The organism is Variovorax boronicumulans, from assembly GCF_029892485.1.
In the GTDB taxonomy this organism is placed as follows: domain Bacteria; phylum Pseudomonadota; class Gammaproteobacteria; order Burkholderiales; family Burkholderiaceae_C; genus Variovorax; species Variovorax boronicumulans_B.
Genome location: NZ_JARXVG010000010.1, coordinates 1 through 57,255 on the forward strand (window position 1 = coordinate 1; position 57,255 = coordinate 57,255).

Below are 57,255 nucleotides of genomic sequence, written 5' to 3' on the forward strand. Positions count from 1 at the left end.
TTCAGGTCGATGGCCGCATCGGGGCTCAGCAGGTCGACCTCGAACTCGAACAGCTGCGACAAGCCCTCGGTGCCGCGCATCGAGCGAAACTTCAGTTGCTCTTCGCCCAAGGGGGTGTGAGCCTTCACGACTCTGCTGGTCATGCTGGGTCTCCTTGCTCTGGTGTCACTCGGCAAACTCGTAGTGGAAGTCGTCTCCAGCGGCAGAGAGCCTCACGCCCTTGAGCTTGCGCGCACTGACGGTGGCGCCGATGACTTCCTCGCTCAATCGGGGCAGGATGGTGTGCGTGAGGATCGCATCGATCATCCGGCCGCCCGACTCTATGGCGGTACAGCGGCGCGCCACGAGTTCGACGGCGCTGTCGTTGTAATCCAAAGCAATCCCGTGGTTCGCCGCGAGCCGCGCCGCGATGCGGTCGAGCTGCAGACGGATGATGCGATGCAACGCATCGGCCTGCAACGGGTAATAAGGCACTACAACCAGGCGCCCGAGCAGCGCGGGCGCGAACACCTTGAGCAGCGGTTCGCGCAGCGCCGCAGCCAGCGGCTCGGGGTCGGGGCGCAGGGTCGGGTCTTCGCACAGCTGCATGACCAGGTCGGTGCCGACGTTGGAGGTCATGATGATCACGGTGTTGCGAAAGTCGATGTGGCGGCCTTCGCCGTCTTCCATCCAGCCCTTGTCGAACACCTGGAAAAAGATCTCGTGCACATCGGTGTGCGCCTTCTCGATCTCGTCGAGCAGCACCACGCTGTAGGGCCGGCGGCGCACGGCCTCGGTGAGCACGCCGCCTTCGCCATAACCCACGTAGCCGGGCGGCGCGCCCTTGAGCGTGGAGACGGTGTGCGACTCCTGGAACTCGCTCATGTTGATGGTCACGAGGTTCTGCTCGCCGCCGTACAACGCCTCTGAAAGTGCCAACGCGGTCTCGGTCTTGCCGACACCTGAAGGGCCGCACAGGAGGAACACGCCCACGGGCTTGTTGGGGTTGTCCAGCCGCGCGCGCGCGGTGCGGATGCGCCGCGAGATGGTCTCCAGCGCATCGGGCTGGGCCACCACGCGGGCCGAGAGAATCTCGCCCAGGCGCAGCACCGACTGCGCATCGTCGCGCACCATGCGGCCGATGGGAATGCCGGTCCAGTCGGCCACCACGGTGGCGATGGCCTGCGCATCGACGGCCGCGAGGATGAGCGGCGATTCGCCCTGCAGCTGCACGAGCTTGTCCTGCGCTTCGTCGAGCTCGGCGCGAATTTCTTCGGGCGTGCGTTCGGGTTCGGCGGGCTCGGCAGATTCGGCAAGGGCCTGCGGTGCTTCACCGACCGGATCGGCGTCCTCTTCGGTTGCAACTTCGGCCTCGGCTTCAGCCTGCACCGGCACCGCCGCGGGCGACAGCAGCTTGCGCAGCGCCACGATGCGCTCGACCAGCGCGCTCTCTTCCAGCCGCCGCTGCTCCAGCAGATCGAGTTCGGCCTGCGCGGCGGCCACCTGGGCCGCGATGTCTTCGACGCGCTGGTGCTCGCCCACGCCGATCGCCGCCTCGCGCCCCGCGATACCCGACTCGATGCCCAGCACCTCGATGCGCCGCTGCAGGTCTTCCAGCGCGGCCGGCAGCGCATGCTGGCTCAGCGCCACGCGCGCGCATGCCGTGTCGAGCAGGCTCACCGCCTTGTCGGGCAACTGCCGCGCGGGAATGTAGCGGTGCGACAGGCTCACGGCCGCTTCGAGCGCGGCATCGAGGATGAGCACGCCGTGGTGCTTCTCCAGCTCCGCCGAGATGCCGCGCAGCATGATCACCGCCTTGGGCTCGGTGGGTTCGTGCACCTGGATCGTCTGGAAGCGCCGCGTGAGCGCCGGGTCTTTCTCGATGTACTTCTTGTACTCCGACCACGTCGTCGCGCCGATGGTGCGCAGCCGCCCGCGCGCGAGTGCGGGCTTCAACAAGTTGGCCGCATCGCCGGTGCCGGCGGTGCCGCCCGCGCCGACCAGCGTGTGCACTTCGTCGACGAAGAGCACGATGGGCTTGGGGCTCTTCTCGACCTCGTCGATCACCTGGCGCAGCCGCTGTTCGAACTCGCCCTTCACGCCCGCGCCGGCCTGCAGCAGCGTGGGGTCCAGCACCCACAGCGACACGTCCTTGAGCGAAGGCGGCACATCGCCCGAGGCCAGCCGCGAAGCGAGGCCCTCCACCACCGCAGTCTTGCCAACGCCGGCCTCGCCGGTGAGCAGCGGATTGTTCTGGCGGCGGCGCATCAGGATGTCGATGATCTGGCGGATCTCCTCGTCGCGGCCATACACCGGATCGAGCTCGCCCGCACGCGCCTTGGCCGTGAGGTCGCTCGCGTACTTCGCGAGCGCCGAGCCGCCGGCCGGTGCGCCATCGCCCTGGTGCTGCACGGCCGTCGCACCGCCGCCCGGGCCCGCGTCCGGCGCGGCGTCGTAGTCGTCTTCCGGTGAGCCTTCGGTCCATGCGGAGAGCTGTGCGATCAGCACGTCGGGCACGATCTTGTCGAACTCGCGCGAGATGCCCGAGAGCACCTGGCGCAGCCCCGGCGTCTTGACGATGCCGGCCAGCAGATACGCGCCGCGGATCGAGGTGGCCTCGAAGCGCAGGCTCGCATACACCCAGGCGCGTTCGACGGCGTTGTCCACGTGCTCGGAGATGTCGCTGATCGACGTCGCGCCATGCGGCAGGCGGTCGAGCGCGCGCACGAGGTCCTGCTCCACCGCATCCAGGTTGAGCCCCGCGCGCCTGACGATGCGCAGCATGTCGCTGTCCTGCAACTGCAGGATCTGGTGCAGCCAGTGCACCAGCTCGACATAGGCATTGCCGCGCAGCTTGGCGAAGGCGGTGGCTGTTTCCAATGCCTTGTAGAGCATCGGGTTCAGCTTGGAGAAAAGAGAGACGCGGCGGATGTCGGTCATAGGGCCATGGAAGATGCGGACTTGGCAGGCCCATCGGCCGCCGACGCGTTGCGGGGATACAGCGCCTCGGGCTCGAACAGCATGTCGCCGGCGTCGGTGTCCGACAGGCGCGTGCCGACCCAGCTGCCCCAGCCAAGGCGCTGGTCGCTGCCCAGTTGCATGCCGCGCGCCTCCTCTTTCCTGAGCACGAGCCGCAGCTCCCAGGCGAACTCGATGCCGACGTACTGCCGCACCCAGTCGACCACTTGCTGCAGCCGCCGGCTGCCCGGCAGGAATTCGCGGAATTGCTGCTGCGACAGCGGCCCGAGCTCGAGGCGGAACTTGCTCTGCGCATCGCGCACCGCCAGGCCGATGGTCGCGCCGGCGCCGAGCTGGTGGTTGCGTCCGAAGAGACCGAGCCGGCTCACCTGGCGCTCGTCGATCATCACCCAGTCGCTCACGAATTCCTCGATGCGCACGGGCACGTCGAAGTACAGCCGCAGGATCTGGATCAGCCCCTCGGGGTTGCGCGTCTGGCGCACGAGGTGGCCCGCCATGAAGGTGCGCGCATGGTCGGCGATGCGGTCGCGCTCTTTCAGGCCCGGCTGCCCCATGTTCATGAGGCTCGCCACGTAGTCGACGAAGCGGTGGCCGTCGGGGCGGTCCAGGCTGTTGACCGACTGCGCATCGGCCCATGCGCGATAGAACAGCAGGATCAGCCGATGATGGAACAGGTCGGCGAAGGCGCTGAGTGTGTGGTCGTTGTGGTGGCGCTTGCGTTCACGCGCGTACTCGGTCAGGTGCAGCGGCAACGGACCGTTGGGGCCGAACAGGCCGAAGCCGTAGATCGAGATGCGCGGCGGCCCGTCGCCATCGACATCGACGCCCGACACGTTCGATGGCGCGAAGGCCATCGAGGGCTCCTGCCCGAGGCGCAGCGGCTCGTCCGAAGGGCGGGGTGCGCGGCCCAGCAAGGGATGGTTGCCTTGAGCATCGAGCCTGCGCAGCAGCATGAACAGGTCGTGCTCGAAAGGCTGGTCGACCAGGCCTGCCCACAGCGCGGGATCTGCCAGCAGCGCATCGCGCCGGCCCGTCGCTGCAATCGCCGGCGTCTCGTGGCCGGTGGGTTCATCGAAGGAATGCACCTCGAACACGTCCTCGCCCTCGGCCTGCGCGGCCTGCTGCATTCCGTCGGAGAAGCCGGCTGCGCTCATACGGCGGGGCGGCGTCCGACCCGAGGGGTCCAGCGCGCGATTTCGCCACGCTGCAGGCTGGAGAGCGCGAACTCGGTGAAGGCGTTGAGCGAGACGTGGCGGCTGAAGAACTGTTCCAGCACCGCGCCGAAAAGGTACGGGCTCGCACCGGAGAACGCGACCTCGTCGATCTTGAGCGCCACCTCCACGCCGCGTCCGAAGACGATGGGCCCCGGCTCGGGCAGGCGGCGGAACACCGGCGCGAGCGCCATCGACCGCACGCCCTGGATCTGGCGGCGCACGGCGGGGTCGGCGAGGTTGCCGTAGAGGTCGAGCATCTCGCGCAGCGCTGCGGCGCCCTGCGCGGCATCGACGTCGGTCAGGCTCAGGTAGTTGAGGCCCAGGTGGCTGATGAGGCGCCAGGTGAGCGCGCCCTCGGCCAGCGCCGGGTAGGGCCGCGACGGGCCGCGCAGGATGCGGATCGAACGCACGGGCGCAGAGATGCGCAGCGTGAAGTCCGACTCGAGCCCCGTGGGCAGCAGCAGCGGCAGGTCGCGGTTGGTGCACAGCGCATCGAGCGTGATGTGCCGCAGGCTGTGCGGAAAGGGCGCGTCGTGCTGGTCGACCAGCGACACGTAGACCTCGCTGCCGGTGTAGCTGGTGCGCGTGCCCTGCGCGCGTGCGCGGTCGGACACCAGGCGCGGTTCGCGGCGCAGCGAGAAGTAGGCGCCGAAGTCGCCGTCGTCGGTCGCGAACGAGCCCAGGAAGGGGCGGAACTCGCGCTCTTCCGAGCCGTTGGCCATGTGGCCGGTGACGCGCTCGACGGTGAAGATCTCGAAGTCGCGCGGGCGCGTGCGGTCGATCACCGCATGGTGCTCGTGCTGGCCCGGGCCGACCGGAATGCGGTCGCTGCGGCGCGGCACGAGGTTGATGATGGGCGTGCAGAAGAGCGAGAAATGCTTGGCATCGACCAGGCGCTCCAGGTCGGCGTCGGCGCGGTCCAGCAGGATCACGATTTCCATCGTGTTGCCGCTCATGGCCGCGGCCGCGGCGCGCAGGTTCTTCACGCTGAAGAACAGGTAGCGTTCGGGAAACGCGAAGTACTCGTGCAGCAGCCGGTAGCCCTGGAACGAGCGCGCGTCGTAGGGCAGCAGCGCCTGGTCGGGGTCGAAGCCTTCGTGGCGGATGGCCTCGTCGCCCAGCGGCACGATGCGCGAGGCCCCGTCTTGGGCACCCGGGCCGCTGCGGCACACGGTGCCCACGCTGTGGTGCGCCACCAGTTCGAGCACGCGCAGCGCATGCAGCTCGGCGCCGGAGAGAAAGAACTCCAGCCGGTCGAGCGGCATGTCGGAAAACAGGGCGCCGCCCACCGCTTCGAGCTTGATGGTGATCGCGCTCTTGGCCTGCCGCGCCACCATCGGCATCGCATGGCCGATCTCCGCGGGCACCGGGCCGATGCCGGCCTCAGCGATCCTGATGGGCCACAACGTGACGGCGTGGCCGGTGCGGAACTCGCAGGCCGTCTGCTCGCCCTTGATCATGCGGCCGCGCAGGATGGTGTGGCGCGGCAGTTCGTAGCCCGCCTTGAGCGAACCTTCGTTGAGGTTGCCGTCGATCTGCACCACCGCCATCGCGGGCAACGGCGCGAGGAAGTTGGGGTACACCACCTCCAACAGGCGCTGCGAGAAGCGCGGGAACTCCGCATCCATCTTGAGCTGGATGCGCGCCGTGAGAAAGCTGAAGCCTTCGAGCAGGCGCTCCACGTAGGGGTCGCTGACCTCGATGCCGCGCATGCCCAGGCGGCCTGCGATCTTGGGATAGCGCTGCGCGAACTCGGCCCCGAGCTCGTGCATGTAGGTGAGCTCGCGGTTGTAGTAGTCGAGAAGGCGCGCGTCCATCAGAGCCCTCCCGTCGGCCGCAGGATCATGTGGCCGCTTTCCAGATCGAGCTCCGAGCGCAGGATGAATTCGATGGGGTACGGCACCGACCACAGCGTGCCGCGGATCTCCAGCGCGAGCAGATTGTGGTGTTCGAGGTCGGTCGCATCGGTCACGCAGCGCACGTCGATGCTGTCCTTCATGATGCGCGGCTCGAAGTCGATGATCGAGGCGCGGATGGCGGCCTCGACGTCCGCGAAGTCCACCTCCGACATGCGACCGCCGGCCCAGCCGCGCACGCCGTAGTTGACGACCGAGCGCCGCGCGCGCGGCATGGCGTTGATGCCGTGCTCGGCGCCGAAATTGGTGGTGTTGAGCAGCCACTGCAGATCGCGCAGCACCGAGTCGCGCAGGAGCTTGCCGCTCATGAGGAAGCTGCCCGCGCGCTCCTGCCGGCTCTGCGGCTGCTTGTCGGTCAGGCGATCGAGCAGCACGGGCTGCAGGCGGTCGCGTGCGACGCTTTCCTGCGGATCGCCGTCGGCATCCATGGCCGCGCGGCTGGCGGGCAGCGTGGTGCTCACGGCGCCGCCTCTTCCACGTCGAATTCGACGAGCCGCACATCGAGCAGCGAATGGTCGCCGGCCTCGCTGATGAGCGTGCGCTGGCCGACGCCCGCGTACTGCTCTTCGCCGGCCAGCGGCAGCCAGTCGGTGCGGCGGCCCAGCGTGGTTTCGTCGTCGAGCCCGTCGAGCTTGCCCGGGTAGCGCACCGGCACCAGGCCGTTGAGCCCGCGGCCGTCGCGCAGCACGATCTCGGCCGGCGCCCACAGCAGGTCGACCAGGTGCTGAGGGCGCTTGAACTTGAGGCGGCGCACCGCATGCAGCGGCAGCCACGCATAGCCCGAAGGCGTGAGCAGTTCCAGCACGGCGCCGATACGCACATCGCCGTCGCAGAGCCAGGCGAATCCGGCGGTCTCGACCGGCTCGCCGTCGAGGGCCTGCGCGGCGCGCGAATCGGAGCGGTCGACAACGCTCAGCGTGCCTTGCAACGCGGGCGCGTCCTGCCGCGCCGCTTCGCGCAATGCAGCCGCTTCGTCAGCCTGTTCGGGCGGCAGCGCCACCGCGGCGATCAGCCCGTCGATCCAGCCGGCCTGGCCGGCAACGACGGCCGGCGCGCGGCCGCCATTCCAGAATTCGGTGCGGTGGCGCTCGGCCGCCAGCGCCATCGCGCAGGTGGCGCTCGCCGGCGCGAAAGAGGGATCGATCTTCGCGGCGAGCTTGAGTTGGTCTTCAGCCCGTTGCCATTCGCCGCGCAGCGCGAGGAAGTGGCACAGGGCAAGGCGCAGGCTGGCGTTCTGGGGGCTCGCGCGGATCTGCCGCTGCACCCATTCGGTGTGCTCGGCCACGGAGCGCTCGCCCAGCACTGCAAACCCATCTCCCATGAAGCTTCCTCATTGACTGGCTCGCGCACGACGCGTGCGTCGTGCGGTGGTGATCGATCCTCGGCCGGAAGGCGGGCCTTCTGTGCATCGGCGCGCGAGTTGCTCGCGCGGCCCGCCTCCGGCATGACGGCAACAGGAAGGCTCAGCCCTCCTTGTTTTCCTTGAGGTTCCAGGCCAGCACCGTCTCGGCGCCCTTGCCGCCCTTGTCGGTCTGCTCCCAGTACTGCTGCTTGACCTTGGCGGCCTGGAATGCGAACTGCACCAGCACCGCGTCGCCGCCCTGCTCGGCCGTGTACTGCACCGAGGTGACCAGCACTTCCTCGAGCGTGACGCGCGTGTATTCGATCTGCGTGCCGCCGGCCTTGCACAGCGACACCTCGACCTTGCTCAGGTGCTTGCCGCTTGCGCAGTTCTTCAAGATGGAAGGCGCCGCCTTGTCGATGCGCGCGAGCACCTGCAGGTCGTTGAAGCTCGCCTTGCCCACACCGCCGCCGCCGCCGCTGACCATGTTTCCAGGCTGCGTTGCACCCCACGCGAACGACTTGATATCGCTCCAGTCCTTGTGGTTCGAGTCCTTGGATTCGCCGTTCGCGCCCTCGACGCGCATGAACATGTCTACTGCCATGATTAACCCCCAAAGTTATTTGCGCCCTCGTGGAGCACCGTTGATTTAGCTGCTGTCCTTCTTGTTGGACGGCAGCTTCGAAACCAGCCGCAGGGAAACCGTCAGCCCTTCGAGCTGATAGTGCGGCCGGAGAAAAAACTTGGCGGCGTAGTAGCCGGGGTTGTCCTCGATGGCTTCCACCTGGACCTCCGCCGCCGCCAGCGGCTTCATTGCCTTCGTGTCCTGCGACGACGTGCCGGGGCTGCCGTCCACGTAGTTCATGATCCAGTCGTTGAGCCAGCGCTCCATGTCCTCGCGCTCCCGGAACGAACCGATCTTGTCCCGCACGATGCACTTGAGGTAGTGCGCGAAACGGCAGCATGCGAACAGGTACGGCAGGCGCGCCGCAAGGTTCGCGTTGGCCGTGGCGTCGGCGTCGTAGTACTCGGCCGGCTGCTGCAGCGACTGCGCGCCGATGAAGGCCGCGAAGTCGGAGTTCTTGCGGTGCACCAGCGGCATGAAGCCGTTCTTGGCGAGCTCGGCCTCGCGCCGGTCGCTGATGGCGATCTCGGTGGGGCACTTCATGTCCACGCCGCCGTCGTCGGTGGGGAAGGTGTGGGTGGGCAGGTTCTCCACCGCGCCGCCCGATTCCACGCCGCGGATCGAGGTGCACCAGCCGTACTGCTTGAACGAACGGTTGATGTTCACGCCCATCGCATAGGCCGAGTTGGCCCAGGTGTAGCGGGTGTGCGCGGCCGAATCGGTTTCTTCCTCGAACTCGAATTCGTCGACCGGGTTGGTGCGCGCGCCATACGGCAGGCGCGCCAGGAAGCGGGGCATGGCCAGGCCGATGTAGCGCGCGTCTTCCGATTCGCGCAACGAACGCCATGCGGTGTGCTCGGTGTTCTGGAAGATCTTGGTGAGGTCGCGCGGGTTCGACAGCTCCTGCCACGAATCCATCTGCATCACGGTGGGCGATGCGCCGGCGATGAAGGGGCAATGCGCGGCCGCGGCGATCTTGGCCATCTCGCCGAGCATCTCGACATCGGGCGGGCTGTGGTCGAAGTGGAAGTCGCCGATCAGCGCGCCGAAGGGCTCGCCACCGAACTGGCCGTACTCGGCCTCGTAGACCTTCTTGAACAGCGGGCTCTGGTCCCAGCCGATGCCCTTGTGGCGCTTGAGCGAACGCGCCACTTCGCGCTTGGAGGCGCACATCACGCGGATCTTGAGCTGCTCGTCGGTCTCGGTGTTGTTCACCAGGTAGTGCAGGCCGCGCCATGCGCCTTCGAGTTGCTGGAAGTCCTCGTGGTGCAGGATCTGGTTGATCTGCTCGGAGAGCTTGCGGTCGATCTCGGTGATGATGCCCTGAACAGTGCGATAGGCATCGTTGGAGATGGTGACCGTGCTCTCCAGCGCCTGCACGGCGAGCGTCTTGACGGCGTTCTGCACCGCCTCGCGCGCCTGCTCGGTCTTGGGTTTGAACTCGCGCTGCAGGAGGTCGGAGAACTCGTTCGGCGCGAGCGCCTCGATCGTGGTGGCCTGCGCGCGCGCTGTCTGTTTCGGTGCGGTGCTCATGGGTGGAGATCCTGTCGGCTTGCTGTGCGTTGTCTGGCTTTGCGCTTACTCGGGAGAACCGCCGGGCGCATGGCCCGCTTTTTCATTCGCCGCATCGACCGCCTTGGCTACCGCGGTGTTGGGCGCGGAGGCGAGCGACTTGAGCAGCGCAGGGTTCTGCAGCGCCTGCGCGATCAGTTGCTCGGCGCCGTTCTTGCCGTCCATGTACGAGAGCAGGTTCGACAGTTCGGTGCGTGCCGCGAGCAGTTGCTGCAGCGCACCCACCTGGCCCGCGATGCGCGCGGGCGAGAAGTCGTCCATGGTGTCGAAGGTGATGTCGACATTCATCTGGCCCTCGCCCGTGAGCGTGTTGGGCACCTGGAACGCCACGCGCGGCTTGATGGCCTTCATGCGGTCGTCGAAGTTGTCGATGTCCACTTCCATGAAATCGCGCTCGGCCAGATCGGGCATCGGGTCCATCTGCTTGCCCGCGAGGTCGGCGATCACGCCCATCACGAAGGGCAGCTGGATCTTGCGTTCGCTGCCGTAGATCTCGACGTCGTACTCGATCTGCACACGCGGTGCCCGGTTCCGCGCGATGAACTTCTGACCACTGTTTCTGACACGGTTGTCTGCCATAAGCTTCCTCTTGAAACTGAACGCATGGGTCGGACCTGGCTGTCTGTCCTGCTGGCTTCGGGCACCCGGCATCGGCGGCGATGGCCGCCTATTCCGGGGAGGCCCCGCCGTTCAACGGCCGTCCGGCCAGGCTCTCTATCTTTTGCAATCCCTCGGGCACAAGCTCTTCGATGATCTGGAAGAAGTTGAGGTCCAGGAGTCTTTGCGCTCGCCGTATCAGCATGGGCGCCGGATGACTGGGCTCCGTGCGTTCCATGTACTGGCAAGCCTTCTCCAACAGCACCTGCACATCATCGCGACTGGATATTTCAATCTCTTTAATACCGGGTGCGCGTAGGCCTGCGCCGCCACTTGCAGTGCCTGCGGCCACGGCCTGCGCGCTCGAAAAAGGCTGCGCAGCGCCTTGTGCATTCACGTCGCTTACCTGCGGAAGGCTTGCCACCGGATCGGGCCGTGCCTGCTCGGGCAGCAACTGCATCACGGTGCGAAGCGAGCGTTCGAGCCGGGAGAAATCCGGTGCCCAGCTCTGTCCCAGTGCGCGCTCGGAGGTCTCGCGAATGCGCTGTAGCAGTTCCAGTGCAGCGCGCAGGGCCAGCACCGCGGGCGTCGCCTTTTCGTGCGCGCGTCGTGCCGCTTCGCGCAACCGGCCGATACCGCCGGGGTAGTCGATCTGGTCGGCCTTGCTCGAATCGAGCAGGGCCTCGACCTGCCGCAGGCTCACCGACGAGCCACCATCGTCGAGCAGGCGCGCATCGCGCACGCTGCGTCCGAGCCCCTCGGTCTCGGCCAGCGCAGCCAGCGCGTTCATGCGCGGCAGCGGGTCTTCGAAACCATCGGCAACGACGCGCGGGTGCACGTCGTTCCAGAATTTCTGCAGCACCACATCGACCAGCCGGAGGCCGTCGACATAACCGGGGAGGCCGCGCGTCTCGGTCCATGCCAGGGTGAGCGGAACCAGCACCCGCAGGTCGCGCGTGCGTTCGCACAACTGCCTGGCGATGCGCTCCACGCGAGCCCAGTCGGGAGGTTCGGCCGGAATGATCGTTGCACCGAACTGTTGTTCCCGCTTACCCGTTGTCGCCTGTTGCAACGCCATGAAATCGGGGTCGTACTCCAGATCCTCACCGCACGGAAGCGGGCCTTCGACAGGCGACTGCAACAAATCGATCTCACTCTGCAACAACCGGCCCCCCTTGAATTAACCATCGTCAACACTTGTTATCTTGAGGGGAACAGGAGGCATGGTCAACCGCAACCGGATGCAACGCAGAGCGATGAAATCCAAAGAAGTACATCTTCTTTTAAACATCACACAGAAGGCTTACAACAAACTGCATGCAAAGGGCACGCGGCCGACAGCAAGGTGATGCCCGAGGCCAGCTGCAAGCGTGTCGCAAGGACTTCGCACGTTGCGTTACAGAGGTTGCGACAACGGTCACGTCATGCATATGACATACCGAATTTCTAGACTGGCCCCGAAGGCTTGCAATCGCAAAAAGCTCCAAAAGGGTCAGGGAAATTCCGAATGACGCGCACCGTCCAGGTTCACACCGCACTCAGTGCAGAGCAGCTCAAATTCCGCGCCATGCGCGGGCACGAGGGCCTCTCGCAACTGTTCGAGTTCGAGGTGGACATGGTCAGCACGAGCTTCAGCCTGGACCTGAAGACGCTGCTGGGTACCTCGCTCACCATCGAACTGCAGGACGGCGGCGCACCGCGTTTTCTCAACGGGACCGTGGTGCGCTTCGAACTCGTGGGCCGAGCCAACGAAACCGGCCGCCACTACATCTACCGTGCACTGGTTCAGCCCTGGCTCTGGTACCTCACGCGCACCACCGACTGCCGCATCTTCCAGAACAAGAGCGTGCCCGAGGTGCTCGACGACGTGTTGGGCAAATACGGCTTCCAGTTCGAGAAGCGCCTCACCGGCAGCTACCGCCCGTGGGAATACTGCGTGCAGTACCAGGAGAGCGACTTCGCCTTCGTGAGCCGCCTCATGGAGCACGAAGGCATCGCCTATCACTTCGAGCACAGCAACGGCGCGCACCTGCTGGTGCTGGCCGACGACGCCGGCGGCTACGGCAGCCTGCCGGGCCACGCCACCATTCCCTACCGTCCACGCGACCGCGTGGTCAACGTGATGGAGCCGTGCATCGACCGCTGGCGCATCTCCGAGCAGATCACCTCGGGCCGCGTGATGCTGGACGACTTCGACTTCAGGAAGTCGCGCGCCTCGCTGCAAAGCGTGCAGCAGGACCCCAAGGGCCATGAGCATTCCACCTACGAAGTCTATGAATGGCTGGGCGGCTACAGCGAGCACGGGCAGGGTGACGCGTACGCCAAGGTCCGCCTGCAGGAGCTGCAGTGCGCGCACGAGCTGGCCTCGGGACACACCAATGTGCTGGGCATGGCGCCGGGCTACCTGTTCGAGATGACGCACTGCCCGCGCGAAGCCGACAACCGCGAGTACCTCGTCACCGAGACGCGCTACGACCTGCAGGAGCCCGAGTACTCGAGCGGCGGCAGCGCGGAATCGGTGTGCGAGTTCGACTTCACGGTGCTGCCCTCCACCGTCGCCTACCGCCCCGCGCGCAAGACGCCCAAGCCGCGCACCAACGGCCCGCAGACCGCCACCGTCGTCGGCCCCGAAGAGATCTGGACCGACCGCTTTGGCCGCGTGAAGCTGCAGTTCCGCTGGGACCGCTACGGCCAGTCCGACGAGAACAGCTCCTGCTGGGTGCGCGTGTCCAGCAACTGGGCCGGCGCGAACTACGGCACCATGCACATGCCGCGCGTGGGCCAGGAAGTGATCGTCGATTTCATCGGCGGCGAACCCGACCGCCCCATCATCACCGGCCGCGTCTACAACAGCGACCAGATGCCGCCCTGGGAGCTGCCCGCCAACGCGACGGCCAGCGGCATCCTCACGCGATCGAGCACCGGCGGCGCGGCCAACCAGGCCAACATGCTGCGCTTCGAGGACAAGAGCGGTGCGGAGCAGATCCTGCTGCATGCCGAGCGCAACCTCGACGTGGAGGTGGAGGCCGACGAGACCCACACCACCGGCGGCACCCGCACCACCCTCATCAAGGGCCACGAGTCGGCCACCTACCGGAGCGGCGAAACGCGCGACATCACCGCGGGCGCGAAGGAAACCATCACCGGCGGCGACACGCGCAGCGTGACCGGCGGCTTCGGCGAGACCATCGGCGGCGGCGTGAACCAGACGATCTCGGGCGGCAAGACGCGCATGCTCAGCGGCGGGCTGAACGACACCATCAGCGGCGGCGTCAGGCTCGCCATCAGCGGCGGTTTCAACGGCACCATCGACGGGCAGGAGATCCGCTTCGTGAGCGCGGGCCGCAACGACACGATCAACACCTCGAACACGGTGCAGGTCAACGGCCCCTCGACCACCACGGTCACCGGCCCGACGGTGCACACCTCGCCGGACGTGACCTTCAACACCACCAACCACATCCACAACACGACGCAGCACGTCATCAACACGACGACCTACAACACGACGTCGACCACCTACAACAACCTGACGGTCAACTACACCAACAACTCCGCCACCTACATCAACAATTACGCCAAGAGCAGCGACTGGCGCCTGTTCCGCGCGGGCGGGGTGGGCTTTCGCATCAGCCTGGTGGGCATTTCGTTCGATGTGTGGGGCGCGCGCCTGCAGTACTACGCCGGGCTCAATGCGCAGATCGCGACCGTGAAGATCGACACGGCCGTCTTCTCTTTGAAGAACAAGCCGCTCGAAGTCAGCGCCAAGGGCCTGGCCATCGCGAACAAGGGCATGCTCATCGCCACCGGCGGCCTGGCCGCGAAGTTCAAGGTGCTGACCCTTGTGGTTTGAAACCCTGCTCTGGATCGTGTTCGCCGTCGTGATGAGCGCGGTGATCGTGACGGCCGTGTCGGTGGCGATCGTCGCCTCGCGCGAGAACCGCATCTATTCGGCCGAAGAGAAAACCTGGAAGCGCCTCGCGCAGCACGGCATTCCGGCGGAGGCCATCGTCGAATCGGTCAAGCGCTCCGAGCACGAACTCACGCGCGGCGGCTCGCAGGGACAGACGGTGCTGGCGGTCGAGATGTCGCTGAAAGTGTTCGACGGCGCGGGCGGCTCCAGCCCGGCCGTCGTGCGCACGCTGGTCGACGAAGCCCTGCTGCCGCAGTTCTGCATCGCGGGCACGCGGGTGCACCTGCTGCGCGATCCCGACGATGCATCCAGGCTGGCCATCGACCGCACGCGCACGCCGCTCGAAATCGCGCGCGCCGCGGGTTGATCCAGGCCGCACCGTGAAGACCGTCAAACCCCTGCGCCTGAGCATCATCACGCGCCCGTTCCTGCGCGCCGGCCACCAGCGGCTGGGCGTGACGGCCATGGGCATGGTCGCCATGGACGAAACGCCCGTGCTGCTGCCCGAGCCCGAGTTCTGGAAAGCCGTCTCCAACGAACTGGGCCCCACCGGCGTACTCGACCTCGGAATGCCCAAGGCCTGCGCCGAATTCCTCGCGACCGGCCATGCCTACACGCACCACCAGAAAGAAAAGACCGCCTGCGCCGTCGCGCTGAACGTCGGCGCGCTGAGCCGGCAGCTGGTGGTCTTCGGCGATCGCTTCTGGCTCGACGGCCGCGCGACCGCGCCACAGCCCTTCGAATCGATGCGCCTGGACTGGACGCGCGCCTTCGGCGGCCCCGCCTTTGCCGACAACCCGCTGGGCATCGGCCATGCGCCCGAACTGGTGAACGGACTGCTGGTGCGGCGGCTGCCCAACGTGGAGCATCCGCACCGCCGCATCGGTCATCCCTCTCGCCAGCCTGAGGCCGCTTGCTTCGGCGCGATGGACGTGAGCTGGCCCAGCCGCATGCGCCTGATCGGCAAGCACTACGACGCGCACTGGCGCGAGAACCTTTTTCCGGGCTTTTCGGAAGACATGGACTGGCACCTCTTCAACGCCGCATCGCCCGAGCAGCGCTGGCCGGGTCACGACCGCATTGCGGGCGGCACGCCGTACGAGGTGTGGAACATGCACCCCAACCTGCCGGTGCAGCGCGGCAGGTTGCCGGACTGGCGGGCGCGCGCCTTCATCGGACGCAAGACCGCCTCGGGCCAGGCCGAGCCCGAGCGATTCGAAGAGGTGCCGCTGCGGCTCACCACCACATGGTTCTTTCCGCACCTGGCGCAGATCGCGTTGATCTGGCACGGCGAGACCGCCATCGCCGAGGACGACGCGGCCGATGTCACGCACGTGATGCCCGCGATCGAGTCCGCCGCAGAGCCCGCGCACCCGCTCGAACACTACTTCGCGATCCTGCAGCGCCGCTGCGATCCCGAGACCGGCGGCCTCTACATGTTCCGCGACGACGAGCTGCTGCCCGCCGAAGCCATCGGCCCGTGGGTCGACCAGATGGAAGAGGAAGAGTCCGTGCTCGTGCGCAACATGCGCGAACGCGGCAACGCGCTGCGGCAAGACCTCACGCAGCAGGCCCTGGCCGCCGGCCACAAGCCGCGCCACTTCAAGGAACGCGCGCTGCCCGAGCCCTTCACGAAGATGCCCAAGCTCAACGAGCTGCCCGAGTTCATCCAGCGCACCAAGGTCTACGAGCGCGAACAACAACAGAAGCTCGACGCCGCGCGCCAAGAACTCGCGCAGATCGCCGAGGCCAACGCGGTGGAATCGCGCAAGGTGGGGTTCGACAGCGGCGCGCTCGTGGCCGATGCGAACCGCAGCCAGGCCAAGGGCCCGCCCACCTTCGATGCCAGGGCTTTGATGCAGGGCATGCTGGGCATCGCCCCGGCCACGCGCACCGCGCCCATGTCGCCGGCCCAGGAGGCGGACCTTGCGAAGACCGCCGAAATCGGCCGTCGCGGCCTGATCGACATGTACCGGCTCGGCGCGCAGCACCAGTCCGCTGCCGATGCGATGACCACCGAGCGCGCCGGTGAGACGCGCGCGCGTGTGCAGGCGCTCATGGCCACCACGCGCGACCTTTCGGGCATGGACCTGACGGGCGCCGACCTCTCGCACATGGACCTGCGCGGCGCGCGCCTGCAACGCACGCTGCTCGAAAGCGCGGATCTCTCGGGCGCACGGCTCGACGATGCCGACGCGACCGAAGCCGTGCTGGTCCGCGCGCGGCTGGCAGGCGCGTCGCTCGCCGGCTGCGTGCTGCACCGCGCCAACCTGAGCCTTGCGCACTGCGCGCACACCTCGTTCGCGCAGGCGCATTTCGATGAAACGACGATCGAGAAAACCCGCTTCGACGACTGCGATTTCTCGGACGCACGCCTCACGCACCTGAACCTCTTCGGCATGCACTTCCAGAACTGCCGCTTCGACCGCGCGCACTTCGACTACGTGACGCTGCTCGAACAGAGCCGGCTGCAGGACTGCAGCTTTCGCGCGGCGAGCCTGCACAAGTTCGGCCTGATCTCCTGCGTGGTCGAGCGGCTGGATTTTTCGCAGGCGAATCTCGAGGCCTGCGCCTGGGTCCACACCGTCGGCGACCACGGCATCGCCTTCACCGCTGCCACGCTGAAGACCACCTGCTTCGTCGGCACGAGCAGCCTGCGAACCATCGACCTGCAGGACGCCACGCTCATCCAGTGCAGCCTGCGCGACATGGTGCTCGACGGCGCGCGCCTGTCCCGCGCCACGCTGGACACCTGCGACTTCTCGGGCTGCAGCCTCGTGGGCGCGGACCTGGGCCTTGTGGATGCGCCCGAAAGCCTTTTCATCCGCGCCGACCTGACCCGTGCGTCGCTGCGCGGCGCCAACCTCATGAACGCAAGCCTCCAGAAAGCGACGCTCGCCGGCGTCGACCTGCGCGACGCCAACCTCTTTCGCGCCGATGTGTCGCAGGCGCTGATCGACACCGTCACCGAAACCCGCGGCGCCTACATCGAACAGGCCAAGACCGTCCCCCGGCGCGCGGCGGAACCGGCGCGATGACGCCGGACGCGTTGGCGCAGAAGGTTCGCGGCGGCGAGTTCATCAAGGGCCAGGATTTCAAGGGCATGCGCCTCGACCACCTCGACCTGCGCGGCGGCACCTTCGGCGAATGCGACTTCTCGCAGGCGAGCCTCGAAGGCGCGCAACTGGCCGAATCGATGTTCGACACCTGCCGCTTCGACGGCGCGCGGCTGGAGGCCGCCGACCTGCAGCGCGCGGCCTTCCACAAGTGCAGCCTGTCGCAGGCGAGCCTGCGGGGTGCAACGATGACGCGCGTGGCCTTCAGCGAGTCGACCCTGCAGGGCGCCGACTTCGGCGCGGCACGCCTGGACCTCGCAGCCTTTCACAAGAGCACGCTCGGTGCGGCGCGCTTCGACTGCGCCGACCTCACCAAGACGGTGTTCGGCGAATCGACACTGGACGGAGCGCACTTCGACGACGTGCGGCTCGACACCACCGTCTACTACCGCGCCGGGCTGCGCGGCGCGAGCTTCAAGGGCGCGAGCTTTCACAACGTGATCTTCAGCGAGGCCGACCTGGCGGGGCAGGATTTTTCGGCGCAGCAGTTCCACCTCTGTCAGTTCATCGACGCGGACCTTGCAGGCTGCAACTTCGACCGTGCGCGCCTCACGCAATGCAACTTCAAGGGCGCGAAGCTCGAACGCGCGGTGCTCACCGGCGTGCATGCGCCGCAGTGCCTGTTTCCGGAAGCGGACCTGCGCGGCGCCGACTGCCGCGGCGGACACTTCGCGCAGAGCATCTGGGTCGATGCGACGCTGGCCGACGCCGACCTGTCGGACACGCAGCTCGTGCAATGCGTGTTCCACCGCGCCCGCTGCAACGGCGCTTCGTTCGCGCGCAGCCAGCTGGTCTACGCGGACTTCTCTTACGCCGACCTCGGCGGCGCCGACATGCGCGGCGCCACCTTCCAGCGCACGCAACTGCATCGCGCCATCGAAACCGGCACGCGCTGGAGCGACCGCCTCGGCGTGCTCGACAGCGACCCCGCACTGTTCGAGGCCGAGCGCTTCTCGGCCGCCCGTGCCAGCCGTCCGCAACGCGCAGGCCGCGACACCTTCGGCCGGCCCTTGCCGCCCGACACCGAGGACATTGCCCCATGACCCACCGCGCCATCCGCGAACCCGCCCTGGCCCCGGCCGGCACCGCTGCCGGCGACGACTTGCGCTCCCCCGACATGCAGGCGTTGCTGCGCAAGCCGCTGCCCTCTTCCGCGACCGCCGTCGTCCCGTGGACGGGCAGCGCGCTGGGCACCGTGCTGCAACCGCTGGCGGACGGCGGCTTTCTCATCGCGCCGCAAGACGGCGGCGCCCCCTGGCATTGCCCGCGCGCCGCAAGTTGCCTGCTGCAACCGGGCACGGGCGACACCGTGCTGGTGGCCGGGCCGCATCGCGACCACCTCTACCTGATCGCGGTCGTCACGCAGGCGGATGCGAGCCAGTCGCACATCGTCGCCGATGGCGACCTCACCATCAGTTCGCGCCACGGACGCATCGCACTGGATGCACCCACGCTGACGCTGCAGGCGCAGAAGGCGCGCCTGGACATCGCCGACATGGACTACCGCGGCGCCGAAGTGCGCGTGACCGCGCTGGTCGCACGCTTCGTGGGCCGCACGCTGGAGACGGTGCTCGACCGGCTGAGCGTGCTCACGCGGTCGAGCTTTCGCCTGACCGAAGAGGTCGAGCAGGTTCGCGCGGGCCAGATCGACATGCAGGCGAGCGAAACGCTGCGGCTGCATGCGAAGAACACCCTTGTCACCAGCAAGGCGCTGGTCAAGGTCGACGCCGAACAGATCCACATGGGCTGACCGCCGCCACTCACCGACCACGGAACCGAAGGAGCCTTTGCCATGTTTGCCAATGCACAGATGATGGGCGTGGACCTCGCCTTTCCGGACGTCTGCAAGACGCCGCCGGCGCTGCCCATTCCCTACCCCAACTTCGCGCTCGGGCCGACGGCCATTCCCAACGCCTGGAACATCCTCTACGGCGGCACGCCCGCCCACAACATGGCGACGATCACGCCGATCACCAACGGCGACAACGCGGGCGTGCTGATGGGCGTGGTGTCGCAGACGGTGATGGGCCCCTCGCGCCATGTCACCGGCGCCTTCACCGTGCTGCTGAAAGGCACGCCCTGCACCCGCATGACCAGCCTTGCGGTGCAGAACCGCTGCAACATCGTCGGCATGCGGATCGTGCCGAGCCAGTTCAAGGTGCTGGTGCTGGCCGCCTGAGGCTCCCTGGCCGCGCGCGGCCCCGGTCGGTCGGTGCGCCCTGCCCTGACGGCGCATCGGCGCGCTCGCTGTGCAGCTCGTGCCAGCCGTGCTCGGCTGATCGAGGACAGGGGCAACCGCGGCCATGTGGGGGTTGCGGTAGCGAGATATGAATCCGCCTCGCTCAACGGCCGTACTTCCGGACGCTCAACTCGCCGTCGCTTTCCAGCATCACCAAGCGGACTTCGGACAGGTCGGTGACACCCTTCTCCCTGAGCTTGGACATCAACTCCTCCACCGTGATCAGCTCGCGGCGCAGCGCTCTGTGAACGATGCGTCCGTGTTTCACCAGCGGCTCTGCCGGGGGTTCGAGAAAGCGCGAAACGGTCGGCGAGTGGTAGCTGGCCCAGTCGATCAGGTAGTTCCATCCCACCAGCGTCGAGATCAGCACCAATCCGTCCGTGACCGTCTTGTATTCGCCCTGCATGGCATTGCTGGAGGCGTCCGCGATCAGCACGACGAACAGCAGGTCCGCCACGCCCAGCGACCCGACGTCGCGCCGCAAGAGGAAACGAAAGACGAGCAGCAGGAACCAGTAGATCAAAGTCCCCCTGAGCACCATGTGCCAGGGAGGCATCTCCATGCGAAAAAGCTCTGACAGTGAATCCATGCACAGCCTCGATTTTTCTCTCCACCCAGGCTCCCAGCCTGCGTCGCACACGGGCAGCAGGCTGTAGGCCAGCTTGACCAATGCGCGCAGGAAGCCTTCGACCTCCGGCAGCCTTGTCGGACGACGCCGCAAGATGTGCCGGCGCCCCTCTGCACCGACATCACCGATGGAAAAATGTTGCCCATGGCATACCGCCCATTCAGCTCGTCCGGCATGCTCGCCGCCGAAAACGCAGCGGGCCACAGCGCGCACCGGCCAGGTGTTGCCAGGGGCGGCCGTTGAGCGTGTTCGCCCACATACAGATCGGCGTGAAAGACCTCGCGAGGATGTGCGCGTTCTACGACGTCGTGCTCGCGCACTTCGGGCTCAGACGGGCTGTCGAACTTTCGCAAGTCGGTCCGGCGGGGGTGTACTGGCAGCGTCCCGGGCAACGCTGGCCGCAATTCGTCATTGGCGCGCCGGTCAACGGCGAAGCACCTTCTTGCGGCAATGGCAGCCAGGTGAGTTTTCTCGCGGCATCGCGATCCGTGGTCGATGCCGCCTGGGCGACGGCCTTGGCGCACGGCGCGTCGGACCAGGGCGCGCCCGGCCTCAGGCTACGGTATGCGCCCGATTTCTATGCGGCCTATTGCCTCGATCCCGAGGGGCACAAGCTCTGCTTCGTTCATACGACCGTCGCCACGCCGGTCCACGATCCCGTCATGCCGGGCCCTTCGCCGGCGGTTTCGTGATCGTCGCACCTGCGCGGCTCAACCGGCGCCTGGGACCGGCAAGCGCCGCAGCCCGCCACGGCTGAACGAACACTGCGACGTTCAGGTCAGGACATGTTCGGCTGGCCGTTGGAGGCCATGAGACCGCCGTCCACCGGCAGCGCGACGCCATTGACGAAGCTCGCGTCATCGCTCGCGAGGAAGGCCACCACCGCGGCGATCTCCGCCGGGTCCGCGCCGCGGCCGAGCGGAATACGCTCCCGGAACCTGGCCATCAGTTTTCTGTCTGCCTTCATGTCTTCCGTCATCGGCGTGAAAGTGAGGCTTGGGCACACCGCGTTCACCCGCACGCCGTCGCGGCCATGGTCCAGCGCCAGCGCCTTCGTGAAGTTCACGATGGCGCCTTTCGAAGCGTTGTAGAACCCCATGCCCCAGTCGCCACCGAGGCCCGATACCGAGCCGGTGTTGACGATGCAACCCTTGCTCTCGATCAGGTGCGGCATCGCGGCGCGGCAGCCGTGGAACACGCCACCGGCATTGATGGCCATGATCCTGTCCCAGCCGTCGAGCGGCGCTTCGGTGACGGTGCCTTCCACGGCAATGCCCGCGTTGTTGAAAAGCACGTGCAACGCGCCGAAGCGCCGGATGGTGGCTGCCACCAGCGCCTGCACCTGCTTGTAGCGCGACACGTCGGTCACCTTGACCAGCGTGCGCTCGGGCGGAAGATCGCGAGCCACCTCGTCGAGCTTGGCCTTGGTGTCGCCGGCCAGCACCACGCAGGCGCCCTCGCTCGAAAAGCGGCGCGCCGTTGCTTCTCCAATGCCGGAACCGGCCCCGGTGACGATGACGACGCGGTCTGTGAAACGTTGCATGGCGATCTCCTGGCAAAGCGCGGGCCCGATCCCGGGCCCGCTGGTCATGCGGATGGTCGAGCTTTACTTCAGAAACCCTTTGGACAGTCACCACCCGCTGGTCCGCCATTTCTCCGCGGATGCCGGGCCACCGTATGTGGGAAGAGACCGAAGGGTCGGTCAGACATCGGGCAATCAGGAGGCGGAGACCACCGTACCGCTGCCGCTTTCTTCGCCAGATCCGCTGGCCTGCGACCAAGACGCGAAACGCTCCTACACCGGCAGCGAAAGTGCAGGTGAAAAACATCGTTTTCATCAACGCAAGGAGCAACACATGACCCAGCCCGCACCAGCCACCCCACCGCCCCCCTTCTCGACGCCCGCGCAGCAGCCTCCTGGGCTGGAGAGCCGAATGGACCCACCGCCCGACTTCGGGGAGAACTCGTACGTCGGCAGCGGGAAGCTGCAGGGCAAGTGCGCGCTCATCACAGGCGGCGACAGCGGTATCGGGCGCGCCGTGGCGCTCGCGTTCGCCCGCGAGGGCGCCGACGTGTTGATCTCGTATCTCGCCGAGGAAGAGAGCGACGCGCAGGTCACCAAGCAATGGATCGAACGCGCCGGCCGCGCCTGCGTGGCCGTGCCCGGCGACATTCGGGACGAGAGTCACTGCAACAGGCTTGTGGACGCCGCCATCGAACGCTTCGGAAAGCTCGACATCCTGGTCAACAACGCAGCCTTCCAGATGAGCCACAAGTCGCTCGACGAAATTTCCGCCGAAGAGTTCGACCAGACTTTCCGCACCAACGTCTACGCCAACTTTTTTCTCAGCAAAGCCGCAGCGCGGCACATGAAGCCCGGCAGCGCGATCATCAGCACGGCCTCGGTGAACGCAGACAAGCCCAACGCCACGCTGGTGGCGTACGCGGCGACCAAAGGCGCCATCCAGAACCTGTCGGGGGGCATGGCGCAATTGCTGGCCGAGAAGGGCATTCGCGTGAACTGCGTCGCGCCGGGGCCTTTCTGGACACCGCTGATCCCCTCGACCATGCCGCCGGAGCAGGTGAAAAAATTCGGCATGCAAACCCCGATGAAGCGGCCCGGGCAACCTGCCGAACTGCAGGCGGTGTACGTGCTGCTTGCGTCGGACCAGGCGAGCTACATCTCGGGCGCGACCATTCCCGTCACCGGCGGGGTTCCGTTCATCTAGCGGCGATTTTTCATCGCGGCAGTCAGGGCCGCGTGCCTATCTGCCGCCGCCGCAAGGCAACACGTGCAGCACCACGCCTGGCGTGTCGAGCGGGTGCATCAGCACGTTGCCGTGCGTGGAGTCGGTGACGAACAATGTGGACCGATCCGGGCCACCGAACGCGACGTTGGTGATCGAGGCACCGGCTGGACCGCGCAGCACCATGACCGGTTCTGCGCGCGGGTTGAGCACCCAGACATAGCCCAGGCCCGGATTGGCGACCAGCAGCCGTCCCTGCATGTCGACCGCGAGCCCGTCGGGGCCGCTCGGTCCGTAGGACGTGAAGAACTGGCTCACCTTGGCGACGCTCCCGTCAGCCAGCAGCGGCACGCGCCAGACGCAATTGCCCCGCGTCACGGCAAGGTAGAGGACCTTGCCGTCGGCGGAAAGGGCCACGCCGTTCGGGCTGGGCACGTTGGACAGCAGCAGGTCGAGCTGGCCGCTCGGCCGCAGGCGATAGAGCCGGCCCGATGGATCGTGAAGCCCGGTCTGTCCCTGGTCCGTGAAGTAGATGTTGCCCTGCGCGTCGAGCACAAGGTCGTTCACGCCCTTGAAGCTCTCGGTGTTGCGCCGCTGCAGGTGCGGCGTGACACGTCCGGTCTGCACATCGACCCGCATCAGGCCGTTCTTGTAGTCGGTGACGAGCAGGGTGTGCGCGTCGATGAACTTCATGCCGTTCGGTTCGCCGTCGTACTCGGCGACCTGCGTCCATGCGCCTGCCGGATCGATTCGGAAGGTCCGGCCGAAGGGTATGTCGCAGACGTAGAGGTTGCCCGCGGCGTCGAACACGGGCCCTTCAAGAAAGGAGTCGGTCGGCATGCCGCCGCGGTTGGCATCGGCCCAGACACTGCGCTCGTGCCTTCGGAACGACTCGGGCATCGTGGTGAAGGTCTGCAGTTCCAGCACCTGGGGCGCTTGAAGAAGGTACATGTCAGTCTCCTGGACGGATGGTGCCGCAGCGGTGGATGTTCGCGGCGTCAGGTGGCCGATGCGGCCGCGAACCCGTAGAGCATCGCGGGGTTGTCCACGAGGATGCGGTCGCGCACCGCGGTACTGTCGCACCAGGCAGCGAGAACGTCGGCCAGATCGGCGTCGTTGACGGTGTCCGGTGCTTCGGTGGTGTGGGGCCAGTCGCTGCCCCACACCAGGCGCTCGGGCGCCGCGGCGACCAGTGCACGCCCGAGGTCGAAGGCATCGCGGTAGGCGGGCGCCCCGTCGCGCGATCGCATGTACACGCCCGACAGCTTCATCCATGTGTTGCCGCCGTCCAGCAGTCGACGCGCGACCGCATAGGCCTCGCCATCGATGCCTTCGGCCGGGTCGATGCGCGCCATGTGATCGATGACCAGCGGCACCGGGAGTCTTGCGAGCACGGGGGCAAGCGCCACCAGCTGCTCCGGCTGCACGAAGACCTGTATGTGCCAACCCAGCCGGACCACCTTGCGTGCCAGGGTGGTCAGCATCTCCGGCGTGGTGGTGCCCCAGGATTGCGGCGTGACGAAGTTCACGCGCAGGCCGCAGACGCGCTGCGCCGCGAGCGCGTCGAGCGCGCTGTCGGCCACCTGGTGGCCGACCACTGCCACGCCGCGCGCCCGCTCGCCCAGTTGCGCGAGCGCGTCGAGCGTGCACGCGTTGTCCGTGCCGTAGGTCGAGGGATTGACCACGACCGTGCGCGAGGTGCCGAGCCGCTGCTGCAACCGGCGGTAGGCCGCCACCTCGGCGCGAGGCGGCTGGCGCTTCCAGTGCGGCGACGGCGCAAACCGCGGGTCGAAGATGTGCATGTGGCTGTCGCAGGCATCGCGGGGCAGCGCACATGCAGGGCGGTTGGTTCCTGCCGAATGAGGGACCGGCTGCGCGTCCGGCATGGTGTTCATCGGTGCCTTCAGTCGAGCTTGATGTTGCCTTTGCGGATGACCTCCGCCCATTTCGCATCTTCCTTTTTCAGGAAATCGGCGAATTCGGCCGGCGTCGAGCCCACCGGTTGCACGCCGACGTCCACGAAGCGGCGCTTCACCTCCTCTTCCTTCAACACCTCGATCACCGCCTTGTGGAGCTTGTCGGCAATGGGGGCTGGCGTACCGGCGGGCACCAGCAGGCCGTTCCACTCGTAGGCCTCGTAGCCGGGCGCCACGGTTTCGCCAAGGGTCGGGACCTCCGGTAGGCGCGGCGAGCGCTGTGGCGACGACACCGCCAGCGCGCGCAATTTGCCGGACGACACCAGCGGGTACGAGGCGGCGATGGTGCTGAACATGAAGTCGACCTGGCCACCCATGACATCGACGATGGCGGGGCCGCCGCTCTTGTAGCCGACGTGGACCATGTCCAGGCCGAGCCGCTGGCGCAACAGTTCTGCCGCGAGGCGCTGCACGGTGCCGCCGCCACCGGAGGCGTAGTTCATCTTGCCGGGCTCGGCCCTGGCTTTGTCCACGAGGTCCTTGATGGTCCTGACCGGCGACTCCGCGCGCACGATCACGATGTTGGGCGCCAGCGCGACGAGCGCCAGAGGCTGCAACGCATTGCCGGCGTACGGCATGCGAGGAAAGAGGTGCGGATTGATCGAATAGGGCGTCGCGTCGTAGAGCACCGTGTAGCCGTCGGGCGCGGCCTTGGCGGCAAAGCCGGCGCCGATGGTGCCGCTGGCGCCGGGCCGGTTGTCGACGATCACGCTGGTGCCCAGCTTCACGCCGACGCGAACCGCGAGCACACGTGCCAGGGCATCGGCCGAACCGCCCGGCGCGTACGGAACGACGAGGGTGATGGGGCGCTCGGGATAGGCCGCGTGGGCGGCGTGGGCGAACACGGCGGCGCACGCGCACGCGGCGAGCAGGCCCTTGATGAAATTCTTCATGATGGCTTCGGTGTGGGGTTCAGCTGCGGGAATCGAACAGCGCGTTCATTCGGTCTTGAGGTCGAGCGAGCGGGCCAGCTCGCCGTACAGCTTGACCTCGCGCGCCAGCTGCGCCCCGAGGGCATCGCCGCAGGTGTTCTGCGCCTCCATGCCGAGCGAGCGCAATTTGTCTTGCGTTGCAGGTGCCTGTGCGAACTCGGTGGCGACACGGCGCAAGGCGGCCATCACCTCCGGCGGTGTCTTCGCGGGCGCCAGCAGGCCGTACCACGCATCGGCCGCATAGCCCTTGACGCCCAGTTCGTCGAAGGTCGGCACGTTCGGCAGCAGCGCCGAGCGCTTGGGCGACGCCACGGCCAGTGCGGTCAGCTTGCCGGACTGCACCTGGGCGAGCACCGAGCCCAAGGTCGCAAAGGAGCTGTCGACCTGGCCGCCCATGAGGTCGGTCGTCGCCTGCGCCGCACCTTTGTAGGGGATGTGGTTCATCGACGTGCCCGTCAATTGCGTGAAGTGCGCGCTCGCGAAATGTCCGGAACTGCCGGAGCCCGGCGTTGCATACGTGCGCTTGCCGGGCTCGGCCTTGACGGCCTGCAGGAAGGCCGCGAAGGATTTGAGCGGCATCGACGGTCCCACCACCAGCACCGTGGGACTCACGGCGAGCGAACACACCGGCGCGAACGAGCGCACGGCATCGAACTTGACCCGCTGGCTGTAGAGCGCGGGAATCATGGTGTGGTTGGTCGCGCCCAGCAGCAGCGTGTAGCCGTCGGCAGGGGCCGCCGCGACGGCCTCGGCCGCAAGGATCGTGTTCGCGCCGGGTTTGTTGTCCACGATGAACGGCTGGCCCAGCGCACGCGATGCGTGATCGGCGAAGGCACGCGCCACCACGTCGGTGGGACCGCCTGCTGAGAAACCCACGAGCACGCGCACGGGCTTGGCGGGCCACGTCTGTGCCTGCGCCGGCGCCGCAAGGGCGGCCATCAACCCGAGCGCGGCCGCCGCGCAGCGAAGGCTTTCGCTTGTCTTCATTCCTGTCTCCTTTTCATGAGTGCCGGCGGCAATGCCTCAGGCAGTTGCCGTCCGGCGCGAGAGCACCTGCAACAGGTTCCTTGCCGCGCCCACGCCCATGTTCACGTAGGCATCGCCGGTCACGCCGCCGATGTGGGGGCTCAGCACGATGTTCTTCTCGCCCTGGAACGGATGGCCGGGCGTCATCGGCTCGACCGCGAAGCTGTCCAGTCCGGCCATGGCAACCTGGCCCGAGTGCAGCGCAGCCAGCAGCGCGTCTTCTTCGATGAGGCCGCCTCGCGCCGTGTTGATGACGATCACGCCGCGCCTGCATTGCGCCAGTGTGCGGGCATTGAGCAGCCCACGGTTGTCATCGGTCAGCGGACAGTGCAGCGACACCGCATCGGACTCGGCCCACAGCGTTGCCAGGTCGGCGGGCTTCACATGGGCGGGAAGGTCCTTGGCGAAGGGATCGTGGCCAAGCACACGCATGCCCAGCGCGTCCGCCATGCGCGCAAAGCGCAGGCCGATCGCACCGAGCCCGACGAGGCCGATCGTGCGGCCACCGAGTTCCAGGCTCTTGTGCGTCGCCTTGTCCCAGTGGCCGGCGTGCATGCGGGCATCGAGGGCCACCACCGATTTGGCGCAGGCCAGCAGCAAGGCGAGCGCCTGCTCGGCCACTGCCGCGGCATTGGCGCCCGCGGCCGCCACGACCTCGATGCCGCGCGCCTGTGCCGCTGCCTTGTCGATCGTGTCGGTTCCGCTGCCGTGCTTGGAGATCACTTTCAGCGACGGTGCCGCGTCCATCACGGCGGCGCCCACCTTGCCATAGCGCACGATGATGGCCACGGGGTCGTGCGCCCGGCACAGGGCGATCAGGTCGTCCTCGTTCGGCGTCTTGCCGGCGTACACGACGTCGTAGCCTTCGAGCAGGGCGAGCGCCTGCGGCGCCAGGTCGGCGCCCGTGACGAGGATGGCTCTCACAGCGTCTCGCCTTCTTTCAGCACGCCTGCGGTGCGCAGGGCGGCGTCCAGCCACTTGGCCGCGGTGTCGCCTTGCGCGATGGCGGCAATGCGCGCGGCTTCGTCGCGTACCTTCCTGGCCGCCAGCGGCAGCAGCGATTCGATCTTCTCGCGCTCGACCACGACCACGCCGTCGCCGTCGCCGATCACGAAGTCGCCGGAGCGCACCGTCACGCCGCCGACGGACACCGGGTGTCCGATGCGCCCGCCGATGTTCTTGGTCGGCCCGTTCGGGTTGGTGCCCACGCTGAAGACCGGGAAGTCCATCTCGTCGATCTCGAGGCTGTCGCGGCACGCGCCGTCCATCACCACGCCGGCAATGCCGAGCTTCTTGCAGGCCGTCATCATGATGGTGCCCATGAGGGCCGAGCTCCGGTCGCCCTTGCCGTCGATCACGAGCACATCGCCGGGCCTTGCCATCGCCATGGCCGCATGGATCATCAGGTTGTCGCCGGGGCGTACTTCCACCGTGATGGCCGGGCCTGCCAGCTTCATGCGGGGGCGCAGCGCCTTGATGCGCCCGTCCAGCGCGCCGCGTCGCCCGGCCACGTCGGCGAGGATGGCCGGCTGGAACCCGGCGGCTTGCGCCACGATGTTCGCGGGCACGCGCTCGAAGTCGCGAATGATGTCGGGAAGGTTCGAAGACATGGAGGTACTTTCAGGAGGGAGATGAATGGGGTTCAGTTCGGCTCGACGCCGGCGTCCTTGCCATGCCAGGGGTCAGTCCATCTTGGCGCCGGAGGACTTCACGATCGCGCCCCAGCGCACGCCGTCGGTGCGGATCAGCGAGGCGAACTTCTCCGGCGGGCCGGTCATCACTTCCGCGCCCTGCGCGGCAAGCTTCTTCTGCACGTCGGTCGTCGCCAGCGCTTTGTTGAACGCCGCATTCAGTTTCGCGATAGCGTCCTTCGGCATGGCGGCGGGACCGGCAACGCCGAACCACGTCACGGCCTCGAAGTCCTTGTAGCCCGACTCGGACATCGTGGGCACGTCGGGCAGGTCGCGGTTGCGCTGCAGCGAGGTCACCGCCAGCGCGCGCAACTGGCCGCTCTTGATCTGGGCGATCAGTGTCGGCACCGACGAGACGTACATCTGGATCTGCCCGCCGACGAGGTCGGTCAGGCCCTGCGAGGCGCCCTTGTAGGGAACGTGCGTGAACTGCACGCCCGCGGCTTTCTGGAACTGCTCGGTGGCGAGGTGGGCCACGGTGCCGTTGCCCGAGCTCGCATAGTTGAGTGCAGTCGGTCTGGCCTTGGCGGCGGCGACCACGTCCGAGAGTTTCTTGTAGGGCGACGCGGCGGACACCACCACGACCAGAGGCGCCGAGGCGACGAGGCCCACTGCCGCCAGATCCTTCGCCGGGTCGTAGGGCAGCTTCGCGTAGAGCGACGGGTTGATCGCCAGGTTGCTGGTCTGGCCCAGCACCAGCGTGTAGCCATCGGGATTGGCCTTCGCCGCCGCATCGACGCCGATGTTTCCGCCGGAGCCCGGCTTGTTGTCGATGACGATGGTCCAGCCCTCGGAGGTCGCGACCTTGTTCGCGACCTCGCGGGCAATGATGTCCGTGCCGCCGCCCGGCGGAAAAGGCACCACGAGGCGGATGGGACGTGAGGGATAGGCCTGCGCCAGTGCCACGCCGCCAGCGAACAGGAGGGCGGCGCCTAGGGCTGCACGGCGAGAAATGGAGCTGTTGCTCGAGGTACGCATTGGTTTGTCTCCGGCTCGTTGGATGAGTGCCTGGCAGCGGTGCGCCTGGGCATGCCGCGACTTTAGATTTGCGTTCCACTCCATACAATGGTGGTCCATCTTGTGCAACATGGACCATTGGGTGAAACGAAATGACCACCGCGAAAAGCACCAGGGCAGTGAAGCCGAAGCGATCGGCCGAAGTCGTCGAGGCGCCGCGCGAGGCCGACCTTGAAGCCACCGGCGGCGTCACGGCGGTGACCCGCGCCCTGCAATTGCTGGACACGTTCGGCATGCAGGACGAGCGGCTTTCGCTGGCCGAACTCACGCGCCGCAGCGGCATGCACAAGACCACCATCCTCCGTCTGCTTCGCACGCTGGCACTGTCCGGCTATGTGGTGCAGCGCGACGATGGCGAATGGCGGCTGGGCCCCGCGGCGGGCTGGCTCGGTGCGCGTTACCAGGCCAGCTTCGACGCCAACAACGTGGTGGAACCGATGCTCCTCGCGCTATCGCAGGCCACGGGCGAGAGTGCGGCGTTCTACGTGCGCGAAGGCAATTCGCGCACCTGCCTGGCGCGCGTGGAAGGGCCGCAACCGATTCGCCACCACGCGCGCATGGGCGCGATGCTCCCCCTGGAGCTGGGGTCCCCGGGACGAGTGATCCTTGCGTTCTCGGGGGAACCGGGAAAGCTTTACGAGGACATCCGCAAGAAGGGCTACCACTTCTCCATCGGTGAACGCGAGAAGAACGTGGCGACGGTGTCGGCGCCGGTCTTCGGCCTGCGCTGGGCCCTGCTCGGCTCGGTGTGCATTTCCGGGCCATCGGATCGCCTGCCCAAGGCCAGGCTCATCGGTCACGCCAGGACGATCATGAAAGCGGCGAACGAGTTGTCGTATGCACTGGCCGGTCGCCCCACAGCGCAGACGCCGGCAGTCGTTTCCACGTGGCATCCGTAGATCGGCCTGTTACTCGCGCTGAAATACCAATTCGCGCATCAGTCCAGCTTGACGTTGGCCTGCCTGACCGGCCGTGAAATCACCGAGCAGCCCACCCTCTTCCTGCGCGTGGCCGAGTCGCAGGTGACGCACGGCGGCGACATCATGCTGCCGCCCGAATCGGGCAAGCTCGACTACGAAGGTGAGATCGCCATCGTCATCGGCCGGGGCGGACGGCGCATCGCCGAAGCCGACGCGTGGAACCACATCGCCGGCTACGCCTGCTACAACGACGGCAGCCTCCGCGACTGGCAGACTGCCACCCCGCAGTGGACCGCAGGCAAGAACTTCTGGCGCACCGGCGGCTTCGGGCCGTGGCTGGTCACGCGCGACGAGATCGCCGACAACCAGGTCATGACGCTGGTCACGCGCCTGAACGGCCGGGAGATGCAACGCACCACCACCGACAAGCCGCTTCACAGCATTCCCCGGCAGATTGCGCACGTCTCGGCCTTCATGCCGCTGGCCGCGGGCGATGTGATCGTCACCGGCACGCCCGGCAGCGTGGGTGCCAAGCGCATGCCGCCTGTGTGGATGAAGGCGGGGGACGTCGTCGAAGTGGAGGTCGACGCGATTGGCGTGTTGCGCAATGGCGTTTTTGCGGAGTGACGCCAGGGGAAAGCATTCCGAGAGATCGGCGAGACCGAGGCTCCGCACGGCGGACAAGGCGAGCCAACCGCCTCGTCGTCCGCCAACCCTTCATCCATTCACGCCAAACCCTAGCCTGCGCGCGAAGCTGCCAGCTCAGGCGCGCTGGCCTTCACCGAGAGCTCTGCCGCGAAGGCAGCACCGGCCGGAATGCCCGCTTCCAGCGAACACCACGCTGCTTTCGCTTTGCCTACCTCCAGCGAACACCACGCCGCTGAAGGTTCGCCCACCTCCAGCGAACACCACGCCGCTGAAGGTTCGCCCACCTCGAGCGAACACCACGCTGCTGACGCTTTGCCTGCCTCGAGCGAACACCATGTCGCTGCGGGTCTGGCCGACTCAAGCGAGCACCATGCAGCCGCATCCCTGGCAGGCTTGTTTTGAGACGCAGGCGTCGGCTCGCCGAATTCCTCGACGGACAAGCGCTGCATCTCCAGGAAGGCCGTCTGCAGCGCCTTGGCGTCTTCCTCGCCGCGCAGGCCGAGGTACGGAAAGTGGTGCAAAAAATGGCCGAAAGTGGTTTCGCAATCGGCAGCGTACTTTCTCGTGTCGAGGATGTGCATGTGCCAGAAGCGGTCGACGTCCTGCTCGGGAGCGAGCGTCAGGTCGGGGTGCCTGGCGTGCAGTATCAAGTAGCGCTTGTAGGCCACCTCCATCTGGTCCGCGTAGCCTGCCGACCAACCGTAGCCGTCCTCTTTGCGGCAGGCCTTGAACTTGATCGGCGTGAGGTCGAGCGCCTCGATGGCGGCGATCGTCTGCTCTTGTGTCCTGCATTGGGTCGAATGAATCATGAATGCTCCTGTGAAGTTGCTGGAAGGTCCGGGCAACGCGCCCGGTGACGATTGCTTCGAAGGCTCGGCCGTCAGGCCGCCACCGGTGGAGCAAATTGGTTGGGCAGGTGATGCGCCATGAAATTGCGCGCCTCGTCGGCAGGCATGGGCTTGCACAGCCAATAGCCCTGGACCTCGTCGCAACCGCGGCTGCGCAAGTAATCGAGCTGGGCTGCGGTCTCTACACCCTCGGCCACCACCTTCATTCGCAACCCATGGGCCAGGGTGATGATGCCGTCGATGAGTGCCCGTGCGTCGGCGTCTTGCGTCAGGTTGTTGACGAAGGAACGGTCGATCTTGATCGTCGACAGCGGGAAGTTCTTCAAGTACGAGAGCGAGGAATAGCCCGTTCCGAAATCGTCGAGGGCGAGCCCGACACCCATGTCTCGAATCATCCAGAGCAATTTCGCCGCATGCTCGGGGTCCGCCATCACCGCGCCTTCGGTGATTTCCAACTCCAGCAGCGACGGCTCCATGCCAGAGGCTTCCAGCACAGCACGTATGTCGGCGATGAGCGTGCGGCTTTCGAATTGGCGCGGCGACAGATTGACGCTCACCAGCACTTCCGGCAAACCGTATTTCTGCCACGAACGCGAATCGGCACAGGCCCTCTCCAGCGCCCACTTGCCCATGGATACGATCAAGCCGATCTCTTCGGCGATCGGAATGAACTGCACCGGCGGAATCATTCCCAGGACCGGATGGTGCCAGCGCATCAGCGCCTCGACACCGACGATGCGCTGGGTCTGCAGATTCATCTTCGGCTGGTAGTGCATCTCCAGCTCCCCGCGCTCCAGGGCATGGTGCAGCGCACCTTCCAGCATCAGATGTTCGGTACTCTGCGCATTCATCTTCGCTGCGTAGAACCGGTAGGTGTTGCGGCCTCTTTCCTTGGCGCGGTACATCGCCGTGTCGGCATTTTTCAGGAGCGCTTCGGCATCGCCGCCGTTCTCCGGATAGACGCTCACGCCGACGCTGGCGCTGACGTGCAGTTCGCGCCCTTCGATGACGAAAGGCTCGGCGCAACAAGCCAGCACCTTTTCGGCGAGCACCACGGCATCGTTCGGGCTGGACAGGTCCTCCAGCAGCAGCACGAACTCATCGCCGCCAAAACGCGCCACGACATCGGCATCGCGCAGCAGCGCCGTAAGGCGCTCGCCGCACACCTTGATCATCTCGTCGCCCACACCGTGGCCCAGCGTATCGTTGATGTGCTTGAAGCGATCCAGGTCGACGAACATCACCGCGAACTGCTTCTGATGGCGGTCGCTGCGCTTGATGGCAAGGGCAAGCGCCTGTTGCAGCGCGGCGCGATTGAGCAAGCCGGTCAATTCGTCGTGGCTGGCCATGAAACGAAGACTCCCCTCGGCCAGCTTGCGTTGCTCGTACTGGGCGATCTGCAAGGCGATCACACGCAGCGACTCCAGGGTCTCTGCGTCGACAACGTACAGATTGGAGCCGAAAAGTTCCAGGGCCGTGGGCGCAACGGTGGCGACCATCGGCACGATGAGGCCGACGGTCAGCCCGGCCTCGCGGGCCATCGCTTCGCGCGTGAAATGGCTCGGAGCCGCCAGCGTGTCGATTCGCACGACGCTGCCGATCCCCCAGGCGTGGCCCAGCGAACCTTCGCCGGACCGGTAGGCGAGCGACCGGCTGGCATCGACGAATTGCCGCACCGCCGGGTCGTTGTCGGCATGCCAGGCCACGGTGCAACGAGCCAGGCCGTCGTCGCCGACGCTCCACAACGCGCCGCAATCCCAGCGCAGGTCGGTGCATACCGCCTCGAGCGCCAGCGCAATCACCGTCTCGGCCCTGCCGTCGCCGGCGAGCAGCCGGGCGATCCTGTACTCGAGCTTCTGGCGCAAGGCATCCTTGCGCGGCCGTGTGGCATCGCGCACGGTGCCGCGCACCGATCTCTTGCCTTCGTCTTCGGCCGACTGCGCGATGACGTGGAGCCAGCGTTCGGTGCCATCCGGCAGGCACAGACGGTGCTCGAATTCGCTGCGTTCCGTGGACTGGGAGACCAGCGCGATCTGCTGTTCGATTGCAAAACGCTCTGCGGCCGGAACACGCGGGAGCAGCGTGGCCAAGTCCAGAGGGAAGGGATCGGCCTCGAGGCCCATGATGCGCCGGGCTTCTTCCGAGCATTGCAAGGTTCCGGTTTCGAGGTCGAGGATCCAGCTCCCCAGGCTTGCCAGGTGCTGGGCCTCCTCCAGCTGCCGTTCGCTGGTGCGCAGGTGGCTGGTCATCTCGGTCGCCAGGACCTGGGCCCGGCTGCGTGCGGTGGTCAACGAAAAGACGATGCCGGCAAGCAGCATGCTGGTGGCCAGGCCACCGAGGACGACGAGCCAGGGGATGGCCTTGTCGAGCGGGCTGAAGACCTGGTTTTCGTCTTGACCGACTTCCACAAGCCAGGAGTGGCCGCCCAACTCGAAGCCGAGCATGCGCTCGAGGCTGCGCGCCGTTGCAACAGCGGGCTTCGCCGCGGCCGCGCTGTCGAACAGCAATTGCCGCTCGCCGAACGATGTCGGCGTTACAAACCTGGTCTCGATGCGTGTCCCGATCGCTCCCTGACCCGGCCCGGCATCGATCAAGCGCAACCGGAACGTCCTCGCGGTATCGCCATCGACCACATCGCTCAACATCCCTGCAACGCTGAAGCCCGCGCCAACCGAACCGACATAGGCACTGCGCCGCTGCTCGAGCGTATCGAGCGGTTGTCCTGGGCGATAGACCGGCAGCCGCATCGCCAATCCGATGTCGGACTCGCGACCCGCGATGCGGACCTTGCGGCCGGATGTGACGAGCCCGCCGGTGTCGCGCCCCTGCTCGAGCGCGTCTCCTCTGTCTGGCATCGCGCCCAGGTCATTGCCGAGCAGCCTCTCGTTGCCGGCCTGCGGCTCGATGTAGATCAGTGGGTAGTACGTGTCCCGCTCGCCGGGGGGCTTGATGGCGAAGCCGGAGGCAACACCAGCGTCGAGGCTGGCATCACCGCGGACCTGCGCCTCGAAGGCCTGCTTGTCGTTGGCCGCGATCCGCGGCGCGTAGCTGAAGGCCTGGAAACCGGGGTAGGCGCTCGCCAGGTTCAGCCCTGCAACATAGTCCCTGAAATCGTTTCGCGTCACGGTCTCGGAGGCGTTGAATCGCGCTCGCAGGCCGACCAGGAGAGCGGTGTAGTCGTCGAAGCGGGCTTCGACCTTGCGTGCCAGGTCGAAGGCGGACGCGTCGAAGCGCGCTTGGGCACTGCGCCCGATCGCCTGATGGGCCGAAACGCTGAGTGCGATCGACAGCGCCGTGCCGACCACGAAAATTACCAGCGGCAAGCGAATCCTGGTCCAGGCAGGCAATGACATTGGATTTGATCCTGTCGCTGAGACAGGCCGGTCGGCTCTGTGCGCACCAGTACGGCACGGCAGAGAACACAGCATGTTGCATCGTTGGCGCAATGTATATAGCCGGTGCGAAAGCGTCACGTGATTTGTCTCGCGAGCGTCAGGCATGGGCCGGACGATTTGCTCAATTCGAGTGCTTAAGTGTTAATTCTAAAAAGAGAAGCCCTGTGTAGAGGACTGTGGACGATGTTGCGCGCCGCGGCACGGGTCGGCTTGAGATGGATCAAGCGCGGGTTCAGCCTGTCGGTGCATGCGGTCCTGCCGATGGCCTGCGCAATCACGTTGCGTGAGAGCTTTTGAATTCGGTCTGATCGCCAACCGGCACAGATCGCGCACCGCAGACGAGCCATATCAGAGCAAGCCCCGGGAAGTCGCATAGCTCACCGCCTGGGCACGTGTATGCGCATGGAGCTTGCGATAGATGTTCTTCACATGCACGCTGACGGTCTGCACGCTTATCGTCAGCTGCGAGGCGATCTCGCCCGTCACATGGCCGGTGGCAACCAACTGCAGGACTTCGCGCTCCCGTTGCGAGAGCGCGGCTTTCGTTTCGATCGGCTGGACAGGGTCCGGCCGCGGGCGTCGATGGTCGAGATGCAGAAGGAGACGACGCGCGATGCGAGGGGTGATCGCCGCGCCGCCGTTTACCACATGCAGCACCGCCTGGGCGTAGCTCTGCAACCAGGCATTTTTCAAAAGGAAGCCCGAAGCGCCCAATTGGAAGGCGTGCAGCACCTCGGTTTCATCCTCGACGGCCGAGATGACGATGACCTCGGCGCCGCTGTAGCGCTTTTTGGCCTCGTGGACCAGATCGAATCCGCTCCCGTCCCCCAGCCGGCTGTCGACAAGGAGAACGTCGAAGTCGTGCGCCATGATCAGGCGCCGCCCTTCGCGCAGGCTGCCGGCCTGCCCCTCCAACTGAATGCGCAAGTCACCAAGCAACTCCTGCGCGATGACGCGCCGCACGAAGGGATCGTCGTCCACGAGCAGAACCTTCACGGCCCTTGGCTGCTCCCCGTCGAAAAATCCCGGGGGCGGCGGTGTGTTGGCCGACAGCGCCGAGAGCCCGCCGATCTGCGCCGGAGCAGTGCAGTTGCCGAGGCGGCTCGGCCGTGGAGAGTCGTATTCCCTGTCCATTTTTTCTCCTCAAGAACCGCTACGCGCTCGAGCGGAAACCGTGATGGGGTACCCAGACGTCAAGGCGCGCGATACGAATTCCAGGGTTCGGCCGGCGCGCCCGCAGGGTACCCTTTCACGAAATCGAGACTGACTCAGCCGTAACGCAAAAGATGTAATAAATGGGATTGTTTCCTGGGAGTTCGGAAGAGCTCTTTGTGGGATTGCGGTAGCCGACAGGTTGAGTCCGTCGATCCATGGAGTGACCGCTTTTGCGCCTTCCCGAACTTGTCATTCGGAAGCCCTTGCCCGACCCAATCGAAGGCGATGGCCGAATGCAGCAGCGGTTCTGCCGTCTCGATCTCCGCTGCACGATTGAATGCGATGCCCGCGCGTACGAGGTAGTTCATCGCCTGAGTGCGCTTGGACTGATTCGCACGATGTTCGTGTCCGCCCGCTCGGCTGCAGGACAGAAAAGCAAGGCGGCCTCAGCGTGAAGCTGTCGGTCTTGCCGACGATGCGCGCGGCCGTCGATATCAAATGCCGAGAAAGGCGTGTTGGCTTTCTCCTGGGCCGCTGGCGGAGAGTGTGAGATTCGAACTCACGGACGCTTTCACGTCGGCAGTTTTCAAGACTGCTGGTTTAAACCGCTCACCCAACTCTCCGGAACCGTCGATTTTATGCCGACGGCGATGCTTCAATCCTCGTCCGGCAGAAACAGCGTCTGCAGATCGCTCAGAAAGTCCAGCCCGCGCTCGGTCGGCCATACGCGGAACAGGTCGCGCGCCACGAGCCCCTTGCGCTCGGCCTCTTCAAGCCCGCGCTGGATCGACGTCATCGCGAGCCCCGTGCGCTCGCTGAACTGCGGCAACGTGAAGCCCGCCTTCAATCGCAGCGTATTGAGCATGAATTCGAAGGGCAGGTCCGCCAACGACACCTCGTCGCTCTGCGACACGGCCGCGCCGGCACGCGCGTTCTCCATGTACAGGCGCGGCTCGCGATAGCGCACCTGTCGCACGATGCGGTGCGCAAAGCTCAGCTTGCTGTGCGCTCCGGCGCCGATGCCGAGGTAGTCGCCGAACTGCCAGTAGTTGAGGTTGTGCGCGCACTGATGCCCGTCGGCCGCATAGGCCGACACCTCGTAGCGCGACATGCCGCGCTCGCCTGTCCGCTCGGTGATGCGGTCGAGCATCGCGTAGGCAATGTCGTCTTCGGGCAGCGTCGGCGGAAATTTCGCGAACCAGGTGTTGGGCTCGATGGTGAGGTGATAGACCGAGATGTGCGGCGGCGCGAGCGCGAGGGCCTGCGACAGGTCGGCCTCCAGGTGCTCGAGCGTCTGGCCGGGCAGCGCGTACATCAGGTCGAGGTTGAAGGTGTCGAAGGCACTCGAGGCCTCTTCCACCGCGGCGATGGCCTGTGCGCGGTCGTGCACGCGTCCCAGCGCCGTCAGGTGCTCGTCGTTGAAGCTCTGCACGCCGACCGACAGGCGCGTGACGCCGGCTGAACGGTAGGCCCGGAATCGGTTGCGCTCGAAGGTGCCAGGGTTGGCTTCGAGCGTGATCTCGCAATCGGGCGCGAGCTTCAGGCGTGCACGCACGTCGCCGAGCAACCGGTCGATGGCCTGTGGCGAGAACAGGCTGGGCGTGCCGCCGCCGATGAAGATGGTGTGGACGGTGCGGCCCCAGATCAGCGGCAGCGCGGCATCGAGGTCGGCCACGAGCGCATCGATGTACGCCGCCTCGGGGATGCCCTCCGCATCGGCCGCGCTCGTGGCGCGCCATTCGTGCGAGTTGAAGTCACAGTACGGGCACTTGCGCAGGCACCACGGCAAATGGATGTAGAGCGACAGCGGCGGCAGCGCCGAAAGCTGCAGCGGGCCGGGGCGCATCCAGTGCAGCACGTCGTTGGCTTGCGGCGCGCCCGTGGGCTGCGCCGGCTGGATCGGGAAGACGGTGGCCATCGGCGACCTGCTACAGCCAGCGTTCGCGCATCAGCGCGAGCATCGCCTGCGCCGCGCGGCCGCGGTGGCTGTTGGCGTTCTTGACCTCGGGCGTGAGCTGCGCAAAGGTCTTGCCGAAGGCGGGCAGGACCATCACCGGGTCGAACCCGAAGCCGTTGTCGCCGATGGGTGCGAGCGCGATCTCGCCGACCACGCGCCCGACGGCGATGAGCGGCTCGGGGTCGTCGTGGCTGCGCAGCGCGACCAGCGTGCTGACCAGCGCAGCGCGGCGATTGACCACGCCATCGAGCTGTTCGAGCAGCGCTTTCACGTTGTTGGCATCGCCCTTGGCGTAGCCGAATTGCGTGGCGTAGTAAGCCGTGTCGACGCCCGGCAGGCCGCCGAAGGCATCGACGCACAGGCCCGCGTCGTCGGCGATGGCCGGCAGGCCGGTGGCGGCGCTGGCGTGGCGTGCCTTGGTGAGTGCGTTCTCGACGAAGGTGCGGAAGGGTTCTTCAGCCTCGCCCACGCCCAGCGCCGATTGCGGCACCAGGGTGACGGACAACGCCGCGAACAGTTGCTGGAGTTCGGCGAGCTTGCCTGCGTTGTTGGAGGCCAGGACCAGTTTCATGGATCAGTTCGAGAGCAGTGCCTGCTTCTGCAGCGTCACGAGCTCGCCGATTCCCTTCTCGGCCAGGCCGAGCAGGAGGTTCATTTCTTCGCGCGTGAACGCCACGCCTTCGGCCGTGCCCTGCACTTCGACGAAGTGGCCGGCGCCGGTCATGACGACGTTCATGTCGGTGTCGCAGCTCGAGTCCTCGGTGTATTCGAGGTCCAGCAGCGGCGTGCCGCCGACGATGCCCACCGAGATGGCGGCCACGTGGCCCTTGATCGGCGAGGCTTTGAGGGTGCCGGCGGCCAAGAGCTTGTTGACCGCGTCTTGTGCAGCGACGAAGGCGCCGGTGATGGCCGCGGTGCGGGTGCCTCCATCGGCCTGCAGCACGTCGCAGTCGAGGTGGATGGTGCGTTCGCCGAGCGCCGCCAGGTCGAACACGGCGCGCATCGAGCGGCCGATGAGGCGCTGGATTTCCTGCGTGCGGCCGGTCTGCTTGCCCTTGGCGGCCTCTCGGCTGCTGCGGGTGTGGGTGGCGCGCGGCAGCATGCCGTATTCGGCCGTCACCCAGCCTTCGCCGCTGCCCTTCTTGTGCGGGGGCACGCGCTCTTCGACCGAGGCGGTGCACAGCACGCGGGTCTGGCCGAACTCGATGAGCACCGAGCCCTCGGCGTGGATGGTGAAACCGCGGGTCATGCGCACCGGGCGCAGCTGGTCGGCGGCACGGCCGCCGCTTCGTGTGAAAGCAGTCATTGTTGGAAGCTCGAAAAGGAAAAGGGGAACGCGCGCCGGCTCAGGTTTTTCGCGCGGCAGAGCGGCGGATGGCTTCGTTGATCTCGGCGATGGAGCGCTCGATGGCGTCTTCGTCCATGTCCTCGATCTCGCCATCCGACGGCATGCCGGCCTGGATGGTCGAGGCGAACACGCCGTCGTCGATGGTTTCGGTGGAGATGCCGCGGTCTTCACCGGGCGTCTCGGACATCTCCCACTCGAGCGCGATGAGTGTCACGTTGTCGCTGTGGGCGCCGCCCTTGCGCAACGCCATCTCGGCGAGGTCGGGGGCCGCGTCGGACACCGGCTTGCCGGAGGAAAGCGTGTGCACGATGAGCGCATCGTCGAGCACGCCCCATACGCCGTCGGAGCACAGCATGATGCGGTCGCCGCGCTGGAGCTGCATCGGCGGCGAAATGTCGAACAGCGGCGTGGTCGGCGAGCCAAGGCAGGTCAGCAGCAGGTTGCGGTTGACCGGCATGTCGGAGCCGTGGGGCTTCGGTCGCTCGGCATGCGAATGGTCGCGCGTGCGGGTCAGCAGGCGGCCGTCGCGCACGACGTACAGGCGCGAATCGCCGCAGTGCATCCAGGTGGCGCTCGTGCCCTGCAGCAGCGCTGCGACGACGGTGGTGCGGGGCGTGTCGAGCATGGCCTTGTGGCTCGCGTATCGCATGATCTGCTGGTGCGCGGCCATGGCCGATTCGGCCAGGAAGCCCTTCACGTCTTTCACGGTCGGTCGGGCCTCGCGCTGGTAGAGCGCGGCAATGGTCTGCAGGGCCAGTTGGGCCGCGACCTCGCCTTCCGGGTGACCGCCCATGCCGTCGGCCAGCACGAACAACCCGGACTCCCGCGTGTAGCAATAGCCCATGCGGTCTTCGTTCTTGAGACGTCCGCCCTTGCGGCTGACCTGGAAGACAGAGAATTTCATGACGTCAAGCGGGGCGCGTGGTGGGGGCCGCAGCCCGGGGCAGGCTCTTCTTGTCGAAGGAGCGGATGTTGTCGATCGACAGCCGCACCTTCTCGCCGACTGTGAGCTTGGTGTAGCGGCGCTCGCCTTCGCGGCTCAGTTCCTTCTGCAGCGCGAAGACCGACTGGGGGCGCGAAAGCGGATCGAGCGACATGCACCACTCGACCACCTCGATGAGGTTGTCGGAGTACACGCCGCGAAGGCGCGAGAGCGACAGGCTCAGGCGGTCTTTCTCGATGCGGCGGGGCGCGTCGTTGGGCGGGTAGCCCTGCATGCAGGCGTAGATGCAGGCGCCGATGGCGTAGATGTCGGTCCAGGGCCCCATCGACGAATCGCGGCGGTACATCTCGGGGGCGGCGAAGCCCGGCGTGTACATGGGACGGATGAAGATGCCTTCCTTGCTGAGCACTTCGCGCGCGGCGCCGAAGTCGATCAGCACGGCGCGGTCGTCGTCGGTGACGAAGATGTTGGCCGGCTTGATGTCCAGGTGCAGCATCTTGTACTGATGGACGATGCGCAGGCCGCGCAGGATCTCGTCGAAGAGCGAGCGGATGGTCGACTCGCGAAAGACCTTCTGGCGCTTGAGATCCCGGGCGGTGACCACGAAATCCTGCAGGGTCGCGCCCTCCAGGTAGTTCATGACCATGTAGACGGTCTCGTTCTCGCGGAAGAAATTGAGCACGCTGACCACCGAGGCATGCGAGATCTGCGCGAGGGACCGGCCTTCTTCGAAAAAGCTCTTCAACCCCAGCCGGTAGAGGGACAGTTTTTCGGGCGGCACCTGCGGATGCAGCTCGCCGGGGCCACGGGTGGCCAGCGAAGAAGGCAGGTATTCCTTGATGGCCACCTGCTGTCCGTTGGGGTCGATGGCGAGATAGACAACGCCAAAACCACCCGCCGAAAGCCGGCGAACAACACGGTAACCACCAATGGCCGTATCGGGCAACAGGGGCGAAGGCTTGACCTTTGACATAATCCGGGAGTTTCGCCCGAAGGCGATGGTGCGGCAAGCGAACGCTGTACCGACGCCTCGGTGCATGCAAGCAAAACCACAGTGAGGCGCAATGCCAGTTTACAGCATGACCGGCTATGCCAGCGGCCAGAATGGGTCCGCAGGCAGCCACTCCGAAGCCGAAGCACGGCCTTCCGCCGCAGGCCGACTCGGGGTAGAAATCCGCTCGGTCAACAGCCGCTTCCTCGACCTCACCTTCAAGTTGCCGGAGGAGCTGCGCCAGCATGAGACGGCGCTGCGCGAGTTGCTCACGGGCAAGCTCAAGCGCGGCAAGGTCGAAGTCAGAGCCGCGATCGAGAACACCGCCCAGGCGGGCGTCGTCGAACCCTCCGTCAAGCTGCTCCAGCGGCTCAACGGGGTGCAGGACGGCATCAAGGCCTGGCTGCCCGGGGCCCGCGAACTGAGCGTGGCCGACGTGATCCGCCTCGCCGGCGGCGATGGCGCCACCCGCGGCGACTGGGGCCCCGACCTGCTCGAAGTGGCCGGCAAGGCACTTGAGGCGCTGATGTCGGCACGCCAGCGCGAAGGCGCCCGGCTCGCCAAGATGCTCGAGGCCCACCTGGCCCAGTTGCGCACCCTGGTGCTGCAGGCCGGCCCGCTGGTGCCCCAGCTGGTCGAACAGCAGCGCAACCGCTTCCTGGAACGCTGGCAGGAAGCCATGGGCCTGACCGCAGGCACGGGCGGCACGCTGCCCGAAGCCGCGCAGGACCGGGCACTGACCGAAGCGACGGCGTTCGCCATCCGCATCGACGTGGCGGAAGAGCTCACCCGGCTGAACTCGCACCTCGACGAGATCGAGCGCCTCCTCAAGAAGGGCGGAGAGATCGGCAAGCGGCTCGACTTCCTGATCCAGGAGCTGCACCGCGAGGCCAACACCCTGGGCTCCAAGTCGGCAGCCCTCGAGCTCACGCGCATCGGCGTGGACATGAAGGTCCTGATCGAGCAGATGCGCGAGCAGGTCCAGAACATCGAATGACGGCGAGCGAAAGAATGGACTACCCCGGCAACATCTTCGTGGTCGCCGCGCCCAGCGGGGCGGGCAAATCGAGCCTGGTCAAGGCGCTCATGGAGCTCGACTCGGCGGTTCAGCCGTCGGTGTCGCACACCACGCGGCCGCCGCGCGGGCAGGAAAAGCACGGCCGCGAGTACTTTTTTGCCTCGCCTCCCGAATTCGACGCCCTGATCGCAGCCGACGGCTTCGTGGAATGGGCCCATGTGCATGGCCACCGGTACGGCACATCCAAGAAGGCCATCGAGGAGCGGATCGCCCAGGGGGCGGACGTGATCCTCGAGATCGACTTCCAGGGCGCGCTCCAGATCCGAAAGACCTTCGCCAACGCGGTGATGATCTTCATCCTGCCGCCCAGCTGGGAAGAACTGCGGTCGCGGCTCGAGCGGCGCGGCGAAGACAGCGCCTCGGTCATCGAATTGCGGCTGAAAAACGCCGCAGAAGAGATGGCCAGGGCCGGGGAATTCGACTTCGTTATAATCAACGAGTTATTTGAGCGGGCGCTTTTTGATCTCAAGGCGATTGTCCACGCTCAGCGGCTTCGGTATTCCGCACAGCGCCGTGCACGTGCCGACACCTTTGCCGCACTGAACATCCCCTGATCTCCTGCTCACCGACCGAAAGATACTCATCATGGCCCGCATCACCGTCGAAGACTGTCTGCTTCAGATCCCGAACCGCTTCCAGCTCGTGCTGGCCGCCACGTACCGTGCGCGCATGCTGAGCCAGGGCCATGCGCCCAAAATCGAGAGCAAGAACAAGCCCGCCGTCACGGCCCTGCGCGAAATCGCGGAAGGCAAGATCGGCATCGAAATGCTCAAGAAGGTGCCGGGCTGATCTGACGCAGCCCTGCAACGAAAAGGCACCGCCAAGCGGTGCTTTTTTTATGTCTGGACGCGCCCATGGAACGGTCACGCTAAAGTGGTAGCCATGAGTGCGGTTGCCAAACATCAGTCCCAAGCCCCCACGGGCGTGCCGAAGCCGAGCCCGGCGGCACTGAATGCGGCTGCCGCAAGCTTCGCAGCATTGACGGCGCGCCTCGACTATCTGGGCCCGGAAGACACCGAACTGGTTCGCCGCGCCTACCGCTTCGCCGACGAGGCCCACCTGGGCCAGTTGCGCAACAGCGGCGAGCCGTACATCACCCATCCCATCGCCGTGGCTGCGCAATGCGCCGAGTGGAAGCTCGATGCCCAGGCGCTGATGGCGGCCCTGCTGCACGACGCCATCGAAGACTGCGGGGTCACCAAGCCCGAGCTGATCGAGCGCTTCGGCGCCCCGGTGGCCGAACTGGTCGACGGGCTCACCAAGCTCGACAAGCTGCAGTTCAACACCCGCGAAGAAAACCAGGCCGAATCCTTCCGCAAGATGCTGCTGGCCATGGCGCGCGATGTGCGCGTCATTCTGGTCAAGCTGGCCGACCGCACGCACAACATGCGCACGTTGGCCGACGCGCCGCGCGAGAAATGGGCCCGCATCTCGCGCGAAACGCTAGAGATCTACGCGCCCATCGCGCACCGGCTCGGCCTGAACCAGACCTACCGCGAGCTGCAGGAGTTGTCGTTCCGGCACCTCAAGCCCTGGCGCTACGCCACGCTGTCGAAAGCCGTGGCCAAGGCGCGCGGGCGACGCCGCGACCTGATCCAGAAGGTGCAGAAAGAGGTCGAAGGCGCCTTCTCGTCGGCCGGCATGTCACTGCGCATCGCAGGGCGCGAGAAAACGCTCTATTCCATCTACCGCAAGATGGAAGACAAACACCTGAGCTTCGCCCAGGTGACCGACATCTACGGCTTCCGCCTGATCGTGCCGAACGTGATCGCCTGCTACACCGGCCTTGGCATCCTTCACCAGATGTACAAGCCGCTGCCCGGCAAGTTCAAGGACCACATCGCAATCGCCAAGCTCAACGGCTACCAGTCGCTGCACACCACGCTGGTGGGCCCGGCCGGCGTGAGCGTCGAGTTCCAGTTGCGCACCGAGGCGATGCACGTGGTCGCCGAATCCGGCGTGGCGGCGCACTGGCTCTACAAGGCCGCCGAGCCGAATGCGGCAAGCAACGACCGGCTGGGCACCAAGTGGCTGCAGTCGCTGCTCGACATCCAGGACGAAACGCGCGATGCCGCCGAATTCTGGGACCACGTCAAGGTCGACCTCTTTCCCGACGCGGTCTACGTCTTCACGCCCAAGAGCCAGATCATGGCGCTGCCGCGCGGCGCCACCGTGGTCGACTTCGCCTACGCCATCCACAGCAACATCGGCGACCACACCTCGGCCGCGCGCATCAACGGCGACCAGGTGCCGCTGCGCACCGAACTCAAGAACGGCGACGTGGTCGAGGTGATCACCGCGCCGGTGTCGACGCCCAATCCGGCCTGGCTCGGGTTCGTGCGAACCGGCCGGGCGCGCTCGAAGATCCGGCACTACCTGAAGACCCTGGCCCACGCCGAATCCGAGGGGCTCGGCGAAAAGCTGCTCGCGCAGGCCCTGCGCGCCGAAGGCCTCGGCAGGCTGCCCGAGGAAGACGAAGAACACCAGGCGATGTGGGAGAAGCTGTTGCGCTTCACCGGCAACCGCAACCGCTCCGAGCTGCTGACCGACATCGGCCTCGGCAAGCGCATCGCGAGCATCGTCGCCAAGCGGCTCATGGCGCTGCTGTCCGAACTCGGCGAGCGCCCCGACGCGCTGCTGCTGAGCCGCGAGCGCTTCATCACGCACGAGACCGTGTCGCAGGGCGCGGTCACGCTCGACGGCAGCGAAAACTCGTCGGTGCGCTTTGCGCTGTGCTGCCGCCCCATTCCGGGCGACCAGATCGTCGGATACCTCGGGCATGGCGAAGGCCTGGTGGTGCACACCGAGGACTGCGGCGTCGGCCAGCGGCTGCGCCACAAGGACAGCGAACGCTTCTTCGCGGTCGAGTGGGCGGACGAACCGACGCGCGCCTTCGAGACCGGCGTCGTGATCACCGTGCGCAACGACAAGGGCGTGCTGGCGCGCGTGGCCGCCACGCTGGCGGATGCCGAAGCCGACATCACGCACGTGGAAATGGCCGACGAGACCCCTCAGGACTCGACCGACCTGCGCTTCGTGATCGCGGTGCGCGATCGCGCGCATCTGGACGCCGTGCTGCGCGTGGCGCGGCGGACCGCCTCGGTGCTCACTGCAGCACGGACCGTTCCGGCATCTTGAATCGAAGGCCCGTCGATCAGTCCGGCGCCGAGCGCGGCGCCGGGTAACTCACCGACAGGATCTCCACCTCGTGCGCCCCGCCGGGCGTGACCAGCTTCACCACATCGCCTTCGCGCGACTTGAGCAAGGCCCGCGCGATCGGTGAAATCCAGCTGACCTGCGACCGGGCGCTGTCCGCCTCATCGATGCCGAGGACCGTGATGCTGCGTTCGTCGCCCGTTTCATCGGCATAGCGAACGGTGGCCCCGAAGAAGACCTGGTCGCTGCCATGGTGCACCGATGGGTCGGTGACCTCTGCGATCTCGAGGCGCTTGGTGAGAAAGCGGATGCGCCGGTCGATCTCGCGCAGACGCTTCTTGCCGTAGAGATAGTCGCCATTTTCCGAGCGGTCGCCGTTCTTGGCGGCCCAGTGCACGGCCTCGACCACCTTCGGGCGCTCTTCGTCCATCAGCTGCAGCAACTCGTCGCGCAGCCGTGCATAACCCGCTGGCGTGATGTAGTTCTTGCTGCCGGCCGGCAGCGCAGGCGCGGCGCCGTCGGCGCCATCGTCATCCGCGTCGTTGTCGGTTTCCTTGGTGAATGCCTTGTTCAACGAAGTAGCCTTTGAATAGAAGTAGCGGCGGCCCGTGCCGCATCAACCGAGGTCGGAGCGCTTGCAGTCGAAGCTCATGCCTGGCTCCACGCTCCGCAGGGCGGGCACCTTGTTGACGAAGACCACGCCCGCCCTCACCAATTGCCAATCGCCGGATTTGAACAGCTTGAAGAGGCTCAGGACCTCTTCTCCAGCCGCGGGAATGGCGTTGAAGAGATAGACGGGCTCGCCGGAGGAAGTCCCCTCCATGCTCACCAGTTCGGCGCGCATCTTGCCCATGGTTTCGGTGTCTTTGGTCCGCGAGCGCACGATGTCCATGTTGACGGTGCGCGAGTGTTCGTCGATCGCGATCCTGCGGATCCAGTTGAAGGCGCCGGCCGCGTTGCCCGGGCTTGGCACGCATGCGATGGTTCCCGCGGCTGCCGAACCCGCCGTCGACAGCAGCAAGAGCAGTTGGCATGTGCGTCGCAACGTTCGGATGTTCATGGTCGCCCTGCTTCGTTTGACTTGAACGAACTTTAGCGCCCAGGCGCTCGAACCGCATCGGTCACTCCGGCATGTGCCCAGGTTCGTGTCACCCAAAAGAAAATGGCCTAGAAGGGATGAACCTTCTAGGCCATTGAGAGAGTGGTGCGGCTGGCAGGAATTGAACCCACGACCCCTTGGTTCGTAGCCAAGTACTCTATCCAACTGAGCTACAGCCGCACAGCTTGCGATTATAGCATGCGCTTTTTGACGTTCCGGACCTGCACGGTCGAAAGTTGAAGATGGGGTGGTCGAACGAGTGGCACGCTCGAAGCGCGGCGCCACTCATGCGCCGCCTGCCCGCGCGAACTCCACCGGCAGTTCCTTGAATTGCTTCTTGACGGCCGCAGCGGGCGCGCCGCCCACCACAATCCGCGCGAAGGCCTGCAGCGGGCTGAAGAACGCAGGCCTCAGCGTGCCCAGCTTGCTCTCGTCGACAACGAGAAAACTCTCCGACGCGCTGCGGATGGCCGCCTGCTTCACCGGCACCTCATGAAAGTTGGAACAGCTCGCGCCGCGCGCAACGTCCAGCCCGCCGGCCGAGATGAAGGCCTTGTTCACGCCCAGCTTGTCGAGGTACTGCAGCCCTTCGTCCGAAAAGAAAGTGGCCGATGACGGGTGATACAGCCCGCCCATCAACATCAGCTGTGTGTTCGGTCGCCGGCTCAGCACCGCCGCGATGTTCGTGGAATAACACACCACGCTCAACGGCATCTCGGGCGGTAGCGCCTCCGCGAAGTGGACCATCGTGGTCCCGCAGTCGATGAACAGGCTGTCGTGCGGCTGTACCCACTCGGCCGCGCGCTCGCAGGCCAAGCGCTTGTTGGCGGCGTGCTGGTCGCTGGCCTCGTCGAGCGAGTAGCGCTCGGCGCCCGGCAGCGTGGTCGCCAGCACGTAACCGCCGAGCACCGAGAGCGGCGATTCGGCCGACGACAGGTCGCGGCGGATGGTCATCTCGGTCACGTCGAGCCGCTGGGCCGCCTGCTTGATGGGCAGCGGGCCGCCGGCCTCGACGAGTTCCTGCATCTTCGCCAGGCGCACGGCCCGGGCCTCGGCTCCTGCGGTCTTTCGCATGTTCGGTTTCCTCTGATCCAAGCACGCGAGTATCGGTCATCGCGGGTTTTCAAATGTTATTTCAAAAACATCTTGCCTGATTAAATGTTGTTGCTCTAACATTCGCACCAACACGCCGCCGGCCCTGCACGACGACACGCTCGACGAACGACACCACCGCTGCGCCGCCGCGCGACGCAGCACCGGAGACACACAAGACATGCCCTTTGCCTGCCCGCCGCACATGCGGCCTCTGCGCGCCACGGCGCCCATCACGCCATGACATCCACCTCCCTCGTTCGCAGCAGCGGCGCCGTGCGCTCGCGGCCGGCGCCGCCCGCCAGTGCCGTCGCAGCGCTCACCCCAGCGGCCCCAGCGGCCCCAGCGGCCCCAGCGGCCACGGCCGCTTCCACCGAAGAACCAGCGCAGCCGTACGCCACCGCGCGCAACACCGCGCAACCCTTCGATACCGGCTGGTTCGAAGGCATCCGTATCAACCTCTCGGCCGCCGAACGCCGCGTGGCCACGCTGCCAGGGCGCCGCTCCGTCAAGAAGGATGCGCAGGCCGGCTGGCTGCTCAAGGCCATCACCTGCATCGACCTGACCACGCTCAACGGCGACGACACGGCCGAGCGCGTGCGCCGGCTTTGCGCCAAGGCGGTCACGCCCGTGCGCCCCGACCTGCTGGCCGCGCTGGGCTTTGCCGACCGCAGGCTGCACACGGGCGCAGTGTGCGTGTACCACCGCTTCGTGTCGACCGCGGTCGAGGCGCTCGCGGGCACCGGCATCCCGGTGGCCGCAGTGTCCACGGGCTTTCCGGCGGGGCTGATTCCGCACGAGCTCAAGCTCAAGGAAATCGAAGCCTCGGTGCGCGACGGCGCGGCGGAGATCGACATCGTCATCACGCGCGAGCACGTGCTCACCGGGCAGTGGCAGAAGCTCTACGACGAGATGCGCGACTTCCGCAGTGCGGCCGGCGACGCGCACGTCAAGGCCATCCTTGCCACGGGCGAACTGAAGACGCTGCGCAACGTGGCCAAGGCCTCGATGGTCTGCATGATGGCCGGCGCGGATTTCATCAAGACCTCCACCGGCAAGGAAGGCGTGAACGCCACGCCGCTGGTCACGCTGGTGATGCTGCGCATGATCCGCCAGTACGAAGCCCGCACCGGCTTTCGCGTGGGCTACAAGCCCGCCGGTGGCGTCTCCACCGCCAAGACCGCGCTCGACTACCAGGTGCTCATGAAGGAAGAGCTGGGCCGCGCCTGGCTCGAACCCGACCTGTTCCGCATCGGCGCCTCCACGCTGCTGGCCGACATCGAGCGCCAGCTGGAGCACCACGTCACGGGCCGCTACTCGGCCTTCAACCGCCACCCGATCGGATGACCCGATGAGCAGCAGCCAGAACAACAACAGCAGCGTCGCACGCTATTTCGACACCATGGACTACGGCCCCGCGCCAGAGAGCGACACCGACGCGCGCCAATGGCTCGCGCGCCATGCCGAGGGCTTCGGCCACTTCATCCACGGGCGCTTCACCGCCGCATCGGCCGGCACGCAATTCGACACCGCCGAGCCCGCCACCGGCCAGCGCCTGGCCGGCATCGCACAAGGTTCCGCGCAGGACGTGGACGCGGCCGTTGCTGCGGCGCGCGCCGCGCAGCCCGGCTGGCTCGCGCTCGGCGGCCACGGCCGCGCACGCCATCTCTACGCCCTGGCGCGCATGGTGCAGCGCCATGCACGCCTGCTCGCGGTGGTCGAGGCGCTGGACAACGGCAAGCCCATCCGCGAGACACGCGACCTGGACGTGCCGCTGGTGGCGCGCCACTTCTATCACCACGCCGGCTGGGCGCAGCTGCAGGAACGCGAGTTCGCCGACCAGGTGCCGCTGGGCGTCGTCGGCCAGATCATTCCGTGGAACTTCCCGCTGCTGATGCTCGCGTGGAAGATCGCGCCCGCGCTCGCCCTGGGCAACACGGTGGTGCTCAAGCCCGCCGAGCTCACGCCGCTGAGCGCGCTGCTCTTCGCCGAACTGGCTGCAGAGGCCGGCCTGCCGCCGGGCGTGCTGAACGTGGTGACCGGGGACGGCGCCACGGGCGCGGCACTGGTCGCACACGAGGGCGTCGACAAGATCGCCTTCACCGGCTCGACCGACGTGGGCCGCCTCATCCGTGAAGCCACCGCCGGCTCGGGCAAGTCGCTCACGCTGGAGCTGGGCGGCAAGTCGCCCTTCATCGTGTTCGACGATGCGGACATCGACGCGGCCGTCGAAGGCGTGGTCGATGCCATCTGGTTCAACCAGGGCCAGGTGTGCTGCGCCGGTTCGCGGCTGCTGCTGCAGGAAGGCATTGCGGCCGACTTCATCGAGCGCCTGAAGCGCCGCATGCAGAGCCTGCGCGTGGGTTCGCCGCTGGACAAGGCGATCGACATGGGCAGCCTGATCGATCCCACCCAGCTCGAGCGCGTGCGCACGCTTGTGGCGACCGGTGTGCGCGAAGGCGCGAGCTGCCATCAGGCACCGGGCGCGCTGCCGCCGGGCGGCAGCTTCTTCCCGCCGACGCTCCTGACCAACGTGCATCCCGCATCCACCGTGGCAACCGAGGAGATCTTCGGCCCGGTGCTGGTGACGATGACCTTCCGCACGCCCGACGAAGCCGTCGCGCTGGCCAACAACACGCGCTACGGCCTGGCCGCGAGCGTGTGGAGCGAGACCATCGGGCTGGCGCTGGGCATCGCGCCGCAACTGCAGGCCGGCGTGGTGTGGGTCAACGCGACCAACCTGTTCGATGCGGGCGTGGGCTTCGGCGGCTACCGCGAATCGGGCTACGGCCGCGAAGGTGGGCGCGAGGGCTGCTACGAATATCTGAAGCCGCGCGCCTGGGCGGAGCGCAAGCCGCGTACCGCGGCTGTCGCGCTGGAGGCCGCGAACGAAGCGCCCCGGACGCAACCCAGGCCTTCGACCACGCTGCCGGCCATCGACCGCACGGCCAAGCTGTTCGTCGGCGGCAAGCAGGTGCGCCCGGACGGCGAGCTCTCGCACCCGGTGTTCGCGGCGAGCGGTCAGCGCGTTGGCGAGGTCGGCACGGGCAACCGCAAGGACATCCGCAACGCCGTCGCGGCCGCGCGCTCGGCAGCGGGCTGGTCGAGCGCCACACCGCACCGCCGCGCACAGGCGCTGTACTACCTCGCGGAAAACCTCGCGGCCCGTGCCGACGAATTCGCCGGCCGCATCGCCAGCCTGACCGGCGTGGGCGCACGCGCAGCGCAGTCGGAGGTCGATGCCTCGGTGAGCCGCCTGTTCGCCTACGGCGCCTGGGCCGACAAGTACGAAGGCACGGTGCATGTGCCGCCCCTGCGCGGCGTGGCACTGGCCACCGTCGAGGCCATCGGCGTGGTCGGTGTGGTGTGCCCCGACGAGGCGCCGCTGCTGTCCTTCGTGAGCCTGTTCGCGCCGCTCATGGCCATGGGCAACCGCACGGTGATCGTACCGAGCGAGAAGCATCCGCTGGTGGCCACCGACTTCTACCAGGTGCTCGAAACCTCCGACCTGCCGGCCGGCGTGATCAACCTGGTGACCGGCCCCGCGGCCAGCCTTGTGCAGACGCTCGCCGAGCACGACGACGTCGATGCGCTCTGGGTCTTCGGCGCGAAGGCGCTCTCGCGCAACGCCGAGCGCCTGTCGGTGGGCAACCTCAAGCGCACGCTGGTCGACCACGGCCTGGCCACCGACTGGTACGACGGCGCCTCGGCCGAAGGCGCGTTGTTCCTGCGGCATGCCACGCAGGTCAAGAACATCTGGATTCCCTATGGCGAATGAGCGCCTGGCGTCCAACGGAGCCATGAAAACCAAGGGAAATCCCCGAATAGCAAACGTTTGCGCAAACGTTTTCTTTCTCTAAGATACGTCGAAAGAACGACAAGTCCTTCACGGAGACAAACATGCTGAAGTCCATCCATCCGCTGCTCAATGCGGACGTGCTTTACGCCCTGCGCGCCATGGGCCATGGCGACGAACTGGTGCTGTGCGACGCCAACTTCCCGGCCGATTCGGTCGCACGTCAGACCACCCTGGGCCGGCTGCTGCGCATCGACGGCGTGGGCACCACCGAGGCGGCACGCGCCATTCTTTCGGTGCTGCCGCTGGACAACGCGGTGGACGATCCCGCACGGCGCATGGAGATCATGGGCGAGCCGAACGAGATTCCGCCGGTGCAGCAGGAGATGCAGCGCGAGATCGATGCTGCCGAGGGGCGCACCCGCCCGCTGGGCTCCATCGAGCGCTTCGCCTTCTACGAGGCCGCGCGCCGCGCCTACTGCGTGATCGCCACGGGCGAGCGCCGTTTCTACGGCTGCTTCATCTTCAAGAAGGGCGTCCTCGCACCCGAGGCCTGATCGCATGACCGCCATCCCTGTCTCTTCACAGCAGCGCGGCGTCGCCGTGCTCGGCATCTTCGTGGCCGACCTCGCATTCCGCGCGGCCCAGCTTCCCGGCGTCGGCCAGACCATCGCGGGCTCGGGCTTCGCCATGGGTCCCGGCGGCAAGGGCTCGAACCAGGCCGTGGCGGCAGCGCGCGCAGGCGCGGGGGTCACGTTCATCTCCAAGCTCGGTCAGGACGCCTTCGCCGCCAACGCGCTCGCGCTCTGGGCCGAGGAAGGCATCACGCCGCGCACCCCGCAGGTGGCAGACCACCCAACCGGCGCGGCCTTCATCTACGTGCACGAGGTCACGGGCGCCAACGCGATCATCGTGGTGCCGGGCGCCGCAGCCTTCATCGGCACGGCCGACGTGGACGCGGCAGCCGACGCCATCCGCGGTGCGCGCGTGTTCGTCACGCAGCTGGAGCAGCCCGCGGCCGCCGCACAACGCGGCCTGGAACTGGCGCGCGCCGCCGGCACGGTGACGGTGTTCAACCCCGCGCCCGCCCTGCCCTTCGACGATGCGCTGTACGCGCTGTGCGACTACATCACGCCCAACGAGCACGAGGCCGCCGCACTGAGCGGCATGGCGGTGGAAACCATCGACGACGCGCGCCGCGCGGGCGACTTCTTCCTGGCCAAGGGCGTGGGCTGTGCGCTCATCACGCTCGGCGACAAGGGCGCGCTGCTGCACAGCGCGAGCGGCTCGGTGCACATCCCCGTGTTCAATGCCGGTGCCGTGAAGGAAACGACCGGCGCGGGCGACGCCTTCAACGGCGGCTTCGCGGCGGCACTGGCCGAAGGCGCCTCGCCGCTGGAAGCCGCGCGCTTCGGCTCGGCGGTGGCCGCCATCTCGGTCACGCGCGCCGGGACAGCGCCCTCGATGCCCACGCGTGCCGAGGTCGATGCGCTGATGAACCGCGCCCACTGAAAGAGCCCGCCATGACCTCCAGGTTTTCAGACCGCGAACTCAACTTCCTGGTCGCCATCAATGTCGTGATCCTCGTGGTCGCGACGGTGCTGTCCAAGGGCGACTTCCTCGACGTCTACAACTTCCAGTCGATGGGCGGCCAGCTGCCCGAGCTCGGCCTCTTGGCCATGGGCGTGGCGCTGTCGATGATCTCGGGCAACGGCGGCATCGACCTGTCGGGCGTGGCGCTGGCCAACCTGGCCGGGGTGGTTGCCGCCACGGTGGCGCCGATGCTCGCGGCGCCCGATGCCTCGCCCTGGATCTACACGGCGTGGTTCGCCGTGATCGCGCTGGCGGTGGGCCTGGCGGGCGGGCTGCTCAACGGGCTGCTGATCGCCCGCGCCGGCCTCACGCCCATTCTTTGCACGCTGGGCACGCAGTTGCTCTACACCGGCTTCGCCGTGGTGCTCACCGGCGGCTCCAGCCTGCGCGTGGGCGATGCCGAACCGCTCTCGGCCATCGGCAACGAGATGGTGCTGGGCGTGCCGATTCCGTTCGTCATCTTCGTGGCGATGCTGCTGGGCGTGGGCTGGCTGCTCAAGCAAAGCCCGTTCGGCATCCGCCTCTTCCTCTTGGGCACCAACGCCAAGGCGGCGCGCTACACGGGCATTTCGCAGAACCGCATGCTGGTGGCCACCTATGCGCTGTGCGGCGTGCTCGCCGCAGTGGCGGGCGTGATCATCGCGGCCCGCACGGCGAGCGTGAAGTCCGACTACGGCAACTCCTACCTGCTCATCGCCATCCTCATCACGGTGATGGCGGGCGTGCGGCCGCAGGGCGGCTACGGGCGCATGACCTGCCTGTTCTTCTCGGCCGTGGCGCTGCAGCTCTTGTCCAGCACCTTCAACCTGCTGGGCATTTCGAATTTCTTCCGCGATTGCGCCTGGGGACTGCTGCTGCTGTTCTTCCTGGCATCGGCACGGCTGAGCCTGGCCGACCTGCGCAGCTTCGTTTCAATTACGCGCTCCAGCGCACCGCCGCACCAGTCCCCTCCTGGCGCGACGCAAAGAACCACCGAGGGCTAGGAGACAAAAGACATGCTGAAGAAAACAAAGATCGCCTGCACCGTGCTGGCACTGGGCACCGTGGCCTTCGCCTCCGCGCTGCATGCGCAGGGCAAGCCGCAGGACATCGTCACCGTGGTGAAGATCACCGGCATCAGCTGGTTCAACCGCATGGAAGTGGGCGTGAAGGAATTCGGCGCCAGCACCCCCGGCGTGGCCACGCGCCAGATCGGCCCGGCCCAGTCGGACGCCGCGCAGCAGCAGCGCCTGATCGAAGACCTGGTGGCCAAGAAGGTCGACGCCATCGCCGTGGTCTCGATGGACCCGCCCACGCTGGAGCCGGTGCTCAAGCGCGCAATGGAACGCGGCATCAAGGTCGTGACGCACGAGGCCGACAACCAGAAGAACACCATGGTCGACATCGAGGCCTTCGACAACACGGCCTACGGCGCGCGCATCAACGAACGCCTGGCCGCCTGCATGGGCCAGCAGGGCAAGTGGACCTCGCTGGTCGGCTCGCTGGGCAGCCAGTCGCAGGTGCAGTGGGCCGACGGCGGCGCCACCAACGCGAAGAAGTACCCCAAGATGCAGCTGGTCGACGCCAAGAACGAGTCGCTCAACGACGCCGAAAAGGCCTACGGCAAGGCCAAGGAAATGCTGCGCAAGCACCCCGACCTGAAGGGCTTCCAGGGCTCGTCGTCGCTCGACGTGCTGGGCATCGGCCGTGCGGTGGAAGAAGCCGGCCTGCAGGGCAAGGTCTGCGTGTACGGCACGGGCCTGCCGAGCGAAGCGGCCAAGTTCCTCGAATCGGGCGCGGTCGGTGGCATCGCCTTCTGGGACCCGAAGGATGCCGGCATCGTCATGAACAAGGCGGCCAAGATGCTGCTGGACGGCAAGACCATCACCGACGGCACCGACATGGGCGTGCAGGGCTACAACAAGGTCTCGGTGAAGAAGGGTCCGGGCGTCGGCATCATCGTCACGGGCCAGGCCTGGGTCGAGGTCGACAAGCAGAACTACAAGAAGTACGCCTTCTGATCTTCCGGACCTCTTGAGCGTATGACCCTTACCGCGCCTTCCACGCAAGCCCCGGTGCCCGGCACCGGGCGCCGTGTCTTCCTCGAAGTGCAGGACGTGCACAAGCGCTTCGCGGGCGTGCACGCGCTGCGCGGCATCGACCTCACGATCGAGGCCGGCGAGATCTACCACCTGCTCGGCGAGAACGGCTGCGGCAAGAGCACGCTCATCAAGATCATCTCGGGCGCGCAGCCGCCGAGCCAGGGGCGCATCGTGATCGATGGCCATCCGCACGAATCGCTGTCGCCGCTGGAAGCGCTCACGCTGGGCATCGAGACGGTCTACCAAGACCTGTCGCTGCTGCCGAACATGAGCGTGGCCGAGAACGTCGCGCTCAGCGAGCAGCTGGTCGCCACCGGCGGCAGGCTCGCGCGGCGCTTCGATCGCAAGGCGGTGGCCGCCACGGCCGTGCGCGCGCTCGAAACAGTGAAGCTGCCGACCGACGCGGCCTTCCTCGCGCGCCGGGTCGACGAGCTGCCCATCGCCACGCGGCAGCTGGTGGCCATTGCACGCGCGGTGGCGACGCGCGCGCGCATGGTCATCATGGACGAGCCCACCACCTCGCTCACGCAGAAGGAAGTCGACAACCTCGTGCACGTGGTCGAGCACCTGCGCGCGCAGGGCGTGGCCGTGCTGTTCGTGAGCCACAAGCTCGACGAATGCATGGCCATGGGCGGCCAGGCCATCGTCTTTCGTGACGGCACGAAGGTCGCACAGGGGCCGATCCGCGATTTCACCAAGGCCGAGCTCGCGCACTGGATGACCGGCAAGCAGCTCGACGGCGCGCGCTACCGCCACCGCACGCACGGCGGCGACACGCTGCTGAAGGTCGAGGCGCTCGGTCGCGGCGCGCAGTTCAGCGATGTGAACTTCACGCTGCACAAGGGCGAGATCCTGGGCATCACCGGGCTGCTCGACTCGGGCCGCAACGAACTGGCGCTGGCCCTGGCCGGCGTGCAGGCCGCCGACCGCGGGCGCATCGCGCTCGACGGCCGGCAGGTCACGCTGAAGACGCCGAGCGACGGCATTCGCCAGGGCATCGGCTACGTGCCGGAAGACCGGCTGAGCGAGGGCCTGTTTCTCGACAAGCCGATCCGCGACAACATCGTCACGGCCGTGCTCGGCCGCCTGCGCGGGCGCTTCGGCGCGCTCGACGGCAAGCAGTGCCAGGCACTGGCCGAACGCACGGTGAGCGAGTTGCAGATCGCCACGCCCGATGTCGACCGGCCGGTGCAATCGCTCTCGGGCGGCAACCAGCAGCGCGTGCTCATCGGCCGCTGGCTCGCCATCGACCCGCGCGTGCTGATCCTCCACGGCCCCACCGTGGGCGTGGACGTGGGCTCCAAGGACACCATCTACCGCATCGTGCAGCGGCTGGCCGAGCAGGGCCTGGGCGTGATCCTGGTGAGCGACGACCTGCAGGAGCTGCTGCAGAACTGCGACCGCATCCTGCTGATGCGCAAGGGCCGCATCGCCAACGACTTCGACGCGCAGGGCCTGGCCGAGAGCGAGCTCTACCACGCGCTGGTTTCCGACACCCCTTCTCCCGCATTCTCATGACGGCTTCCACCATGCAAGCGCATTCCACGACGCCGCCGACCCCGGTTGCGCAAGCGGCCCCCAAGGCACCGGCCTCCTGGCGCGGCTGGCTCGCGCAGCGCCCCTCGGTCTTCACGCTCGCGCTGATC

50 protein-coding genes, 2 tRNA genes and 1 pseudogene (1 of these 53 only partly in view) are annotated in these 57,255 nt (G+C 66.8%); 22 read left to right on the forward strand and 31 right to left on the reverse strand.

Going from position 1 to position 57,255, the window contains the following annotated elements:
• Positions 1–165: 165 nt before the first annotated feature.
• From tssH to tssA, 9 genes are all read right to left on the reverse strand, one after another.
• On the reverse strand, positions 166–2,919 hold the full coding sequence (tssH, locus tag M2282_RS21625; RefSeq protein ID WP_280810825.1) for a type VI secretion system ATPase TssH: 2,754 nt from the start codon (positions 2,917–2,919) through the stop codon (positions 166–168).
• Positions 2,916–4,112 (reverse strand): type VI secretion system baseplate subunit TssG, encoded by a 1,197-nt coding sequence (gene tssG, locus M2282_RS21630; RefSeq protein ID WP_280810826.1) that lies wholly within the window; start codon positions 4,110–4,112, stop codon positions 2,916–2,918. Before tssG ends, tssH begins: the two co-directional genes overlap by 4 nt.
• Complete coding sequence (gene tssF / locus M2282_RS21635) at positions 4,109–5,989, reverse strand: type VI secretion system baseplate subunit TssF (protein ID WP_280810827.1); 1,881 nt, start codon at positions 5,987–5,989, stop codon at positions 4,109–4,111. Before tssF ends, tssG begins: the two co-directional genes overlap by 4 nt.
• The gene (gene tssE / locus M2282_RS21640) at positions 5,989–6,516 is read right to left on the reverse strand and encodes a type VI secretion system baseplate subunit TssE (protein ID WP_280811067.1); all 528 of its coding nucleotides are present in this window, start codon (positions 6,514–6,516) and stop codon (positions 5,989–5,991) included. Before tssE ends, tssF begins: the two co-directional genes overlap by 1 nt.
• Before the next feature lie 29 nt (positions 6,517–6,545).
• A complete protein-coding gene (locus M2282_RS21645) occupies positions 6,546–7,409 on the reverse strand; it encodes a type VI secretion system accessory protein TagJ (RefSeq protein WP_280810828.1) in 864 nt (287 codons plus the stop codon).
• 142 nt (positions 7,410–7,551) lie between these two features.
• Positions 7,552–8,034, reverse strand: coding sequence for an Hcp family type VI secretion system effector (locus M2282_RS21650; RefSeq protein ID WP_280810829.1), 483 nt, complete (start codon positions 8,032–8,034; stop codon positions 7,552–7,554).
• Between the two features lie 45 nt (positions 8,035–8,079).
• The gene (gene tssC, locus M2282_RS21655) at positions 8,080–9,588 is read right to left on the reverse strand and encodes a type VI secretion system contractile sheath large subunit (RefSeq protein ID WP_280810831.1); all 1,509 of its coding nucleotides are present in this window, start codon (positions 9,586–9,588) and stop codon (positions 8,080–8,082) included.
• 45 nt (positions 9,589–9,633) lie between these two features.
• A complete protein-coding gene (tssB, locus tag M2282_RS21660; protein WP_280810832.1) occupies positions 9,634–10,206 on the reverse strand; it encodes a type VI secretion system contractile sheath small subunit in 573 nt (190 codons plus the stop codon).
• Between the two features lie 88 nt (positions 10,207–10,294).
• A complete protein-coding gene (gene tssA, locus M2282_RS21665; RefSeq protein ID WP_432422925.1) occupies positions 10,295–11,389 on the reverse strand; it encodes a type VI secretion system protein TssA in 1,095 nt (364 codons plus the stop codon).
• Positions 11,390–11,731: 342 nt separating this feature from the next.
• Here tssA and M2282_RS21670 point away from each other — a divergent pair, with 342 nt between their 5' ends.
• From M2282_RS21670 to M2282_RS21695, 6 genes are read left to right on the forward strand one after another with little or no spacing between them, the layout of a single operon-like run.
• On the forward strand, positions 11,732–14,077 hold the full coding sequence (locus M2282_RS21670) for a type VI secretion system Vgr family protein (RefSeq protein WP_280810835.1): 2,346 nt from the start codon (positions 11,732–11,734) through the stop codon (positions 14,075–14,077).
• Entirely contained in the window at positions 14,067–14,504 is a 438-nt protein-coding gene (locus tag M2282_RS21675; protein WP_280810836.1) for a hypothetical protein, read from the forward strand. Before M2282_RS21670 ends, M2282_RS21675 begins: the two co-directional genes overlap by 11 nt.
• Before the next feature lie 13 nt (positions 14,505–14,517).
• Positions 14,518–17,175 (forward strand): DUF2169 family type VI secretion system accessory protein, encoded by a 2,658-nt coding sequence (locus M2282_RS21680; protein WP_280810837.1) that lies wholly within the window; start codon positions 14,518–14,520, stop codon positions 17,173–17,175.
• Positions 17,172–18,296 carry a pentapeptide repeat-containing protein gene (locus M2282_RS21685; protein WP_280810838.1) on the forward strand — a complete coding sequence of 375 codons (1,125 nt, stop codon included), beginning with the start codon at positions 17,172–17,174 and terminating at the stop codon, positions 18,294–18,296. Before M2282_RS21680 ends, M2282_RS21685 begins: the two co-directional genes overlap by 4 nt.
• Positions 18,293–19,003, forward strand: coding sequence for a DUF3540 domain-containing protein (locus M2282_RS21690; protein ID WP_280810839.1), 711 nt, complete (start codon positions 18,293–18,295; stop codon positions 19,001–19,003). Before M2282_RS21685 ends, M2282_RS21690 begins: the two co-directional genes overlap by 4 nt.
• Positions 19,004–19,045: 42 nt before the next feature.
• Positions 19,046–19,432, forward strand: coding sequence for a DUF4150 domain-containing protein (locus tag M2282_RS21695; protein WP_280810840.1), 387 nt, complete (start codon positions 19,046–19,048; stop codon positions 19,430–19,432).
• A gap of 163 nt (positions 19,433–19,595) precedes the next feature.
• Here M2282_RS21695 and M2282_RS21700 read toward each other — a convergent pair whose 3' ends face one another.
• Positions 19,596–20,333: a DUF421 domain-containing protein gene (locus M2282_RS21700; protein ID WP_348541744.1), complete on the reverse strand. Its 738-nt coding sequence runs from the start codon at positions 20,331–20,333 to the stop codon at positions 19,596–19,598.
• Positions 20,334–20,365: 32 nt separating this feature from the next.
• On the opposite strand from M2282_RS21700, the gene M2282_RS21705 reads away from it, so the two are divergent.
• Positions 20,366–20,812 carry a VOC family protein gene (locus M2282_RS21705; protein WP_280811069.1) on the forward strand — a complete coding sequence of 149 codons (447 nt, stop codon included), beginning with the start codon at positions 20,366–20,368 and terminating at the stop codon, positions 20,810–20,812.
• A gap of 86 nt (positions 20,813–20,898) precedes the next feature.
• On the opposite strand, the gene M2282_RS21710 is transcribed toward M2282_RS21705, so the two are convergent.
• Complete coding sequence (locus M2282_RS21710; RefSeq protein WP_280810841.1) at positions 20,899–21,663, reverse strand: SDR family NAD(P)-dependent oxidoreductase; 765 nt, start codon at positions 21,661–21,663, stop codon at positions 20,899–20,901.
• A 313-nt stretch (positions 21,664–21,976) separates the two neighbouring features.
• On the opposite strand from M2282_RS21710, the gene M2282_RS21715 reads away from it, so the two are divergent.
• Complete coding sequence (locus M2282_RS21715) at positions 21,977–22,849, forward strand: SDR family oxidoreductase (RefSeq protein ID WP_280811070.1); 873 nt, start codon at positions 21,977–21,979, stop codon at positions 22,847–22,849.
• Between the two features lie 36 nt (positions 22,850–22,885).
• Here M2282_RS21715 and M2282_RS21720 read toward each other — a convergent pair whose 3' ends face one another.
• The 7 genes from M2282_RS21720 to M2282_RS21750 form a co-directional block, all read right to left on the reverse strand.
• On the reverse strand, positions 22,886–23,818 hold the full coding sequence (locus M2282_RS21720) for an SMP-30/gluconolactonase/LRE family protein (RefSeq protein WP_280810842.1): 933 nt from the start codon (positions 23,816–23,818) through the stop codon (positions 22,886–22,888).
• Between the two features lie 47 nt (positions 23,819–23,865).
• Complete coding sequence (locus M2282_RS21725; RefSeq protein WP_280810843.1) at positions 23,866–24,762, reverse strand: amidohydrolase family protein; 897 nt, start codon at positions 24,760–24,762, stop codon at positions 23,866–23,868.
• A gap of 8 nt (positions 24,763–24,770) precedes the next feature.
• Positions 24,771–25,736 carry a tripartite tricarboxylate transporter substrate binding protein gene (locus tag M2282_RS21730; protein WP_280810844.1) on the reverse strand — a complete coding sequence of 322 codons (966 nt, stop codon included), beginning with the start codon at positions 25,734–25,736 and terminating at the stop codon, positions 24,771–24,773.
• A gap of 45 nt (positions 25,737–25,781) precedes the next feature.
• Positions 25,782–26,762, reverse strand: coding sequence for a tripartite tricarboxylate transporter substrate binding protein (locus M2282_RS21735; RefSeq protein ID WP_280810845.1), 981 nt, complete (start codon positions 26,760–26,762; stop codon positions 25,782–25,784).
• A 36-nt stretch (positions 26,763–26,798) separates the two neighbouring features.
• A complete protein-coding gene (locus M2282_RS21740; protein WP_280810846.1) occupies positions 26,799–27,725 on the reverse strand; it encodes an NAD(P)-dependent oxidoreductase in 927 nt (308 codons plus the stop codon).
• Positions 27,722–28,411, reverse strand: a complete 690-nt coding sequence (locus tag M2282_RS21745) for an RraA family protein (RefSeq protein WP_280810847.1) — start codon at positions 28,409–28,411, stop codon at positions 27,722–27,724. Before M2282_RS21745 ends, M2282_RS21740 begins: the two co-directional genes overlap by 4 nt.
• A 72-nt stretch (positions 28,412–28,483) precedes the next feature.
• A complete protein-coding gene (locus tag M2282_RS21750; protein WP_280810848.1) occupies positions 28,484–29,470 on the reverse strand; it encodes a Bug family tripartite tricarboxylate transporter substrate binding protein in 987 nt (328 codons plus the stop codon).
• Between the two features lie 131 nt (positions 29,471–29,601).
• On the opposite strand from M2282_RS21750, the gene M2282_RS21755 reads away from it, so the two are divergent.
• Entirely contained in the window at positions 29,602–30,408 is an 807-nt protein-coding gene (locus M2282_RS21755; RefSeq protein WP_280810849.1) for an IclR family transcriptional regulator, read from the forward strand.
• 66 nt (positions 30,409–30,474) lie between these two features.
• Positions 30,475–31,056: pseudogene (locus M2282_RS21760) on the forward strand (fumarylacetoacetate hydrolase family protein); the annotation flags it as partial.
• Positions 31,057–31,166: 110 nt separating this feature from the next.
• Here M2282_RS21760 and M2282_RS21765 read toward each other — a convergent pair.
• From M2282_RS21765 to M2282_RS21805, 9 genes are all read right to left on the reverse strand, one after another.
• Positions 31,167–31,886: a glycine-rich domain-containing protein gene (locus M2282_RS21765; protein ID WP_280810850.1), complete on the reverse strand. Its 720-nt coding sequence runs from the start codon at positions 31,884–31,886 to the stop codon at positions 31,167–31,169.
• 71 nt (positions 31,887–31,957) lie between these two features.
• On the reverse strand, positions 31,958–35,278 hold the full coding sequence (locus tag M2282_RS21770; protein WP_280810851.1) for a bifunctional diguanylate cyclase/phosphodiesterase: 3,321 nt from the start codon (positions 35,276–35,278) through the stop codon (positions 31,958–31,960).
• A gap of 390 nt (positions 35,279–35,668) precedes the next feature.
• The gene (locus M2282_RS21775; protein WP_280810852.1) at positions 35,669–36,454 is read right to left on the reverse strand and encodes a response regulator transcription factor; all 786 of its coding nucleotides are present in this window, start codon (positions 36,452–36,454) and stop codon (positions 35,669–35,671) included.
• A 556-nt stretch (positions 36,455–37,010) separates the two neighbouring features.
• A tRNA-Ser gene (locus M2282_RS21780) sits at positions 37,011–37,098 on the reverse strand.
• Between the two features lie 32 nt (positions 37,099–37,130).
• Positions 37,131–38,393, reverse strand: coding sequence for a radical SAM family heme chaperone HemW (gene hemW, locus M2282_RS21785; protein WP_280810853.1), 1,263 nt, complete (start codon positions 38,391–38,393; stop codon positions 37,131–37,133).
• A gap of 10 nt (positions 38,394–38,403) precedes the next feature.
• Entirely contained in the window at positions 38,404–39,003 is a 600-nt protein-coding gene (locus M2282_RS21790; RefSeq protein WP_280810854.1) for a non-canonical purine NTP pyrophosphatase, read from the reverse strand.
• 3 nt (positions 39,004–39,006) lie between these two features.
• Positions 39,007–39,738 carry a ribonuclease PH gene (rph, locus tag M2282_RS21795; protein ID WP_280810855.1) on the reverse strand — a complete coding sequence of 244 codons (732 nt, stop codon included), beginning with the start codon at positions 39,736–39,738 and terminating at the stop codon, positions 39,007–39,009.
• A gap of 40 nt (positions 39,739–39,778) precedes the next feature.
• Positions 39,779–40,684 carry a PP2C family protein-serine/threonine phosphatase gene (locus M2282_RS21800; RefSeq protein ID WP_280810856.1) on the reverse strand — a complete coding sequence of 302 codons (906 nt, stop codon included), beginning with the start codon at positions 40,682–40,684 and terminating at the stop codon, positions 39,779–39,781.
• A 4-nt stretch (positions 40,685–40,688) separates the two neighbouring features.
• Positions 40,689–41,696, reverse strand: a complete 1,008-nt coding sequence (locus M2282_RS21805) for a serine/threonine protein kinase (RefSeq protein WP_280810857.1) — start codon at positions 41,694–41,696, stop codon at positions 40,689–40,691.
• A gap of 91 nt (positions 41,697–41,787) precedes the next feature.
• On the opposite strand from M2282_RS21805, the gene M2282_RS21810 reads away from it, so the two are divergent.
• The 4 genes from M2282_RS21810 to M2282_RS21825 all read left to right on the forward strand — a co-directional run bounded on the left by M2282_RS21810 (position 41,788) and on the right by M2282_RS21825 (position 45,930).
• Entirely contained in the window at positions 41,788–42,711 is a 924-nt protein-coding gene (locus M2282_RS21810) for a YicC/YloC family endoribonuclease (RefSeq protein ID WP_280810858.1), read from the forward strand.
• A gap of 14 nt (positions 42,712–42,725) precedes the next feature.
• A complete protein-coding gene (gene gmk / locus M2282_RS21815) occupies positions 42,726–43,346 on the forward strand; it encodes a guanylate kinase (protein ID WP_013543329.1) in 621 nt (206 codons plus the stop codon).
• A gap of 31 nt (positions 43,347–43,377) precedes the next feature.
• A complete protein-coding gene (gene rpoZ, locus M2282_RS21820) occupies positions 43,378–43,581 on the forward strand; it encodes a DNA-directed RNA polymerase subunit omega (protein ID WP_021009011.1) in 204 nt (67 codons plus the stop codon).
• Between the two features lie 93 nt (positions 43,582–43,674).
• A complete protein-coding gene (locus M2282_RS21825) occupies positions 43,675–45,930 on the forward strand; it encodes a RelA/SpoT family protein (protein ID WP_280810859.1) in 2,256 nt (751 codons plus the stop codon).
• 16 nt (positions 45,931–45,946) lie between these two features.
• On the opposite strand, the gene greB is transcribed toward M2282_RS21825, so the two are convergent.
• From greB to M2282_RS21845, 4 genes are all read right to left on the reverse strand, one after another.
• Positions 45,947–46,522, reverse strand: a complete 576-nt coding sequence (gene greB / locus M2282_RS21830) for a transcription elongation factor GreB (RefSeq protein WP_280810860.1) — start codon at positions 46,520–46,522, stop codon at positions 45,947–45,949.
• A 42-nt stretch (positions 46,523–46,564) separates the two neighbouring features.
• Positions 46,565–46,969 (reverse strand): hypothetical protein, encoded by a 405-nt coding sequence (locus tag M2282_RS21835; protein WP_280810861.1) that lies wholly within the window; start codon positions 46,967–46,969, stop codon positions 46,565–46,567.
• A gap of 181 nt (positions 46,970–47,150) precedes the next feature.
• Positions 47,151–47,227, reverse strand: a tRNA-Arg gene (locus tag M2282_RS21840).
• Between the two features lie 105 nt (positions 47,228–47,332).
• A complete protein-coding gene (locus M2282_RS21845; RefSeq protein ID WP_280810862.1) occupies positions 47,333–48,121 on the reverse strand; it encodes a DeoR/GlpR family DNA-binding transcription regulator in 789 nt (262 codons plus the stop codon).
• Between the two features lie 258 nt (positions 48,122–48,379).
• Here M2282_RS21845 and deoC point away from each other — a divergent pair, with 258 nt between their 5' ends.
• From deoC to M2282_RS21885, 8 genes are all read left to right on the forward strand, one after another.
• Entirely contained in the window at positions 48,380–49,486 is a 1,107-nt protein-coding gene (deoC, locus tag M2282_RS21850) for a deoxyribose-phosphate aldolase (RefSeq protein ID WP_280810863.1), read from the forward strand.
• Positions 49,487–49,490: 4 nt separating this feature from the next.
• Positions 49,491–51,917, forward strand: a complete 2,427-nt coding sequence (locus M2282_RS21855) for an aldehyde dehydrogenase family protein (RefSeq protein ID WP_280810864.1) — start codon at positions 49,491–49,493, stop codon at positions 51,915–51,917.
• Between the two features lie 122 nt (positions 51,918–52,039).
• Positions 52,040–52,492 carry an RbsD/FucU family protein gene (locus tag M2282_RS21860; protein WP_280810865.1) on the forward strand — a complete coding sequence of 151 codons (453 nt, stop codon included), beginning with the start codon at positions 52,040–52,042 and terminating at the stop codon, positions 52,490–52,492.
• 4 nt (positions 52,493–52,496) lie between these two features.
• Positions 52,497–53,447 carry a ribokinase gene (locus M2282_RS21865; RefSeq protein WP_280810866.1) on the forward strand — a complete coding sequence of 317 codons (951 nt, stop codon included), beginning with the start codon at positions 52,497–52,499 and terminating at the stop codon, positions 53,445–53,447.
• An 11-nt stretch (positions 53,448–53,458) separates the two neighbouring features.
• A complete protein-coding gene (locus M2282_RS21870) occupies positions 53,459–54,511 on the forward strand; it encodes an ABC transporter permease (RefSeq protein WP_280810867.1) in 1,053 nt (350 codons plus the stop codon).
• A gap of 12 nt (positions 54,512–54,523) precedes the next feature.
• Complete coding sequence (locus M2282_RS21875) at positions 54,524–55,528, forward strand: substrate-binding domain-containing protein (protein WP_176658675.1); 1,005 nt, start codon at positions 54,524–54,526, stop codon at positions 55,526–55,528.
• A 21-nt stretch (positions 55,529–55,549) separates the two neighbouring features.
• Positions 55,550–57,127 (forward strand): sugar ABC transporter ATP-binding protein, encoded by a 1,578-nt coding sequence (locus tag M2282_RS21880; protein WP_280810868.1) that lies wholly within the window; start codon positions 55,550–55,552, stop codon positions 57,125–57,127.
• Positions 57,124–57,255, forward strand: partial view of an ABC transporter permease gene (locus M2282_RS21885; RefSeq protein ID WP_280810869.1) — the 5' portion only. The gene runs 921 nt beyond the window's last position; 132 of the gene's 1,053 nt are visible here — the first part of the coding sequence; its start codon is at positions 57,124–57,126; the stop codon falls past the right edge of the window. Before M2282_RS21880 ends, M2282_RS21885 begins: the two co-directional genes overlap by 4 nt.

Excerpts from the sequence above, each read along its gene's own strand:
- tssH (WP_280810825.1), bottom strand. The coding sequence starts at position 2,919 with ATGACCGACATCCGCCGCGTCTCTCTTTTCTCCAAGCTGAACCCGATG.
- tssG (WP_280810826.1), bottom strand. The coding sequence starts at position 4,112 with ATGAGCGCAGCCGGCTTCTCCGACGGAATGCAGCAGGCCGCGCAGGCC.
- tssF (WP_280810827.1), bottom strand. The coding sequence starts at position 5,989 with ATGGACGCGCGCCTTCTCGACTACTACAACCGCGAGCTCACCTACATG.
- tssE (WP_280811067.1), bottom strand. The coding sequence starts at position 6,516 with ATGGATGCCGACGGCGATCCGCAGGAAAGCGTCGCACGCGACCGCCTG.
- M2282_RS21645 (WP_280810828.1), bottom strand. The coding sequence starts at position 7,409 with ATGGGAGATGGGTTTGCAGTGCTGGGCGAGCGCTCCGTGGCCGAGCAC.
- M2282_RS21650 (WP_280810829.1), bottom strand. The coding sequence starts at position 8,034 with ATGGCAGTAGACATGTTCATGCGCGTCGAGGGCGCGAACGGCGAATCC.
- tssC (WP_280810831.1), bottom strand. The coding sequence starts at position 9,588 with ATGAGCACCGCACCGAAACAGACAGCGCGCGCGCAGGCCACCACGATC.
- tssB (WP_280810832.1), bottom strand. The coding sequence starts at position 10,206 with ATGGCAGACAACCGTGTCAGAAACAGTGGTCAGAAGTTCATCGCGCGG.
- M2282_RS21670 (WP_280810835.1), top strand. The coding sequence starts at position 11,732 with ATGACGCGCACCGTCCAGGTTCACACCGCACTCAGTGCAGAGCAGCTC.
- M2282_RS21685 (WP_280810838.1), top strand. The coding sequence starts at position 17,172 with ATGACGCCGGACGCGTTGGCGCAGAAGGTTCGCGGCGGCGAGTTCATC.
- M2282_RS21690 (WP_280810839.1), top strand. The coding sequence starts at position 18,293 with ATGACCCACCGCGCCATCCGCGAACCCGCCCTGGCCCCGGCCGGCACC.
- M2282_RS21695 (WP_280810840.1), top strand. The coding sequence starts at position 19,046 with ATGTTTGCCAATGCACAGATGATGGGCGTGGACCTCGCCTTTCCGGAC.
- M2282_RS21710 (WP_280810841.1), bottom strand. The coding sequence starts at position 21,663 with ATGCAACGTTTCACAGACCGCGTCGTCATCGTCACCGGGGCCGGTTCC.
- M2282_RS21715 (WP_280811070.1), top strand. The coding sequence starts at position 21,977 with ATGACCCAGCCCGCACCAGCCACCCCACCGCCCCCCTTCTCGACGCCC.
- M2282_RS21720 (WP_280810842.1), bottom strand. The coding sequence starts at position 23,818 with ATGTACCTTCTTCAAGCGCCCCAGGTGCTGGAACTGCAGACCTTCACC.
- M2282_RS21725 (WP_280810843.1), bottom strand. The coding sequence starts at position 24,762 with ATGAACACCATGCCGGACGCGCAGCCGGTCCCTCATTCGGCAGGAACC.
- M2282_RS21730 (WP_280810844.1), bottom strand. The coding sequence starts at position 25,736 with ATGAAGAATTTCATCAAGGGCCTGCTCGCCGCGTGCGCGTGCGCCGCC.
- M2282_RS21735 (WP_280810845.1), bottom strand. The coding sequence starts at position 26,762 with ATGAAGACAAGCGAAAGCCTTCGCTGCGCGGCGGCCGCGCTCGGGTTG.
- M2282_RS21745 (WP_280810847.1), bottom strand. The coding sequence starts at position 28,411 with ATGTCTTCGAACCTTCCCGACATCATTCGCGACTTCGAGCGCGTGCCC.
- M2282_RS21750 (WP_280810848.1), bottom strand. The coding sequence starts at position 29,470 with ATGCGTACCTCGAGCAACAGCTCCATTTCTCGCCGTGCAGCCCTAGGC.
- M2282_RS21755 (WP_280810849.1), top strand. The coding sequence starts at position 29,602 with ATGACCACCGCGAAAAGCACCAGGGCAGTGAAGCCGAAGCGATCGGCC.
- M2282_RS21765 (WP_280810850.1), bottom strand. The coding sequence starts at position 31,886 with ATGATTCATTCGACCCAATGCAGGACACAAGAGCAGACGATCGCCGCC.
- M2282_RS21770 (WP_280810851.1), bottom strand. The coding sequence starts at position 35,278 with ATGTCATTGCCTGCCTGGACCAGGATTCGCTTGCCGCTGGTAATTTTC.
- M2282_RS21775 (WP_280810852.1), bottom strand. The coding sequence starts at position 36,454 with ATGGACAGGGAATACGACTCTCCACGGCCGAGCCGCCTCGGCAACTGC.
- hemW (WP_280810853.1), bottom strand. The coding sequence starts at position 38,393 with ATGGCCACCGTCTTCCCGATCCAGCCGGCGCAGCCCACGGGCGCGCCG.
- M2282_RS21790 (WP_280810854.1), bottom strand. The coding sequence starts at position 39,003 with ATGAAACTGGTCCTGGCCTCCAACAACGCAGGCAAGCTCGCCGAACTC.
- rph (WP_280810855.1), bottom strand. The coding sequence starts at position 39,738 with ATGACTGCTTTCACACGAAGCGGCGGCCGTGCCGCCGACCAGCTGCGC.
- M2282_RS21800 (WP_280810856.1), bottom strand. The coding sequence starts at position 40,684 with ATGAAATTCTCTGTCTTCCAGGTCAGCCGCAAGGGCGGACGTCTCAAG.
- M2282_RS21805 (WP_280810857.1), bottom strand. The coding sequence starts at position 41,696 with ATGTCAAAGGTCAAGCCTTCGCCCCTGTTGCCCGATACGGCCATTGGT.
- M2282_RS21810 (WP_280810858.1), top strand. The coding sequence starts at position 41,788 with ATGCCAGTTTACAGCATGACCGGCTATGCCAGCGGCCAGAATGGGTCC.
- gmk (WP_013543329.1), top strand. The coding sequence starts at position 42,726 with ATGGACTACCCCGGCAACATCTTCGTGGTCGCCGCGCCCAGCGGGGCG.
- rpoZ (WP_021009011.1), top strand. The coding sequence starts at position 43,378 with ATGGCCCGCATCACCGTCGAAGACTGTCTGCTTCAGATCCCGAACCGC.
- M2282_RS21825 (WP_280810859.1), top strand. The coding sequence starts at position 43,675 with ATGAGTGCGGTTGCCAAACATCAGTCCCAAGCCCCCACGGGCGTGCCG.
- M2282_RS21845 (WP_280810862.1), bottom strand. The coding sequence starts at position 48,121 with ATGCGAAAGACCGCAGGAGCCGAGGCCCGGGCCGTGCGCCTGGCGAAG.
- deoC (WP_280810863.1), top strand. The coding sequence starts at position 48,380 with ATGACATCCACCTCCCTCGTTCGCAGCAGCGGCGCCGTGCGCTCGCGG.
- M2282_RS21855 (WP_280810864.1), top strand. The coding sequence starts at position 49,491 with ATGAGCAGCAGCCAGAACAACAACAGCAGCGTCGCACGCTATTTCGAC.
- M2282_RS21860 (WP_280810865.1), top strand. The coding sequence starts at position 52,040 with ATGCTGAAGTCCATCCATCCGCTGCTCAATGCGGACGTGCTTTACGCC.
- M2282_RS21865 (WP_280810866.1), top strand. The coding sequence starts at position 52,497 with ATGACCGCCATCCCTGTCTCTTCACAGCAGCGCGGCGTCGCCGTGCTC.
- M2282_RS21870 (WP_280810867.1), top strand. The coding sequence starts at position 53,459 with ATGACCTCCAGGTTTTCAGACCGCGAACTCAACTTCCTGGTCGCCATC.
- M2282_RS21875 (WP_176658675.1), top strand. The coding sequence starts at position 54,524 with ATGCTGAAGAAAACAAAGATCGCCTGCACCGTGCTGGCACTGGGCACC.
- M2282_RS21880 (WP_280810868.1), top strand. The coding sequence starts at position 55,550 with ATGACCCTTACCGCGCCTTCCACGCAAGCCCCGGTGCCCGGCACCGGG.